This window comes from Achromobacter sp. ACM01 (assembly GCF_014851745.1).
Lineage (GTDB): Bacteria > Pseudomonadota > Gammaproteobacteria > Burkholderiales > Burkholderiaceae_B > Achromobacter > Achromobacter aegrifaciens.
This window is the reverse complement of record NZ_JACVAF010000009.1, coordinates 109,774-167,444: the sequence shown is the minus strand read 5'-3', so window position 1 is coordinate 167,444 and position 57,671 is coordinate 109,774. Positions and strand designations below refer to the sequence as shown.

Sequence of the window (57,671 nt, the reverse complement as noted above, 5' to 3'; positions counted from 1 at the left end):
GTCACCTTGGTGGCGAATTCCATGTGGCCATTGGGCGTGCACAGGCGGATGCGTGTCAGCGCGTTGATGATGACCCGCATGCGCTTGCCGCCCTTGTGGTCTTCCTTCCACGTGGCCGGCTCGTTGCCGTACATCTTTTGCAGCGCCTTCTGCCAGTTCGGCCCGCGCAGGGCGTCCTGGACTTCGCCGGCCAGCGCCAGCGTCTTGGCCACGTCCCATTTTGCCAGCGTGCCGGCATGGACCAGCAGGTGGTTCTGTTCGAAGTGGGCCAGCGGGCGAAAGCGCAGCCAGTTGATCAGGTCGGCCGCGTCCGGCGCGCGCAGGACGTCCTCGAGCGTGTCCGATTTGGACGGCTTGCGTACCCCCGCGGCGGTGGCCAGCAGGTGCAGGTCATGGTTGCCCAGCACCGAGGTCGCGCGGTCGCCCAGGTCGATGATGCGGCGCAGGGTTTCCAGCGATTCGGGACCGCGGTTGACCAGGTCTCCGGCGAACCAGAAGCGCGACTGGGGGTCGCCGACCAGTTCGGGGTGGGACAGCAAGCGATCCAGCGGCGAGCAGCAGCCCTGCACGTCGCCGATCATCCAGATACTGCCGTTCATGCGGGACTTTTGCTCCAAGGCCAACGTTGTTGCGCGATCCGCGTGATGGTGTGGCGGTACTCCATGTAGCCCATGGCGCCCAACGCCACGATCATGGCGCCGATGTTCGGACCCAGGGCGGTCAGCCAGGCCGGCCATTTGCCCAGCATGCCCACGTTCAGGGCCAACTGGTTCAGCATGAAGAAGCCTACGCCCAACAGGATGCCGATGAAAACCTTGGCGCCTACGCCGCCGCGGCGTGTCTGCATCAAGCCGATGGGAGCGGCAATGGTGATCATGACCAGCAGGGTGAACGGATACGCCAGTTTGCGCCACAAGGCGACGACCTGTCGACCATATTGCAGCTGGTTGTTGCGCAAATAGTCCACATAGTCCAGCAGCGTGGCGATGGACATGCGTTCAGGGGTCAGCACGCGGGCCAGCAGGCGCTCGGCGCTGAGCGTGGTGTCGATATTGCGCTCGGGCACCTTGACCACGGTGGCGGGCGGGTTCTTGGGCGGACGCGCGTTGGCCAGCGCCTCGGCGGCGTCGTCGTCCAGCCGGGTTTCGGTGACGTCCTTGAGCAGCAGGTCGCCCTGCGTGAACAGGCCGGTCGGCGCGGTTGACAGGGCGGACAGCGTCTGGTCTTTCTTGAATTCGTAGAGGATCACGGAGTTGACCTGCCCGTCGCCCTTGAGTTCGCCGATGTTGATGATGCGGGTGCCGCCGTTGGCGGTGGGTTCCTTGAACCAGTAACCGCTCTTGAGGCGGTCGCCGCCGGCCTTGCCGCGGAACAGCAGGTTGGCCTCGCCGGATTTGATTTCGGCCCAGGGCGTGACGTACTCGGACAGTAGGCCCGCTCCTATCATCAGCGGGATCGTGACGATCCAGAGCATGCGCAGCAGCTTCATGCCGCTGACGCCGGATACCCGCAGGATGACCAGTTCGTTGCGCTGGGCCAGCCCCGCCAGCGCCAGGATGGCGCCGATCAGCAGGCCGATGGGCAACAGGTCGTAGAGACGGGTCGGGATCGCCAGGGCCTGCATGTACAGCAGGGCCATCATGGAGAACTTGTCGCCGACGTTGTCCAGATCGTCCACCAGCGCGAAGAACGTGAAAAGGCCCAGCAGGGCCATGAGGACCACTGCGCAAGAGCGATAGATCTCGCGGGCCAGGTAGCGACGTGCGGTACGCATGAAGAAAAGGAGGAACGCCTAAACCCGAAAGCTTAACAAATCCCGCCGCTCAGGGTGGGGCCGGAGGGCCGGATCCGTGTCAGGGGATGTCGACCATCTGCATCCGCCGCGTCAGGACGCCGACCCGGGAGTTCAGGTACCGGGTATTGCGGTGGGCGTCATAGAAGCGCGGGTTGGGCAGCATGGCCGCCAGCCGGGCCGACTGGCTGGCCCCGAGGTTGGCGGCGGAGGTATTGAAATAGTGCTTGGCGGCGGCCTGGGCGCCGAACACGCCTTCGCCCCATTCCGCCACGTTCAGATACAGCTCCAGGATCCGTTCCTTGCTCATGACGTGTTCGATCATGTAGGTGAGTACGAGTTCCTGGCCCTTGCGGATGTAGCTGCGGGAGCTGGACAGGAACAGGTTCTTGGCCAGCTGCTGGGTGATGGTGGAGCCGCCGCGCATCTTGCTGCGGCCGGCTTCCTGTTGCTTCTGGTTGTATTCCCAGGCCTTGCGGATGGCGTCCCATTCGACGCCGTCATGTTCAGTGAAGTTGGAGTCCTCGGACGCCACGACCGCGCGCTTGAGGTTGCGGTTGATCTTGTCGTAGGGCACCCATTCGTACTTCAGCTCGAAATCGGGGTTGCCGTCGCTCAGGCGGGATCGTTCCTCGCGCATGATGGCGCTGCTGCCCGGGGGGCGGTAGTTGTACCAGACCACCTGGGCGAACAGCCAGAACTGATAGAGCAGCACCAGGCACACCAGCGCCATCAGCGCGCCGCTGATGATCCGGAACCAGGAGCGGCCCTTGCGCGTCGCCATGCCGTCTATTGCCCGGCCTTGAGCGCCTCGCGCAGCGCGGCCAGCACGGGGGCGGGGTCAGGACGCACGCCATGCCAGATGTAGAAGCTCTCGGCCGCCTGACCCACCAGCATGCCCAGGCCGTCGGCCGCAAGTGCGGCGCCGTCGGCTTGGGCCTGTTGCATGAAGGCGGTGGGCTGGGCGCCGTACATCATGTCGTAGGCGGCCGCGCCGGGCGCATAGAGGCCCGGGGGCAGGTCCGGGACGGCGTTCTGCAGGCCGCTGGCGGTGGCGTTGATGACCAGGTTCCAGCCGCCGGCAAGGGCGGCGTCCGCCAGGCTGCCGCCCGTGACCGCCGTCTGCGGCGACACGCCGCTCTCGCGCCAGGAAGCGGCCAGTTCTTCCGCCTTGGATGCGGTGCGGTTGACGATATGGATGCGGGCGCAGCCGGCTTCGGCCAGCGGCTGCAGCACGCCGCGGGCGGCGCCGCCCGCGCCGACCAGCAGCACGGACGCCCCGGTCAGGCGCACGCCCAGGCGCAGCAGGTCGGACACCAGGCCCACGCCATCGGTATTGCAGCCATGCCAGGCGCCGTCGCGCCAGGACAGGGTGTTGACCGCGCCGGCGAGGCGGGCGCGGCTGGACAGGCGGCCGGCAGCCAGGGCATAGGCGTCCAGCTTGAAGGGCACGGTTACGTTCAGGCCCAGCCCGCCTTCGGCGACGAAGGCGGCGACCGCCTGGGCGAAGCCGTCCACCGGAGCCAGCAGGCGCTCGTAGCGCAGTGGCTTGCCGGTCTGTTCGGCAAACATGGCGTGGATCTGGGGCGAGCGGCTGTGCGCGATGGGGTTGCCGATGACGGCGTATCTGGCGAGAGGGAGCGCCTCGGTCATGGGGCTTGTGTTTCCAGGGTGTCGTTGACGAAATGCCAGGTGCGGGTGATGACCAGCACGTCCGTGTCGCGCGCGATATCGGGCGGGAACGGCGGGAAGGGGGCGGCCAGCTGGACGATGCGGCGGGCCGCCTGGTTCAGCACGGCATGCGGCGAAGGCTGGTCGATCTCGACGTTGGCGATGCTGCCGTCGGCGCGCACCGACACCGTGATGCGCAGGGATCCGTAGATGCGGCCGCGGGCCTCGTCCGGGTAATGCTGGGTGCCGACCGTTTCGATGCGGGTGCGCCAGGCGTCGAGGTAGGCGGCGTAGCGCGAGGCCTCGGCGGAAGGCGCGACGAATTGCTTGCGCGGTTCGGCGCTGTATTGCTGGACCCGCGCCGCCAGGGCGGCCACCTGGGCGCTCTGGATGATGCTGGCCTGGTCCTCGGCGTCGCGGCCGAGGTCGGCGCCGTCGGGCCAGGGGTTGACGGCCTGGCGCTCGGCGCCAGCCTTGTCAGCGGCGCGCAGCTGGGTCATCAGGCGGGTCTGTTCGGCTTCCAGCTGCACCTGGCGGCGCCGCATGGCCTCCAGCACGATGGTTTCGGCCGATTCGCCGGTGCGGGGCAGCGGGGTGGTGGACATGCCGCGTTCGGCGTTGCCGCCGCCGGTCATCTGGTTCTGGGCCTGCGCGCGCGGGGTTTCCGGGGGCGTCTCGCTGCGGGCATTGAGCAGCACGACTTCCAGGCTGGTGGCCGGCGGGCGCGAGAGCGCGGGCGCGCCGAAGCGCCACGCCAGGGCGCCGGCGTGCACCAACAGCGATATCGCGATGCCGATGCGCAGGTAATGCTGGGCGGGTGCGCCCAGCCACCGCAGGTAACGGCTCAGCGAGGAGGGGGAATCAGCGAGGCGTTGCACCTGCGCATTGTAGAGCGAGTCCAGGTCTGCCGGGCGCCAGTAGCGGCTCACACGGAAAGCCTAGGCCTGGCGCGCGTAAGCCCTGGGCCCCGGGTCTGTAACAGACCGGGGCGCAAGCCAGCAGGCGCCTCAGCCGACCGTGCGGGGGAAGACCCAGACTTTGCTGGCGGGCAGCGACAGCCGGCAAGGGCCGGGCTCGCGCCCTTCGGGACCGTAGGCGCGCAGGGCCAGGGTATGGGCCGGGTCGGCGTCGGGGGTGCGGAACAGGTACTCCCAGCGGTCGCCCAGATACATGCTGGTCAGGAGCGGCATGTCGACGTGGTTGCCGTCGGGGTCGTCCGCCAGCCGTACCTGCTCCACCCGAATCACGGCGGTGCCGTCCTGGCCTTGGGCCACCCCCGGGCTGGCCTTGCCCCACAGCGACCAGCCGCGCCCTTCGATGCGGGCCTGGCCGTCGCGCACCTCGGTGACCTTGCCGTCCAGCCGGTTGTTGCTGCCCATGAATTCGGCGGTGAACAGGGTGGACGGGGAGCCGTACATTTCCTGCGGCGTACCCTGCTGTTCGATCTTGCCGTTGTTCAGCAGCAGGATGCGGTCCGAAATCGCCATCGCTTCGCTCTGGTCATGGGTCACCATCAAGGCCGACAGGCCGAGTCGGATGATCAGCTCGCGCAGGAAGGCGCGGGCCTCCTCGCGCAGTTTGGCGTCCAGGTTGGACAGCGGTTCGTCCAGCAGGATGACGGGCGGGCTGTACACCAGCGCCCGGCCGATGGCCACGCGCTGCTGCTGGCCGCCGGACAGGGCGTGCGGATGGCGCTGGCCCAGCTTGCCCAGGCCCAGTTGGTCCAGCACGGCCTGCACGCGTTCGCGCACCTCGGCGCCGGGCACCTTGCGCAGCTTGAGCGGGTAGGCCACGTTCTCGAACACGGTCTTGTGCGGCCACAGCGCGTAGGACTGGAACACCAGGCCCAGGTTGCGCTCCTCGGCCGGGACCTCTTTCTTTGCCGCGCCGTCATAGACGACGCGTTCGCCGATGGTGATGCGGCCGCGCTTGGGGCCTTCCAGGCCGGCCACGGCGCGCAGCAGCGTGGTCTTGCCGCTGCCCGAAGGGCCCAGCAGCGACACCACTTCGCCTTGGCGCAGCTGCATCGACACGCCCTTGAGCACCGGGTTGTCGCCGTAATCCAGGTGCAGGTCTTCTACAGAAAGCTCAATCATGAAGTTTGACTCCGAATCGCAGGGCGACGCCCAGGCCGATCACGACCAGAACGATATTGATGAAGGAAAGCGCGGCCACGATGTCGATGGCGCCCGAGGCCCACAGCGACACCAGCATGGAGCCGATGGTTTCGGTGCCGGGCGACAGCAGGTAGACGCCGGTGGAATACTCGCGCTCGAAGATCAGGAACATCAGCAGCCAGGAACCGATCAGGCCGTACTTGGCCAGCGGCACCGTGACGTGGCGGGTGACCTGGCCGCGGCGCGCGCCGGCGCTGCGGGCGGCTTCTTCCAGCTCGGGGCCCACTTGCAGCAGGGTCGAGGAGATCAGCCGCAGGCCATAGGCCATCCACACCACCGTGTAGGCCAGCCACACGCTGAAGATGGTGCTGCGCATGGCGCGCAGCCATTCGATGAAGTTCTCGCGCAGCCATTCCGCGAAGGGCAGGGCCGACAGCCAGCCGCCTTCGTCCAGGGCGTTGTCCAGCCACATCGGCACGAACAGGAACACCCACAGGAACGCCAGACCGGCCAGGAGGCCCGGCACCGCGCGCGGCACCAGCACGCTGTAGTCCATGAAGCGCGTGACGTTGTCCGGCTTGCGGTGCATGGCCAGGCCCACAAACATGTAGCAGAACACGGCCAGCGCGCCGCCGAACACACCGATGGCCACCGAGTTGACGATGGCGCGCATCAGGTTGGGCTGCGAGAACACGGTGCGGAACGCGTCCAGCGACAGCACGTCGAACAACGACACGCCCATGCCCCAGTTGGACACGAAGGCGCGCAGCAGCACGCCCAACAGCGGCACCACGATGGTCACCAGCAGCCAGAACGCCACCACGCCGCCGGCCACCCAGCGCCACTTGCCCAGCGGCAGGGCACGGGCGCGCGAGGCCTTGCCCTTGACCGTGACAAAGCGGTTGGCGGTGCGCATCAGGCGGCGCTGCAGCATCACCAGCGGGATCGTCATGCAGATCAGCACCACGGCCACGGCGGCCATCAGGTGATAGGACGGGATGCCCAGCTTGTTGGTGAGCTTGTACAGATAGGTCGCCAGCACCAGGTTGCCTTCGGGATCGCCCAGCACCAGCACCAGGCCGAACACCTCCAGCCCCAGGAAGAACAGCAGCACGGTGGCGTACAGCATGGCCGGACGCACCATGGGCAGGCTGACCGACACCATCACGCGCAGCGGCGAGGCGCCGGACACGCGCGCGGCTTCCTCGACATCGGAACCCATGCTGCGCAGCGCCGACGAGATATACAGGTAGGCGTGCGGCACGTGAGTCAGGCCGGCGATGATGACGATGCTGGTCAGCGAATAGACGTTCCAGGGCACGAAGCCCAGGATGTTTTGCGCCCAGGTCGAGAAAAAGCCCACCGGGCCCGCGGCGACCACATAGCCGAAGCCCAGCACCATGGGAGACACGAACACCGGCACCAGGATCAGCGGCTCGATCCAGCGGCGGCCGGGCAGGTCCGTGCGTATCATCAGGAAGGCCAGCATGCCGCCCAGCGGGATGGCGATGACGGCCAGGCCGAAGGCCAGGATGAAGCCGCTTTTCAGGGCCTTGTAGAAATCGGGGTCCGCGAAGATGAAGCGGAACGCGTCCAGGCTGAAGGTCTTGGACGGCGTGAAAAAGGGCGCGGACAGAAAGCTCTGGATGATGATGAACGACAGCGGCACGTAGATGGCCAACGCCGTGATCAGCACCACCACGCCGCGGGGCAGGGACTGCCATTTCGAGCGCAATGACTGCATGGGGAATCCTGTGTTCTTGAATGGCGCGAAGGTCGCGCGGCCGGGTCGGGGGCGACCGCCCCGGCGGCGGTCAGGGGGACTGCGGCGCGCCGCCGTCCCCTACGCGCGAGGCGGCCCGGAACCGTGGCTCCGGGCTGCGCGGCATTACTTGCCAGCCGCGGCGCGCCAGTCCTTGATGAACTGCAGGCGCTTGTTCTGTTCCAGGTAGTCCAGCAGCGTTTCGTTGACCGGAATCGGCTTGAGCGAGGCGCCCAGCTTCTTGGTCATGCCGTCCACATCGTTGTCGCCTTCGATGTCGTCGCGCACGGAGGCCAGGTCGGCCTGGTTCGCCAGGATGGTCTGGCCTTTCTGCGACAGCATGTAGTCCATCCACAGCTTGGCGGCGTTGCGGTTCTTGGCCTTCTTGCTGATGAAGGCCACGCGCGACAGGACCAGCGCGTAGTCGGTCGGGTAGGCCACGCCCAGCGACGGGTCGCTCTTGGCGCGCGTTTCGGCGTAGGAGCCCAGGATGTTGTAGCCGATCAGGTTTTCGCCGGAGGACACGCGTTCCATCATGGTGCCGGTGGACGACTGCACGATCAGGCCGCCCGCGGCGATGCCCTTGAGCGTTTCAAAGTACTTGGGGTCGTTGACCTTGTCCTGCACCGCCAGCATGAAGCCCACGGCCGACTTCTCGATGTCGTAGGTGGTGACCTTGTTCTTGAACTTGTCCGGCTGGCTGGCGATCAGCTTGGCCAGCGCGCCGTGCGTGGTGGGCACCTCGGCGGCGGGGATCAGGCGCTTGTTGTAGATGAACACGGCCGGTTCATAGGTGGTGCCGTAGGCCGAATCTTTCCACACTGCCCAGGCCGGCAGCTTGCCGACTTCCGGCGACTTGTACTGCAGCGCGTAGTCGCTGGCCAGCTTCAGCGCCGAGTCCATCGACGAGCTCCAGACGACGTCGCCGCTGGTGCCGCCCGCCGCCTGCTCGCTGATGTAGCGGTTGTAGAGCTCGGTGCTGTTCATGTCGTTGTATTCGACCTTGATGCCCGGATACAGCGCTTCGAAGCCCTTGATGACGGGGCCAGCGGCCTTGGTATCGGTGGTCGAATAGATGACGACCTTGCCTTCCTTCTTGGCGCCTTCCAGGATCTTCTGGTAGTCGGCCGGGTAGCCGGCCGGCACTTGCTGCGCAAAGGCGCTGCCGGCGGCAAGGGCGAATGCAGCGGCGCAGGCGGCCGCCAGTTGGGACTTGGCAAGCATGGGTGTGTCTCCGATGAGTCTTGTGGTTGGAGCGGGATCCGTGTCCAGCTTGCGGGCATCTTAGGAGCCGGCGTCTGTCGTCGTCCTGTCATGGCGGCAGGATGCGTCTAGGGGAAATCCCTGGGCGGCGTGGGCGCGCGCGCGTTCGATCCTTACGGCCGCGCGGGTGTGTCCGTCACCAGCCGGATCCAGTTCTGCACGAAGCGCGAATGGCGGCGCTGGTCCAGGCCGACCAGCAGGGCCGGGCTCAGCACCACCGGCTGCACGATGCCCTGGGAACGCGCCAGCACCGCTTCGGAGGTCCAGCGGCCAGGCGTGTCTTCCATGATGGAGCCGAGCGCCGCATGGCTGGACGCCACCTGTTGTCCGGCCGGCGACAGCAGCCAGTCCACCAGCGCCCGGCCCAGCTCCGGGCTGGGCGCGGTGCGCGCGATCAGCACCGAGCGCGCCAGCACCAGCACGTAATCCTGCGGAAAGACCACGCCGATGGGCGCGCCCGCGGCCTGCCGCGACAGCGCGTAGGAGCCGAGGATGTTGTAACCGATGTCGATCTGGTCGTTCTCGATGGCGTCCAGGATCTCGGCGCTGGTGGCCGACAGGCGCACGCCGGCCTGGCCCATGGCGTTGGCCAGTCCCCAGAAGTTCGACGACACCAGCTCGTCCTGCTCGGCCAGCAGATAGCCCACGCTGCTGGCTGCGATGTCATAGGTGCCGATGCGGCCGCGCAGCTTCGCGGCGTCGCGTTCCAGCAGGCGCAACAGGTCCTGGCGCGAGCGCGGCACGGTGGCTTCGGTATAGCGCTTGGGGTTGTAGACGATGACGGCCGGCTCGAAGGTGAAGCCATAGACCTCGTGGCGCCAGATGGCCCAGGAGGGCAGCTTGGCGGCGTAGGGCGAGGAATAGCTCAGCGCATAGCCGTCGTTGGCCAGCCGGATCTGCAGGTCGGAGGCCGAACTCATCAGCACGTCCACGTCCTTCAACTGCCCGGCGACGGCCGCTTCGTAGAGCTCGCGGCTGCCCATCTCGCGGTACACCACGGTGACGTCCGGCCGTTGCGACTGGAAGCCCTGGATCAGCGGCGCGACCACCGGCGTGTCCGTGGGTCCGGCGATGGTCAGGACCCGGGACGTGGGCTGCGGCGCGGGGTAGCGGGTGACGACTTCCGCGATGTCGGCGGCGCGTACCTCGGCGGGGGCCGAGCCCAGCAGCAGGCCCGCCATGCACAGCGCGCCCAGGCAGGCGGCTGCTGCGCGCCCCGGCGCGGAACGCGCCAGCGGCAGGATCACGCGCGCCGTCAGGCCGCCGCCCGGACGGTCCTGCAGCCAGAGCGAACCGCCGTGGGCGGCCGCCACCGAGCGCACGATGGAAAGCCCCAATCCCGACCCGGGCTGCGTTTCGCCGGCGCGGCCGCGGGTGAAGCGCTGCTGCACGGCGTCCTTTTCGTCGTCGGCCACGCCCGGCCCGCGGTCCGACACGGTGAGCGCCACGCGAAAACCCGCCACGGGCGTGGCCTGGATGTCCACGGGGCCGTCGGGCGCATAGCGCAGGGCGTTGTCCACCAGGTTGCGCAGCATTTCGCGCAAGGCGACCCGGTCGCCGGCGATGCGGGCGCGGCGGACCTCGGGCGCGATCTCGATGCGCAGGCGCTGCGCTTCCAGCGGGCCAATGCGGCGGCGCGTTTCGTTGACGGTCTCGGCTACGCCCACCAGCGTGCGCGATCCCTTGCCCAGGCGGTGCGTGATGGTGGCATCCATCAGCAGCTGATTGATCAACTGGCTGGCATGGGTGGCGTTCAGATGGATGCGTTCGAGGCGCGCGTGCAGCCTTTGCTGATCGGTTTCTTCCAGGGCGACTTCGGCTTGGGCGCGCAGCGAGGCCAGCGGCGTACGGACCTGGTGGGCGGCATCCGCCACCAGGGTGTTGAGCGTGCCCATGACGCCGGACAAGCGCTGCATGAAGGCGTTCAGCGCTTCGACCAGCCGTCGCACTTCTTGCGGCACAGGCGTCACCAGCGGCGCCAGGTCGTCGGGCGCGCGGCTGCGCAATTCGCGCTCCACCACGGCCAGCGGCGCGAAGGCCCGTTGCACCCCGAACCACAGCAGGCCCAGCGCCACCAGGGACACCACTACCAGCGGCAGTGCGGTGCGCCCCAGGATCTCGTCGGCCAACGCCTCGCGCGAGCCCAGCGTCTCGGCCACTCGCACCGTCACCCAACCCGCATGCTGGCTGGCGGACACCAGCCGGCCTACGGTGGCGACGCGCACGGGTTCGTCGTGATAGCGCAGATAGGCGAACACCGGCGTGGCCGACTGCGCCAGCGGCATGCCGGGCGCCAGGTCGTCGTAGCCCGTGATGAGGCGGCCGTTCGAGGTGCGGGCCTCGTAGAACACGCGCTCGCCGCCGGACAGCATGGCCAATGAGGACACCGGCGGTTCGACGGTGACGTTGTTGTCTTCGATCTGCACCGAGCCGGCGATGGTCAGCGCCGACGCCGCCAGCAGCCGGTCAAACGCCTGTTCCGCCGCGCGCTGCGCGTAGCCGCGCAGGAAGAACACCAGCCCGATCAGCGCGCAGGCCAGCAGCAGCACGCCCAGCGCGAAGACACGGCGGCGGATGGAAAAGTTTTCAGGGTTCTTCATGGCTGCGGGCCTGATAGCCGACGCCGCGCACGGTGACGATATCGATCGAGGCGCCCGTCAGCTTCTTGCGCAGCCGCGATATCAGCAGCTCCAGCGCATTGAGCGTGCCGTCGTCCAGGTCGAAGAGCTGGTTCATCAGCCGTTCCTTGGCGACGGTCTGGCCCAGCTTGCCAAGCAGGATCTCCAGCAGACGGAATTCGCGCCGGCCCAGCTCCAGCGGCGCGCCGGCCACGCTGACATTGCGGTTGGCAAGGTCCAGGCTGAGATTGCCATAGACGGTGACGCTGCTGGTCTGGCCCGCGGGGCGGCGCATCAGCGCGCGCAGCCGGGCTTCGAGTTCGCGCAGGTCGAAGGGCTTGACCAGATAGTCGTCGGCGCCCAGGTCCAGCATGTCGATCTTGTCTTCGATTTCGGCGCGCGCGGTCATGACCAGCACGGGGGCATCCAGACCGGCGGCGCGCAGTTCCCGGATGACGGTGAAACCATCTTTGCCGGGCAGGTTGATGTCCAGCACCAGGGCATCCCAGGTCTCGTCCAGGCCCCAGCGCAACGCGTCCACGCCGTCGCGTACCCATTGCACGCTATGGCCGGCGAAACGCAGCTTGCTTTCCACGGCATCGCCGAGATCGAGATTGTCCTCGACCAGCAAAATGCGCATGTGTTGTCTCCGTGTCTTTTGTGGCTTTCGGGGGGAGTTTATAGGGGTGTGAGGGTTCTGTGGGTCTTGATGCGGGCGCGGGCTTGGTTCTTAAGACGCCTGTCGCGTCGGCGGCCCCCCCCGTCGTCATCTTCGTCCAGGCCTTCGGCCTTCCCTTCAGATTCCCTCGGGCTTATCGACGCCCCGCGCCCCGCAGGCCGCCGACGCGACAGGCTCCGATGTATGAATCTTCACGGGCGCTGGGGCGGTCGGTGTGCTTGGCGTTCTCGCCACGGCTAGTGGGTTGGGGCGTGTCTTGCGGGGCCCGCCCCAGGCCGGCCGCGCGGGCGGCCTCTTGGGGCTTACGCGGCGTCTTGCGTCGCGTGATGGCGCTACGCGCTGGTGGAGGGGGGCGTTCTCGTGGTGACACGCATGGCAAGTGAGAACCGGGTCCGGGTTTGGTAGGGGGCTGTATCGGGACGATGGCCACGCGCTCGGGTCGGCCCGTAATCGTCACTTCAACGCGGATGCCGGATGGGTGGCGCGCGTCCGGATCTGCATGCGCAAGCGGCTGTCCGTCGCGCGCCACCCATCACCGCCATCCCCCAAGAGCTGGAGACCAATAGCAAACCATTCGTCGCATACGCGCAAGCGAACACAATCAAAATTCAAAAAATCACGTACGTCATTCTCGGTCGCCCGCGCGGCCGAGAATGGCGGGCAGCACAAGCATCGCCCCTGACCACGGCTCTAGCAGCGCATGAGTCCAAGACGCACGTAGCCCGTCGGCGCGGGCGCCTGAGGGGTGGGCAACCTCGATGCGCCCGAGGGAATCTGAAGGGAAGGCCGAAGGCCTGGACGAAGATGACGAAGGGGCAGTCCGGAGCGAAGGCTCCGGACCGCAATCGTGGGCGCCCGCCACTCAGGCGCCCGCGCCGACGGGCGGCCTACGTAGAGCTCGCAGCGCACCGCCAAAACACGCCAGCCAGACAGAAGACCTTACTCCTGTCCACCCACAGCAGGACTGATCTCCCCGATATACCGGCAATCCAGCTCCAGAGACAACTCATCCATCCCCAGAATATCAATCTCCACCGCAGTCCCCCGCTCCAACTCAGGCATCCCCCCCACCCGAGTCACCAGCGGCGCATTAGCGAACCGCACCAGATCCTCGCGCAGCACGTGCGCCACCGTGCGGGTCACGTTGTGCTGCTTCAGCCAGCGCAGGCACCAGTAGCGTTCCATCGCGCTCTGGAACTCCGCCCAGGCCGCGTATTGCGCATCGAAGGCGCCGATGATGGCGAACAGGTCCGCGTCGCGCGGCTTGAAAGGGGCGACCAGGCGGGCGGACACGCCGTGCTCGACCGCAGCGATCAACTGCCACTGGTTCACCAAGTCCACATAGCGGCGCAGCGGTGAAGTGCTCCAGGCGTACTGCGGCACGCCGATGGCCTCGTGCGGCAGGGCCTGGGTGCTCATGCGCACGCGGCCAGCCTGTTGCGAGCGGTAGATGCCCGGCACGCCATGCTGGTGCAGCAGGCCGCCCCAGAGGTTGTTCGCCAGGATCATGTATTCCGCCACCATGCGGTCCAGCGGCGCGTTGCGCTGGCGCGGCACCAGGCGTACCGGCGTGTCGGGATCGTCGGGGTTGCCGTCCAGGTAGAAGCTGTACTCCACCCGCGAATTGTTTTCCGGCTTGCCGCGCACGTTCTCGCGCTGCGCCGACAGGGCCTGGGCCAGCTTCCAGAGCGGACGCAGCCAGTGGCCGTAGGGCAGGTCGGCCGACGGATCGGACAGGCTGGCTTCCGTGACCTGGGCGTCCAGCATGTTGTGGCGCAGGTTCTCGCGCACCACGATACGTTCCAGGCGGGTTTCCGATTCGATGATTTCGCCGGTTTCCGGATCGGCCACCACGTACAGGGACAGCGCCGGCACTTCGCGGCCGGCGTCCAGCGAAAACGCCTGGATGATGCTGTCCGGCTGCATGGGGATCTTGTCGCCCGGCATGTAGACGGTGGACAGGCGCGCGCGCGCCAGCTTGTCGAAATCGCTGTCGCGGGTCACGGTAATGCCCGGGGCCGCCACGTGCACGCCGACGCGCAGGCGGCCGTCGGGCAAGGTGGAGACGGACAGCGCGTCGTCGATTTCCGTGGTCGTGACGTCGTCCACCGAATAGATTTCGGCGTCGGACAACGGCAGCTCGCGGTCGATGGCAGGCAGTTCCAGGTCCGGGAACGCCAGTCCGCGCGGGAAATTCACCGCCAGGAAACGGCGCTTGTGCAGCGCCAGCGCATGCGGCCAGGCGCCCAGTTCCAGCAGCAGGCGGTCGGGGCTCTTGCCCAGCTTGGTGCAGGCGGCGTCCAGCGCCTTCCATTGCTGCGAATTCTTGTCCGGGCGGATCAGCAGCGACTCCGCGGCCTGGGCGATGGGCTCGGGCAGGCGTCCGGCAGCCATTTCATCCACCCATTCCTGCTGCTGCTCGGCCTGGCGCTGCTTTTTCTCCAGCGCGGCCAGGGCGGCGGCCAGAATGTCCGGCGGGGCGGGGCGGTAGCGGCCCTTGCCGCGACGGTGGAAGTACGCCGGCGCGCCGTGCAGGCGCATCAGCAGCGCGGCCTGTTCCACTGGCGTGGGCGCGTGGCCGAAGTAGTCGGCGGCCAGCGCGGGGGAGTCGAATTCATCCTGCGGCGCGCATTCCCACAGGAATTGCAGGTCCAGCGTTTCGGCGGTCGCGGCCGCCTGGCTCATCAGCGCGGCCGGTTCGGGCGCGGCGAAGTTGAACAAGGTGTTGGCGCGCTTGATCTTGCTGCGCTTGCCGGATTCCGATTCCACCTGCAGGCTGGCGTCGGTCTCGGACAGGATATTGCCGGCCTTGAAGCTGCCGTCGTCTTCGTAAAACACATACATGGTGGGGATCGTCCTGGGCGGCGCGCACGCGCCGCCTTGCGCTGCTTATAGAGTGTAGAAGTCTGATACTGATTATTGGGGGCGAACCTGCTTGTCGCCAAGGGCGAATTCAAGCACTTCGGGCATCCAGTCCGCAAAATCGGACAAACCGTGGTCGCTGCCTTGCACGATGCGCTGGCGGCAGCCCGCGTAGCGGTCGCGCATCTCGCGCCAATCCAGCACCTCGTCGCCGGTGGCCGCTACCAGGAGGTAGCGGTCGGGCTGGGAGATGCGGGGGACATGGATGGCGGCCAGTTCGTCCACGTATTCGGGCAGGAAGACGAACGGCGCGTCGGAATGATACATGCGGTGCTCGCCGATCTGGGTGGCGAGGTCGCGGGCGGCCTCGACCGCCGGATTCAGCAGCACCGCCTTGCAGCCCAGCTGTTCGGCCAGCCAGGTGGCATAGAAGCCGCCCAGCGACGAGCCGATGATGGTCAGCGCACGGGGCGAGTCCGCGCCTGCCAGCTGGCGCCGGGCGATGTCCAACGCCTGCGCGACGGCTTCGCGCGGGCTGGCGGGCAGTTGCGGGCAGGCCCAGGCCGCCGACAGGCCGCGTTCGGCCATGGCGTCGGCCATCATCCGGGCCTTGAAGGAGGTCGGCGAGGAACGGAAACCGTGCAGATAAAGAATCATGGCTCGCCTTTGCGGTGTCTTTGCCGGAATCAGCCGCGCGCCTGCAAGGCGTCCAGCAGCTTGCCGTGCACGCCGCCGAAGCCGCCGTTGCTCATGACCAGCACCTGGTCGCCCGGACGCGCCGCGCCCGCCACGGCGGCGACCAGCGCGCCGATGTCATCGTAGCTGGAAGCGCGGTCGCCCAGGGGCGCCAGCACTTCGGCCGGATTCCAGCCCAGGGCGTGCTTGCCGGAATGGGCGCCGAAGCAGAACACCAGATCGGCGTCGGCCAGAGCCTCGGGCAGGCGGGCGGCCATGGTGCCCAGTTTCATGGTGTTGGAGCGCGGTTCCAGCACGGCCAGGATACGGGCCGGCCCGACCTGGCGGCGCAGGCCTTCCAGGGTGGTGGCGATGGCGGTGGGATGATGCGCGAAATCGTCGTAGACCTTGATGCCGTTGACCGTGCCGCGCAGTTCCATGCGGCGCTTCACCCCCGCGAAGCGACTCAGGGCCTCGATGCCCTGGGCTGCCGGCACGCCCACGTGTTCGGCGGCGGCCAGAGCCGCCAGCGCGTTCATGCGGTTGTGCTCGCCCGTCAGGTTCCAGCGCACGGTGCCGGCAGTCACGCCGCCGCGCAGCACGCTGAATGCGCCCTCGGCATCCGGAGCCGTCGCCTGCCAGGCGCCATCGGCGCCGAACGTGACGGTTTCGGACCAGCATCCGCGCGCAATCACGCGGTCCAGCGCGGCGCAGTGGGCCGGGCGCACGATGCGGCCCGATCCAGGGATGGTGCGCACCAGATGATGGAACTGAGTCTCGATCGCTGCCAGATCGGGGAAGATGTCGGCGTGATCGTATTCAAGATTGTTCAGGATGGCCGTGCGCGGACGGTAGTGCACGAACTTCGAGCGCTTGTCGAAGAAGGCGGTGTCGTACTCGTCCGCCTCGATCACGAAGGGGCGGCGCGACGGATCGAAGCGCGCGGACACGTGCAGGTCCTGTGCTACGCCGCCGATCAGGAAATTGGGCGCGAGCCCCGCGGCTTCCAGCACCCAGGCCAGCATCGAGCTGGTGGTGGTCTTGCCGTGGGTGCCCGCCACCGCCAGCACGTGCTGGCCGGGCAGGATGTTGTCGCCCAGCCATTGCGGGCCGGACACGTAGCGCGCGCCCGAATCCAGGATGGCCTCCATCAAAGGATTGCCGCGGCTGACCACGTTGCCGATCACGAAGAGATCGGGCTTGAGCGCCAGCTGTTCGGCGCCGAAGCCTTCGATCAGCTCGATGCCTTGTTCGGACAGTTGCGTGCTCATGGGCGGGTACACGCCCGCATCGCAACCAGTGACCTTGTGGCCGGCGGCGCGCGCGATCAGCGCCAGACCGCCCATGAACGTACCGCAGATGCCAAGAATATGCAGGTGCATTGAAAACTCTCCTGTCCTGCATTGTATATATATAGAGTGGCGGCCAGCCGCGGCCAGCCGCGGCCCGCGCGGCGCAAACCTGCGGCAGCGGTTATGATCGCGCCATGAATCGACGCCTACTTCTTTCCGCCGGCGTGGCCATAGCCGCCACGGTTGCGGGCGGCTACACCCTGATGGGCCGCAAGACCTCGACGCCCTCGGCCGCAGCCGATGCCGGCGATCCCGTCGCCGCCCTGATGCAGATGCCGCTGCCCGACCTGAACGGGGCGTCCCATACGCTGGCGGGCTGGAAAGGCCAGCCCATCGTGGTCAATTTCTGGGCAACCTGGTGCGCGCCGTGCGTCCGAGAAATGCCCGAACTCGACGTTTTGCAGAAAAAGTACCCGCATGTACGATTTGTCGGCATTGGTGTCGATTCGGCTGCGAATATGCAAAAATTTGTCGAGAAAGTACAGGTTTCCTACCCCTTGTGGGTGATAGGGGCCGGCGCCATCGATACATTGCGTAAGCTGGGAAATCCCAGCGGTGGCCTGCCTTTTACTATTGTTTTCAATGCAGATGGCGGAATTAACCGGAAGATATTGGGTGAAATCCAGCCCGACGACCTGGATCGCACCTTATCTGGTTTAAAGGCGTAAGTCTGTTGGACAAATAGTAGGAATTGGCGTAAAAAGCTGGTTTATCGGCTGTTTTGCCAACAATTGGCAAACCACTCATTGGCAAGCGCATGGCGCAAAACATACTGGTATTGCATGGCCCGAACCTGAACCTGCTCGGCACCCGAGAACCTCACATCTACGGCAGCCTTACGCTGCAACAGATCAACGAGGGACTTGAGCTGCTCGCAGGCGAACTGGGCGCCACGCTGACAGCGTGGCAAGGCAATCACGAAGGCGCGCTGGTTGACCGCATCCAGGCGGCCCGGCAAGACGGCACCGACTTCATCATCATCAACGCGGCGGCATATACGCACACCAGCGTCGCAATTCGCGATGCGCTGGCTGGGGTCGCGATCCCATTTATTGAAGTACATTTGTCCAATCTGTATAAGCGAGAGCCCTTCAGGCATCACTCTTATCTGTCCGACTTGGCGGTAGGCCTCATCAGCGGCCTGGGCGCGGATGGCTACGAGGCGGCTCTGCGTTACGCAGTGCGGCACTGATCTCGCACCAAACCACAGCATTTACATCTTATACGGCGCGGACCCGACGCTGGGACGTCGCCGACACTATCTCGGGAAGCAGCTTCTATGGACCTCCGAAAACTCAAAACCCTGATCGACCTGGTGGCTGAATCGGGCATCGCCGAGCTGGAAATCACCGAAGGCGAAGGCAAGGTGAGGATCGTCAAGTTCTCGCAGACCTTGCAACCGGTCGCCTACCACCACCCCGAAGCCGGCGTGCCGGCGGCGCCGGTGGCCCAGGCCGTCGCTCCGGCCGCGCCCGCCGCCGCCGAAGCTGCGCCGGTGATCCAGGGCCATGTCGTGAAGGCTCCGATGGTCGGCACGTTCTATCGCGCGCCGAACCCGGGCGCCGCGCCGTTCATCGACGTCGGCGCCACCGTCAAGGAAGGCGATCCGCTGTGCATCATTGAAGCCATGAAGCTGCTCAATGAAATCGAAGCCGACAAGTCCGGCGTCATCAAAGAAATCCTGGTCGAAAACGGCGAGCCCGTCGAGTACGGTCAACCCCTGTTCGTCATTGGCTGATAGCTGAAAATGTTCGAAAAAATCCTGATCGCCAATCGGGGCGAAATCGCCCTGCGCATTCAGCGCGCTTGCCGCGAGCTGGGCATCAAGACCGTGGTGGTGCACTCCGAAGCCGACCGCGAAGCCAAGTACGTGCGCCTGGCCGATGAATCGGTGTGCATCGGGCCCGCGCCGTCGCGTGAAAGCTACCTGAACATGCCGGCCATCATTTCGGCGGCCGAAGTCACGGATTCCGAGGCAATCCACCCGGGTTACGGGTTCTTGTCCGAAAATGCCGACTTCGCTGATCGCGTCGAAAAGAGTGGCTTCGTCTTCATCGGTCCGCGTCCCGACACCATCCGCCTGATGGGCGACAAGGTCAGCGCCAAGCGCGCCATGATCGAAGCCGGCGTGCCGGTGGTGCCGGGTTCGGAAGGCGCTTTGCCCGACGATCCGCAGGAAATCGTCCGCATTGCGCGCGAAGTCGGGTATCCGGTCATCATCAAGGCGGCAGGCGGCGGCGGTGGCCGCGGCATGCGCGTGGTGTACACCGAGGCTGCGCTGCTGAACGCCGTCACCATGACGCGTTCCGAAGCGGGCGCCGCGTTCAACAACCCCGAAGTCTATATGGAGAAGTTCCTGGAGAATCCGCGCCACGTGGAAATCCAGGTGCTTGCCGACGGCGGCCGCAACGCGGTCTGGCTGGGCGAGCGCGACTGCTCCATGCAGCGCCGTCACCAGAAGGTCATCGAGGAAGCGCCGGCGCCCGGCATCGCGCGCCGCCTGATCGAGCGCATCGGCGACCGTTGCGCCGATGCCTGCCGCAAGATGGGCTACCGCGGCGCGGGCACGTTCGAGTTCCTGTATGAAAACGGCGAGTTCTATTTCATTGAAATGAACACCCGCATCCAGGTCGAACACCCGGTTACCGAGCTGATCACCGGCGTGGACCTGGTCCAGCAGCAGATCCTGATCGCCGCCGGCGAAAAGTTCACGCTGCGCCAGCGCGACATCACCTTCAAGGGCCACGCGATCGAATGCCGCATCAACGCGGAAGATCCGTTCCGCTTCGTGCCCAGCCCCGGCCGCATCACCAACTGGCACACGCCGGGCGGCCCGGGCGTGCGTATCGATTCGCATGCGTTCAACGGTTATTTCGTGCCGCCGAACTACGACTCGATGATCGCCAAGGTCATCACCTACGGCGACACGCGCGACCAGGCACTGGCCCGCATGCGCACCGCGCTGTCGGAAATGGTGGTGGAAGGCATTTCCACCAACATCCCGCTGCATCGCGAAATGCTGCAGGACGCCCGCTTCATCGAAGGCGGCACCAGCATCCATTACCTGGAACACAAGTTGGCTCAGCGTCCCTGACCGCGATCCGGGGGCTTTCCGCTCCCGGGCCGCTCCTGTTTTGTTTTACGGTCAACGGGCCGCGGCGCAAGCCGCGGCCCGTTGACCAGATGGAAGAATCATCATGCGTGAACTCGTGCTCCATTGCCTGGAGGCGCAGGCCGAAGCCCTCTCGGATGCCCTGCTGGAAGCTGGCGTGCTGTCGGTATCCGTCGAAGATGCCGACCTGGGCACCGACGACGAGCGTCCCTTGTTCGGCGAACCGGGCACCGAGCCCGACGTGCAGGCCTGGGACCGCAACCGCGTCGTCGCCCTGCTGCCCGACGGAGCCGATCCCGCGCAGATCATGGAAGAAGCCGCCGCAGCGGGCGAACTCGATCCCGCCGTGTTCGAGGGCTGGAGCCTGCGTGACGTGCCCGACGCCGACTGGGTGCGCCTGACACAGTCGCAGTTCGGCCCCATCCATATCGCCGAACGCCTGTGGATCGTGCCCAGCTGGCACCGCGACAATCCCGATGTGCCGGCCTTCGAGCCGGACGCCGCCACCCAGGAAGGCGCAATCCACATCGAGCTGGATCCGGGCCTGGCCTTCGGCACCGGCAGCCATCCCACGACGCATCTGTGCCTGGCCTGGCTGGAAGCCGAGTTGCCGGCCGGCGCCACGCTGCTGGACTACGGCTGCGGCTCGGGCATCCTGGCGATCGCCGCGCGCAAGCTGGGCGCGGGTCCGACTCAGGCGGTGGATATCGACGCCCAGGCAGTGCAGAGCACCATCTTCAATGCCGAGGTCAACCACGTCGAGCTGCAGGCCATGCTGCCCGACGGGCTGGCGGATGGCACGTTCGAAGTGGTGGTCGCCAACATCCTGTCCAACCCCCTGAAGGTGCTGGCGCCCATGCTGGCCGGACGCGTCGCCGCGGGCGGCCATCTGGTCTTGTCCGGCGTGCTGGAACGGCAGGCCGAGGAAGTGGCCGCCGCATACGCGCCCTGGATCGCCATGTCGGTCTGGCGCGCGCGCGACGGCTGGGTGTGCTTGCACGGCCAGAAGGCCTGAGCGCTGCCACCGCTGGATCGCGCCATGGCCCTGACCACCCGTTGCCCGCAGTGCGGCACCACCTTCAAGGTGGTGCCTGACCAGCTGCGGGTCCGTAATGGCCTGGTGCGCTGCGGCGCCTGCTCGACCGTGTTTGACGGGCGCGCCTGCCTGCTGCCGGCCGCGGGCGCGGCGCCGCAATCCGTGCCGCCGGCCGCACCGCCGATGCCGGTGACGCCCGCCGCCAGCCAGGCCGCACCAGTCTTGGCGACGCCCGTTGCGCCGCAGGTGCCGGTTGCCCCCATTGCGCCTCTGCCTCCCGCCGCACCGCCGCCGGAGCGTCCCGCGCCCGCGGTGGATTTTTCACAGATCGCGCCCTGGGACGACGAGCCCGAACCGCCGCGCGCACCCGTGGCGGCGCCCTACAGTCCGCCCGCGGTGCCGCCTGCCGTGCTGCGCGGCCGCGACGATATCCGCCGGCGCGCCGAACCGACCCCAGGCGAGGAAGATGCAAGCCGTCATGAATCGGACGACCTGGCCGACGACGACGTAGGCGATGACGAGGATCCGCTGCGCTGGACTGCGCCCGCGGCTTCGAGGGCGGGGCATCATGCCGACACGGCCGTGCGCGGCCAGCATGCGGAGCCGTCCTTCACCATAGGGCGCGCTCGCGCCGACGTGCGTGACGAAGCGCGCGACGACGAGTACGACAACGAGTACGCCGACGAGCATCGCGACGACGACCCCGACGATTACCGGGAACACTACCGCGACGATCACGGCCCCGATCGCGAAGACGCTGGCGAGCCCGTGCTGGGCGACACCCGCACGCGTTATTCCAGCGCCACCGACGTGGGCCGCGCGCCGCCCGAATTCCTCGACCAGGACCGCGAGGAGCGGCAAGGCCTGCTGCGCAAGCTATGGGGCTACGCCTGCCTGATCGGCCTGATCGCGCTGGGCCTGCAACTGGCATACGTGTACCGCACCGATATCGCCAATTCCGTGCCCATTCTGCGGCCGGCGCTGGAGATGGCGTGCCAGCCGCTGGGCTGCACCGTGGGGTACGCGCGTCGCCTGGAACTCATACACATCACTTCCTCGTCGCTGCAGCCGCCGACCGGCGCGGCAGCGATCGATGACGGCCGCAGCCGCCTGGTGCTGACGGTGGTGATGCGCAACCGTCACGACAAGCCGCAGCACTGGCCCGCCCTGATGCTGGACCTGAACGACCTGTCGGACACGGTGGTGGTGCGCCGCGCGCTCAAGCCCGAAGATTATCTGACGCCCGAGCAACTGCGCGGTCCTTTCGCGCCTCAGGGCGAATTGAAGATTTCCGTGCCGATTGAAGTGACTGGCGTCCAGGTCAATGGCTTTCAAATCAATAAATTCTTTCCTTAAGGAATGACTCGCATGGCTACCCCAGTTCTGGTTTGCGGTTCGATGGCGTTCGACACCATCGCGGTGTTTGAAGGACGTTTCAAGGAACACATTCTGGCCGACCGCATCCAGTCGCTGAGCGTGTCGTTCCTGGTGCCCAGCATGCGCAAGGAATACGGCGGCTGCTCGGGCAACATCGCCTACAACATGAACCTGCTGGGCGGCAAGCCAGTGCCTGTCGCGACCGTGGGTGAAGACGCGGGCGAGTACATGGAGCGCATGGCTGGCCTGGGCATCGACGTCAGCCGCGTGAAGGTGATTCCGGAGACGTTCACCGCGCAGTGCTTCATCACCACCGATCTGGACGACAACCAGATCACTGCCTTCCACCCGGGCGCCATGTCGCACGCGGCGGAAAATGATCTGAGCGACGCCGACGCGGCCTGGGCCATCGTTGCGCCCGACGCCAAGGAAGGCATGTTCGCCCATGCCGAGCGCCTGCATAAGCGCGGCATTCCGTTCATTTTCGACCTGGGCCAGGCCATGCCGCTGTTCGACGGGGCGGACCTGGAGCGCATGCTCAAGCTGGCGCAGGCGCTGACGGTGAACGACTATGAAGCCGGCGTGGTGGAACAGCGCACGGGCCGCAGCATGGACGACATCGCCCGCAGCTTGCAGGCCGTGGTGGTGACGCGCGGCGCGGAAGGCGCCACGTTGCTGACCGAAGGCAAGACCATCCAGATTCCGCCGGTGCGCGCGGCCCAGGTGGTCGACCCGACCGGCTGCGGCGACGCGCAGCGCGGCGGCCTGCTTTACGGCCTGACCAGCGGCTGGAACTGGGAAGACAGCTGCCGTCTGGGCAACGTCATGGGCGCCATCAAGATCGCTTCGCGCGGCCCGCAAAACCATGCGCCATTGCGCGCCGAGATCGACGCCGTGCTGCACGCGACCTACGGTATTCATCTGCCGCTCTAAACCCCTCGGGAACCCTGCAGTTGCGCTGCGGTCGAAGCGTTGGCGAGGGTTGAAGACGCCGTGTTCCGGCGTCTTTTGCGGCTGTGTTTTTCAGCTTCTGGCGGTGCGTTTCAGTGTGTTGCAGCATCGCTGGCCCCAATTCGGGGCCAGGGTATGATGAGTACATCGTCGGCAACGGCCGATCGAGGAGTCCAAATGAATCAAAGCAAAACTTTTTCCCTGGTGACGCCGCGCGCGGGGCGCTGGCTGGCGATCGCCGCCGTCGTGACCTCGATGGCGGTCCTGGGCGGCTGCGCCAACCGCAGCGCGTCCAGCGGCGTCTACAGCTATGACCAGGCGCAGCGCGAGCAGATCGTCCGTACCGGCACGGTCACCGGCGTGCGTCCTATCGTGATCCAGAACGACAAGTCCAGCGGCGTCGGCATGGTGGCCGGCGGCGCGCTGGGCGGCGTGGCGGGTAACGCCATCGGCGGCGGCACCGGCCGCACCATCGCCACTGTGGGCGGTGTCATCCTGGGCGCGCTGGCGGGTAACGCCATCGAGAACCAGACCGGCAAGAATTCCGGCTACGAAATCACCGTGCGCCTGGACAACGGCGAAACCCGCGTGGTCGCGCAGGAAGCCGATGTGCCCATCAGCGTGGGACAGCGCGTGCAGGTGATCAGCGGCTCCGGCCCGACCCGCGTTACGCCGATGTAATGACCAGTCCAGCGCCGCTTGCGGCGCGGCCACGCAAAAGCCCCCGTCAGGGGGCTTTTTTATTGCCGGCGCATGGGGCGAAAAGGGGGGCAAGGCGGCAAAAGCTGGATAAGCGTAAAAATCTGTCGCTCGGCCGCAACGCGGCGCCCAGGGACTTACCCGCGAACGTTACGTTTGCCAGCGTTTTCTCGCGATTTCCTCCAAAAGCGTCATGGCGATTTGACGAACGTGGTGCCATGATTGCGCCTGCGATCGACGTCGCATTGCGAAAATCATGTAACTGAGTGCATCGGAACGTCGATTGCCGGGGGGCTGGATATTCAGCCTGGTTTCAGCAGTTTCTCTGTAATCTCATCGTCCTGAATCCCGGGGCGGGGGATTGTTGGCCGATCAGGCCTGTAACGCCGCACTATCTATGCATACCGAGCAAGAACTCCACACCAAGATCGGCGAGATCGTCGAGTCGATCGTCATGAAGAAAGTCACCCCCGATACGCAGTTGATTGCCACAGGCCTGGTCGATTCGCTCGCCGCCGTGGACATCACGCTGGCGGTCGAGTCGGAGTACGGCTGCAGCATTCCGGCTCCCGAGATCGCGGAGCACCTACAGTCGGTCCGCACGCTTGCCGGCTATGTCGCTGCCCATACTTCGTAATACCCGGCTGTTGTCTCACGTCGCGGCAGCCGCGACGGCGGTGGCTCTGGCGGTGGGTACGTATTGCGGCGCGGACGATCTACTCAGCCGCGTCGTGAATCCCATGTCGGCGCCCTCGGCCGCGGGCTCCGCCAAGAGCAACTACCTGCCCAACCTGGGGCCGGACTGGGGTACGCAGCACGTCAACCTGAACCGCCTGGGCAACGCCCTGAGCGATGGCACGCTGGTCGTGCTCGGCTCGTCCGAACTGTCCAGCCACGACCTGCGCTTCGTGCCTTACCGCTTCTTCCCCGAAGAGCTGAAAGTGCCGACGCTGGCCTATGGCCACGCCATGTTCCAGTCCTATGGCATCGTCAGCGTGCTGGAGTCGGTGGCGGATTCGCTCACGCCCAATACACGGTTGGTGATCATGCTGTCGCCGGCCTGGTTTGCCTCGGGCGGGCAGTTGCCGCGCAGCGCGTTCGCGGAGCACGTCACGGGACCGGTCTGGGACCGGCTCTGGGACCAGCCCAACACGCGCGAACAGATGCAGAACTGGATCAGCGACAACGCCAACTGGGGCCTGCTGTGGCTCATCGCCAATGGCCAGGTTGCCGAGCTGAAGGACAAGCTGGCGCTGTGGTGGCATGCGCGCAAGGAACCTGCACCCGATCGTCCGCGCACCAAGCTATCCGTGCCGGCGCACCGCTACGTGTCGTGGCCGTCGGCCGCACGCCTGGACCAGGGCCAGTGGGGCCGGCTGACGCATCAGGCGCGCGTGGTCGAACAGGACCTGGGCGGCCATAACCCCTACGACGTGCGCGACGATTACTACAAGCAGTACCTGGCGGCGCTGTATTCGCCAGCCCGCAACGAGTTCGCCGACATCGATCCGATCACCCGCACGGAACTCGGCGACCTGTCGCGCGTGATGGCCTTGCTGCAGAAGCGCAAGGTCCACGCCTACTTCGTCATCCAGCCCTTCAATCCCAAGCTCATCCTGGACGTGGAACGCTTCGACCCGGTGGTGGCCGCCATCACGGGTATGTGCGAGCGCTACCAGATGGGCTGCCTGGATCTCTACAGCATCCCCTTTGAACCGGGCATGCTGCGCGACGACATGCACCTCGCCGAACTTGGCTGGGCCATGGCCGATCAAGGCATTGCGGAGTACTTTTCCCGATGAGCAAGATTCTTCCCGCGGCCGCGCCCGAGGCCGGCCGCGCTGTTGAAGGGCAGGAAACCCGCAAGGCGGCCGTCGCCTGGGGCCGCCGATTTCTCTGGCACCTATGCCTGTATATCGGCGTGATCCTGGTGTTCGTGCTGCAGGCGCAGCCCACCACGGGCAGCGGCGGGCCGATCAAGGTCGAATTCCAATACCAACAGTTCTGAGCCCGCCATGGAATTGTTCGCAAGCTTGAGCTTTTTCGGCGGCGCCTTGTGCGGCGGCCTGGGCCTGTTGGCCTACCGTTCCTTCGGCATGCCGTTCCGTATCGGCTACCGCCACATCATCGGCGTGATCTGCCTGGGCGTGTGGATGGCGGTGTTCTGGGCGCGCCCGTATCAACCCATCGCCTTGCTGGCCATTTCCGGCACCGCGCTGTGGGCGGTGCGGCGCAACTACATCCCCACCTGGCTGGCCGTGATCATCACCATGACGCCGCTGCTGCTGGTGAAGACGGGCGTGTCGCACCTGGGCGCCATGCTGGGGCTGTCCTTCGCCACGTTCCGCGCCATCGACGTGCTGCTGTTCGCGCAGCGCAACGAACGCGTGTCGCCGCTGGACTACTTCATCTACCTGTTTTTCCCGCTGACGTTGCTGGCCGGTCCCATGTACCGCTGGCGTAATTTCCAGGCGGACCTGAAGCGCGGCTACGAAGGCGTGAACCTGAACACCTGGCTCAGCGGCCTGGAGCTCATCATGCTGGGCGTAATCCAGAAGTTCGGCGTGGCCGAACTGATCTGGCGCTACGGCCTTGCGACGCTGGACGCGCATGACTATTCGTTCACCGGCGTGGCGCTCAACGCTACGCTCTACAGCGCCTATCTGTTCTTCGACTTCGCCGGCTATTCCACCATGGCGATCGGTATCGGCATGCTGTTCGGCTTCACGTTGCCGATCAACTTCCGCAATCCGCTGGCCACACTGAACCCGCAGGATTTCTGGCGCCGCTGGCACATCAGCCTGTCGGAGTGGTTGCGCGACGTGGTGTTCATGCCCATCTACAAGGCGCTGAGCAAGACCAAGTTCTTTGGACGCCACCGCATGGCGGCGCAGAACATCGGCATCTTCGCGACCTTGCTGGCCATGGGCGTCTGGAATGGCCTGTCGCTGCACTACATCGTCAGCGGCCTGATGTTCGGCGCGTACTCGGTGGGCCACAACCTGCTGATCAACGCGGCGCGCACCCGCCCGGCCCTGCAGGCTGCGCTGGCGCAGCCCGTCATGCGCTTTCTCGGGCGCGTGCTCACCCTGATTCTTGCTGCGCTGGCGCTGTACGTGTTCAGCGGCCGCAGTCCCATCTGACGCCGGGAGTTTCGGCATGCGTTTCGATCTGAAGTCTTTCCAGTTCACAGATACCGGATATGCGCCCGACGCGCCTGCGGTCGTCGCCGCCGACCGCAGCCTGAGCTGGTCGCAATTGCGCGCCGAGGCAGGTGCCTGGGCCGACGAGGCGCGCAGGCATGGCGTGGCGCCGGACGTGCCGATGGCCATCTATGGTCACAAGGAAGCTGCATTCTTCGTCGCCATGGTCGGCGCCTTGCTGATCGGGGCGCCGTTCGTGCCGGTGGATACCATCTATCCGCAAGAGCGTTTGCGCCGCATCGTCGAGATCGTGCGCGCCGCCGCCGTGTTCGATGCCGCCAGCGGCAGCTTCACGTCGGGCGAGGGCGCCATGCTGGCCGAGCGCGGCCTGGCCTACGTCATGTTCACGTCCGGCAGCACGGGTGACCCGAAGGGCGTGCAGATCGGCCGCGAAAGCGTGGGCCTGCTGGGCGACTGGATGCTGGGCAGCTTCGGTCTGGGCGAAGCGCCCGTGTTCATGAACCAGGCGCCATTCAGCTTTGACCTGTCCATGTACGAAGTGTTCGCCACCTTGGCCGCGGGCGGTTGCTGCGTGCTGAATGCACGCGAACAGATTGCCGCGCCTGCTGCCTGGATGGCCCGCCTGGCGGAGCACGGTGTGACGGTCTGGGTGTCCACGCCGTCGTTCGCGCATCAGCAACTGGCCAACCGCGATTTCTCGCCGGCTGCATTGCCTGGGTTGCGCACCTTCCTGTTTTGCGGCGAGCCGCTGCCCGCGGCGCTGGCCAAGAAGCTGCGCCAGCGTTTCCCGGACGCCGTCATCCTCAATACCTACGGCCCCACGGAAGCCACCGTGGCGACCACCTGGATCGAAGTCACGGACGCCGTCCTGGCCGCGCACGACCCGCTGCCCGTGGGGCATGCCAAGCCGGATAGCGTGCTGATCGTGGACGAAGGCGAGATCTGCATCGTGGGCGACCACGTCATGCGCGGTTATCTGAATCGCCCGGACCTGAACGAAGCCAAGCTCTACACCTACGCCGACGGCCGCCGCGCCTTCCGCACGGGCGACCTGGGCCAGATGGAGAGCGACGGCCTGCTGTTCTGCCGCGGCCGCATGGACGACCAGATCAAGTTGAACGGCTATCGCATCGAGCTTGCCGAGATCGACGAGGCGCTGCATGGCCTGCCGGGCGTGGAGGGCGGCGCCTGCGCAGTGCTGCGCAGGCCCGACGGCACGGCGGTGCGCTTGATCGGATTCGTGGCGGGGGTGGAGGAGCAGGCGCCGCGCATTTTGGCGCCTGAGGCGCTGGCGGGCTGGAAAGAGCGGCTGGCGCAGCGCCTGCCGCCTTACATGGTGCCGTCCGAGCTGGTGGCCTGCGCGGCGCTACCGATGTCGAACAATCATAAGATCGACCGCAAGAAGCTGGTCGAGATCTACGCCGGCATTCCGGCGTAAGGGCCGGCGGGGCGTGGCCCCGCCGCTTTACAGACCCACCATGCGCTGGCTGATGTTGGACAGCACCATCAACAGCACCTGTGCGACGATCAGCAGCACCAGCGGCGAAAAGTCGATCGCGGTGCGCGGCAGCAGGCGGCGGATGGGGTCCAGCATGGGCGCGGTCAGCGCCTGCAGCAGCGGCATCATGGGCGCCATCGGATTCACCCACGACAGCACGGCCTGGATCAGCGTCAGCCATACCACCAGGTTCAGCGCCCATTTGACGGCCATGATCAGCGCCGAGCCCATGACCCTGGGCAGGTAATCCAGCGGAATCAGCGCACCGATCACCACCAGCCAGATCAGCACCAGATAGACCAACGCGGACAACCACACGGCGACGAGGCTGGTCCAGTCGATCTTGTTGCCGGCGGGAATGATCTTGCGCAGCGGCATCACCAGCCAGTTGGTGACTTGGTAGATGAAGCGCGACAACGGGTTGAAGGGGTGCAGCCGTATCGCGTGCATCCAGGCGCGCGCAATCAGCGCCGCGCCAAACAGCGTGAACACGATTTCGAGAAGGAAACGCAAGATTTCATCGAGCATGGACACGGTCACCCTGAAAAAGAGGAGTCAATTGTCGCATGCCCAGGCGAAAAATCGCCTGCAGGCCGCGCGCGCTCGCCGTTCTGGAGGATACTGGCCAATGCCGGGCCGCGCGGACACGAAAAAGCCGCCCGGCTTAAGCCAGGCGGCTCTGCGAAGCTAGTGCTTCGAACCGTCCGGATTAAGGACGGCCACCCGTCGGGAACGGCCACGACGCGGCGGGGTTCAGCGCGGTCTTCGCGCCCGGAGCAGCAGCCGTGGACGGCGGCGTTGCGGGCTTCTTCGGAGCGGCTTTCTTCGCAGCGGGCTTCTTGGCGGCAGCAGGCTTCTTGGCAGCAGCAGGCTTGGCTGCAGCAGGAGCCTTCTTGGCAGCGGGGGCCTTCTTGGCAACAGCCTTCTTGGCGGCAGGCGCCTTCTTGGCTACGGCCTTCTTGGCAACCGCCTTCTTGGCAGCAGGAGCCTTTTTGGCGACGGCCTTCTTGGCTACCGCTTTCTTGGCGACGGCCTTCTTGGCGACGACCTTCTTGGCTACGGCTTTCTTGGCAACCGCCTTCTTGGCGACAGCTTTCTTGGCCACGGCCTTCTTGGCGACAACCTTCTTGGCTACCGCTTTCTTGGCTACCGCTTTCTTGGCGACTGCCTTCTTGGCGACGGCCTTCTTGGCTACCGCTTTCTTGGCGGCGACCTTCTTGACTGCCGGCTTCTTGGCGGCAACCTTCTTCACTGCCGGCTTCTTGGCAGCGACTTTCTTGACGGCTACCTTCTTGACGGCAGCTTTCTTGGCCGGTGCGGCCTTCTTCGCTACTGCCTTCTTGGCGGCGGGCTTCTTCACCGCTTTCTTTACGGCTTTCTTGGCTGTTGCCATGGTCATGCTCCTTAGGTTCAGGGGTCCCAGAACTTAAACCCGTGCCCCGATCCGCCAACAAGGCGCATCGTGCCCGGGCTATTCATCGGCGCAAGCCGCTGTTCTGTGCGAGCAACAGCTACTACGGTTTGCGCTAATGAATTCGGCACAGCCATTTGATATGGCCCCCGCTCCTTTGGCGCGAGCCATTTCAAATGGCGCCGGTAGACGACCTGATCACAGGCCGCCGACCGCTTGTTCTACGTGTGTTCGATTGCCCCCACGCCGCGCCTTCGGCTTGCTGCCCCCGAGGGGGCGCGTTTTACCTTGGGGCGGCCCGGCGGCAAAACACCCTGACCAGGGAGAACATCATCAAGCCTGTCGCGAACGCGACGCTCCTTGCGTCTGGAGCGTGCCCGCGCCGGGCCTGATGACGTACTGCTTTTACTCCCAGCTCAGCGTGCCACCGGTTTGGTATTCGATCACGCGAGTTTCAAAAAAGTTGCGTTCCTTTTTAAGATCGATCATTTCCGCCATCCACGGGAAGGGATTTTCTTCCTGCGGGTACAGCGGTTCGATACCGATTTGCTGGCAACGACGGTTGGCGATGAAGCGCAGGTAGGATTTGAACATAGGTGCGTTCAAGCCCAACACGCCGCGCGGCATCGTGTCTTCGGCGTAAGCGTATTCGAGTTCGACCGCTTTGCGGAAGAGTTCTCGAATTTCTTCGCGGAATTCCGGCGTCCACAGATGCGGATTTTCCAGTTTGACGGTGTTGATCAGGTCGATGCCGAAATTGCAGTGCATGGATTCATCGCGCAGGATGTACATGTACTGCTCGGCGGCGCCGGTCATCTTGTTCTGGCGGCCCAGCGCCAGGATCTGCGTGAAGCCAACGTAGAAGAACAGGCCTTCCATCAGGCAAGCGAAGACGATCAGCGACTTCAGCAGCGTCTGGTCGGCTTCGGGGGTGCCCGTCTTGAAGTTGGGGTCCGCGATCGCGTCGATGAACGGGATCAGGAACTCGTCCTTGGCGCGGATGGACGGCACTTCGTTGTAAGCGTTGAAGATCTCCGCTTCGTCCAGGTCCAGGCTTTCGACGATGTATTGATAGGCGTGCGTGTGGATCGCTTCTTCAAACGCCTGGCGCAGCAGGAACTGGCGGCACTCGGGCGCCGTGATGTGGCGGTAGGTGCCCAGCACGATGTTGTTCGCGGCCAGCGAGTCGGCGGTGACGAAGAAACCCAGGTTGCGCTTGACGATGCGGCGCTCGTCCTCGGTGAGCCCGTTCGGGTTCTTCCAGAGGGCGATGTCGCGCGACATGTTGATCTCTTGCGGCATCCAGTGGTTGGCGCAAGTCGCCAGGTACTTCTCCCATGCCCACTTGTACTTGAAGGGCACGAGCTGATTGACGTCGGTCTGGCCGTTGATGATGCGCTTGTCGGCAACCTTCACGCGTTGCGAGGTGGCGGAGCCGCTGGCGGTCAGGCCAGCCGCGTGTTCAGGCGCGGCAGGCGTCGGCATGGCGGTGTCGCCGAAAACACCGGTCGCCGCCCGGACTGCGGGCGCAGCCTGCCCGCCCGCCGCGGGTGCGGGCGATTGTGCAGGTTGCGTGGCGATGGTGTCGTCTTCCCAATTAATCATGATTCATTCTCCGGAGGCGGTTATTGGCAGGCTTCGCACTCTTCGAAGCCGGGGTCGCCCGGCCGCATGGTGCAAACCGCCCCGAGAACTTCGGGTTCCGGCAAAACAGGTGCAGCAGCGACAGCAGGACCAGCGGACGGTGCGCCCGCCGAGACGGCGTTCAATTCGCCGCCGCGTCCCGTGGACTTCTCGGCGCTGGTGGCGCCAAGCGTACGCAGGTAGTAGGTCGTCTTCAGGCCGCGCTTCCAGGCCAGCTTGTAGGTGTCGTCCAGCTTCTTGCCCGACGCGCCCGACATGTAGATGTTCAGCGACTGTGCTTGATCGATCCACTTCTGGCGGCGCGACGCGCATTCAACCAGCCAGCTCGGTTCGACTTCGAACGCGGTGGCGTAGAGGTCGCGGAGTTCGGAAGGTACGCGATCGATGCGGGACAGGCTGCCGTCGAAGTACTTGAGGTCGGCGACCATGACTTCGTCCCAGAGACCGAGTTTCTTCAGGTCACGCACGAGGTAATCGTTAACGACCGTGAACTCGCCGGAGAGATTCGATTTGACGTACAAGTTCTGGAAAGTGGGTTCGATGCACGCAGATACACCAATGATATTGGAAATAGTCGCGGTTGGGGCGATTGCGATGCAATTGGAGTTGCGCATGCCATGTTGTTTGATGCGCGCGCGCAACGTATCCCAATCGAGCGTGCTCGACTCATCAACTTCAACGTGACCACCGCGTTCATCGCGCAGCATCTTCAACGTGTCTTGCGGCAAGATGCCGCGCGACCACAGCGAGCCTTCATACGATTGATAACGGCCGCGCTCTTCAGCGAGCAGGCTCGAGGCCCAGTACGCGTGATAGCACACGGCTTCCATCGAACGGTCGGCGAACTCGACGGCCGACTGCGATGCGTAAGGCACGCGCATCATCTGCAGGCAGTCCTGGAAGCCCATGATGCCCATGCCCACCGGACGATGGCGCGCGTTGGAATTGCGGGCCTTGTCGACGGCGTAGTAGTTGATGTCGATCACGTTGTCGAGCATGCGCATGGCGATGCTGACCGTGCGCTTGATCTTGTCGTGGTCGAGTTCGAAACCGCCGCCGGCAGCCGGCTTCATGTGCGCGACCAGGTTCACGGAACCCAGGTTGCACACCGCGATTTCGGATTCGTTGGTGTTCAGCGTGATCTCGGTGCACAGGTTCGAGCTGTGCACGACGCCGACGTGCTGCTGCGGCGAACGGATGTTGCAAGGATCCTTGAACGTGATCCAGGGGTGGCCGGTTTCGAACAGCATCGACAGCATCTTGCGCCACAGGTTCAGCGCCGGCATCTTCTTGAAGAGCTTGAGCTCGCCGCTGGCAACGCGCGCTTCGTAGCCCACGTAGGCTTCTTCAAAGGCGCGGCCGTACTTGTCGTGCAGGTCGGGGCAGTCGGACGGCGAGAACAGCGTCCACTCGCCGCCTTCCATGACGCGCTTCATGAACAGGTCGGGAATCCAGTTCGCCGTGTTCATGTCGTGCGTGCGGCGGCGCTCGTCGCCGGTGTTCTTGCGCAGTTCCAGGAATTCTTCGATGTCCAGGTGCCACGATTCCAGGTACGTGCAGACAGCGCCCTTGCGCTTGCCGCCCTGGTTGACCGCGACGGCGGTGTCGTTGACGACCTTCAGGAACGGCACGACGCCCTGGCTTTCGCCGTTGGTGCCCTTGATGTGGCTGCGCAGCGCGCGCACCGGGGTCCAGTCGTTGCCCAGGCCGCCGGCGTACTTGGCCAGCAGCGCGTTTTCCTTGATGGCGTCGTAGATGCCTTCCAGGTCGTCGGAGACGGTGGTCAGGTAGCACGACGACAGCTGCGAGTGCAGCGTGCCCGAGTTGAACAGCGTCGGCGTCGAGCTCATGAAGTCGAACGAGGACAGGATCTCGTAGAACTCGATGGCGCGGGCTTCGCGGTCGGTCTCGCGCAGCGCCAGGCCCATGGCCACGCGCATGAAGAACACCTGCGGCAGTTCGATGCGCGTGCCGCGGATGTGCAGGAAGTAGCGGTCGTACAGGGTCTGCAGGCCGAGGTAGCCGAATTGCAGGTCGCGCTTGGCGTTCAGGGCGTGGCCCAGCTTGGTCAGGTCATAGCTGGCCAGATCGGGCGACAGCAGGCCGCCTTCGATGCCGCGGGCGATGAAGGTGGGGAAGTATTCGGCGTAGCGGGCGGCCATGCCGTCCTGCGAGACTTCTTCGCCCAGCACTTCCTTGCGGATCGTGTGCAGCAGCAGACGGGCGGTGACCTGGCTGTAGGCCGGGTCCTTTTCGACCAGCGCGCGCGCGGACAGGATGGCGGACTTGAACACTTCGTCGACGGGGATGCCGTCGTAGAGGTTCTTGACCGTTTCCTTCAGGATCGCTTCCGTGTCGATGAATTCGGCCAGGCCTTCGCCGGCGGCTTCGATGGTGGCGCGCAGCTCAGCCAGATCCAGCGGGCGGCGCACGCCGGCGTCGGTCACGTTCAACACGTGTTCCTGCGGGGCGGCGGCCTTTTCCTGGTTGTCGGCGGCGGCGGCAGCGGCGGCCGCGCGTTCCTGCGTGCGCTTTTCGCGGTACAGCACGTAGGCGCGGGCGACGTCGTGTTCGCCCGAGCGCATCAGGGCCAGTTCGACCTGGTCCTGGATGTCTTCAATATGGAAGGTGCCGCCGTTGGGGCGGTTGCGCACCAGCGCGTTGACGGCCTGGCCGGTCAGGTTCTCGACCAGCTCACGCACGCGCGCGGAGGCCGCGCCCTGGCCGCCGTTGACGGCCAGGAAGGCCTTGGTCATGGCGATGGCGATCTTGTTGGGTTCGAACCCGACCACCGAGCCATTGCGGCGAATGATGTTGTAGCTGGCCCATTGCCCGCCATTGGGGTCGGCAGGGGAATCGGTTTGGGAGGGCGGCACGGCCGAGGGCCGGGTCACAGAGGCGATCGTAGTCTGCATGGAAGCTCCTGTGCGAAAAGCGCGTAGATAGCGACATGACGGCGTCATGTCAGGTACAAAATCGGATCTTTTGAGGGGGTCGTAACGCTAGGACGGCTTAGTCCAAAAGGCGTGGCCGACGGGAATCAGCTCTTAAGCGACCACAACATATAGTGTAGCACCCCTCGTTGGACACTAATTCTAGTGATCGAGTACGACAGGGACAAGAAAAAAATAAGACGAAGTTCACAAAAGGTTGTTACCAAATGCACTAGGCGCGCCCAGCAAGGCGCGCCCAGGAAGGTGCCGCTCGGAGCGAATGTTTATGCGGTCTTCCGCAGGGGCATATCGCGCGGGGCAGGCGCCGTATAGGTTTGCATCAAGCGGCCCAACTCCGTCCGATACTTCTCGACGTTTGCAGCCTTCACGTGACCGAAGCCGCGGATGGTTTCTGCAAGGCCGGCGATTGTAGCCGCTTGAGCCAGCTTGTCGCGGGTCAACCCTGCGAGCAACTGGTCTATGGTCTGGCGGTACTCGCGCACCAGCGCCCGTTCCATCTTGCGTTCGGCGGTGTGGCCGAAGGGATCGAACCAGGTGCCGCGCAGGCCCTTCAGGCGCGTCAGCATTTTCAGCGCGGTCATGGTGCGCGGGCCCAGCGTCATCTTGCGCGGCACGCCGGTGCGCGGGTCCTTGCGGGCGAAGATGGGCGGGGCCATGTGGAAGCGCAGGCTGTAGTCGCCTTCGAACTGGCCCAGCAACTGCGCCTGGAAGGAGGCGCCCGTGTAGAGCCGCGCGACTTCGTACTCGTCCTTGTAGGCCATGAGCTTGAAGAGGCCGCGCGCGACAGCGAGCGCCAGGCGCGGCGTCTTGGCGTCGGGCGCCAATTCGCGTTCGCGCGCCGCGACGGCCTCGACCACGTCCTGGAACTGGCGGGCGTAGTCGGCGTTTTGATAGGCGGTCAGGTCTTCGATGCGGCGGGCGACGGCGCGTTCGAACGATTCGGGCACGTGCAGTTGCACGACCTGGGCGCGCGGGCGCAACGCGCCTTCCAGCGCGTCGGGCTGGTGCGCTGCCAGACGGCCGCTGTCGAAGGCAGCCCGGTTGGCGGCCACGGCCACGCCGTTGAGTTCGATGGCGCGGTTGATGGCGGCCTGCGACAGCGGCACGCCGCCGCGCTGCCAGGCATAGCCCAGCATGAACATATTGGACAGGATGCTGTCGCCGAACAGCGCCAGCGCGGCCTCGTGCGCGTCGATCGCGACGGTGTTGGATTCGCCCGCGGCGTGGCGGATCTTGGCCAGCAGCGCTTCGGGCCGCATGGCCGCGTCCGGGTTGCGGGTGAAGTCGGAGACCGGGGCCACGTAGCTGTTGACCGTGACCTGGGTGTGGCCGCGGCGCAGCGCGCCCAGCGAGTCCGGCGCCACGGAGGCGACCGGGTCGCACAGGATCGCGGCGTCGGCCTGCTGCCAGTCCAGGCGTACCGGGCCGGCAGGCGCGCCGGCAGGCGCCAGGCGGATGTGGCTGACGACCGTGCCGCCTTTCTGCGCCAGGCCGGTCAGGTCCAGCACCGCGGCGGACAGGCCTTCCAGATGCGCCGCCATCGACACGATGGCGCCGATGGTGATGACGCCGGTGCCGCCCATGCCGGCGACCAGCAGGCGATAGGGATGGTCCAGCGCGGGCATGGCCGGCAGGGGCAATTGCGCGATCAATTTCTGCAGGCGTTCCTGGTCGGCCTTGGGCGCCGCACTCTTCTTGGGCTTGCCGCCCATCACGGAGACGAAGCTGGGGCAGAAGCCTTCGGCGCAGGAATAGTCCTTGTTGCAGCTGGACTGGTCGATGGCGCGCTTGCGGCCATAGGGCGTTTCCAGCGGCACCACCGACAGGCAGTTCGATTGCACGCCGCAGTCGCCGCAGCCTTCGCAGACGGCGCTGTTGATCAGCATGCGGCGCGCCGGGTCGGGAAATTGGTTCTTCTTGCGGCGGCGGCGCTTTTCAGCGGCGCAGGTCTGGTCATGGATCAGAACGGTCACGCCGGGGATCTCGCGCAGCTCGCGCTGCAGCGCGTCCAGTTCGCGGCGGTGGTGCACCTTGATGCCGGCGCCCAGGTCCACGCCTTGGTACTTTTCGGGTTCGTCGGTGGTGACGACGATGCGGGCCACGTTCTCGCCGCGCAGTTGCTGGCAGATGCTGGGCACCGAGATCGGGCCGTCGATGGGTTGGCCGCCCGTCATGGCCGTGGCGTCGTTGAACAGGATCTTGTAGGTGATGTTGGCCTTGGCGGCCACGGCCTGGCGGATGGCGAGATAGCCGGAGTGGTAATAGGTGCCTTCTCCCATGTTCTGGAAGATGTGCGGCATCTTGGTGTAGCGCGACAGGCCGATCCAGTCCACGCCTTCGCCGCCCATCTGCGTCAGGCCGCCGGTGTCGCGGTCCATCCAGGCGGCCATGTAGTGGCAGCCCACGCCCGACAGCGCCTGGCTGCCTTCGGGCACCTTGGTCGAGGTACTGTGCGGGCAGCCCGAACAGAAATAGGGGCGGCGGCGCATGCCGTCGGCATCGTTGGACAACGGCGCCTGGCACGCGAATGCGGACAGGTCCGCCGCCAGCGGCAGGCCGGCGGCGCGGCTGAGCCAGCTGGCCAGCGGCTGCGCCAGCAGGGAAGGGCGCAGCTGGCCGGCCGAGGGCACCAGCGCTTCGCCGTCGAAGCCTTTCTTGCCGATGACGGTGGGGCGGTCCGGCAGGTTGAACAGCAGGTCCTTGATCTGGCTTTCGACCACGGCGCCCTTTTCCTCGATCACCAGGATGTGCGAGAGGCCGCGCGCGAATTCCAGCAGACGTTCGCTATCCAGCGGCCAGGTCAGGCCGGGCTTGTAGATGCGCACCGGCGCGTTGGCGGTGACGGTGTCCACGCCCAGGCGCGACAGCGCTTCCATGGTGTCCAGGTGCGCCTTGCCCACCGTGACGATGCCGACAGTGGCCTTGGGCGCCGGACAGGTCAGGCGATCGATGCTGTGGCGGCGCGCGAATGCGGCCACGGCCTTCATGCGCAGGTTCATGCGCGTTTCGATCGCCAGCGACAGGAAGTCGCGCGCGGAATATTCCAGCGATTCGGGCGGCATGTCCGGATCCGCCAGCATGTCGTAGCGCTGGGCGGGGGCGGGAACGAAGGAATGCCCGCATTCGATGGTTTCGGACACGGCCTTGAAGGCGACCCAGGTGCCCGAGTAGCGCGACAGGGCCCAGCCCCACAGCGCGAAGGTTTCGTATTCGTCGATGGAGGCGGGATGCACGATGGGCATCTGCCAGCCGATCAGCGAGGCCTCGCTGGAGTGCGGGATGGAGGACGAGACGGCGGTGTGGTCGTCGCCCACCACCACCAGCACGCCGCCGTTGCGCGATGCGCCCGCCGCGTTGCCATGATGCAGCGCGTCGCCGGCGCGATCCACGCCGGGGCCCTTGCCGTACCACATGGCATAGACGCCATCGACGTTGCGGTCGGCGCGCACGCCGGCCTGCTGGGTGCCCATGACCGCGGTGGCCGCCATGTCTTCGTTGATGGCGGGCAGGAAGGTGATCTGGTTGGCGTCCAGCGCCTTTTGCGCCTTCCACATGGCCATGTCCACGCCGCCCAGCGGCGAGCCGCGGTAGCCCGAGACGAAGCCGGCCGTGTTCAGGCCGCGTTCGCGGTCCATCCGGGCTTGGGTGAGCATGATGCGCACCAGCGCCTGGGTGCCGGTCATGAAGATGCGGCCGGAGCTGCGGGTGAGGTTGTCGGCGAGCTGGTACTCGAGGTCCAGCTGGGGTTCGGCGGCGGGGGTACCGTCCATGGTGAATACTCCTGGTTTCGGCACCATGATAGGTTCGCGAGCCATCAGGTTTATTGCGTTTTTGGATCGTGCTATCCCTATAATTCGCAATGAACGTTTCGTGTTCGATAAAAACCAGGAGACTAAGCGATGGACAAGACCGATATCGGCATCCTCAAGGCCTTGCAGGAGGACGGCCGGGCCTCGGCGCAGCAGCTTTCAGAGAAGGTGGGGCTGTCGGCCGCGCCGGTGTGGCGGCGGGTGAAGGCGATGGAGGCCAGCGGGGTGATCCAGGGCTATAGCGCCCAGGTGGACCGCAGCAAGGTGGGACTGGGCTGCATGTTCGCGCAGATCAGCCTGGAACGGCACTCCGCCAATACGGTCGAAAACTTCGAGCGCTCGGTGCGCGACGCGCCCGAAATCCTGGAGTGCTACGCGGTGACGGGGGATTCGGACTTCCTGCTGAAGATCCTGGTCGAAAGCCCGGAGGCCTATGACCGTTTCCTGCACCGGTTCCTGTTCAACATGCCGGGCATACGGCAGACGCGCACCATCGTCGCGCTGCGCGAAATCAAGCACGAGCAGCGCCTGCCGCTGTAGATAAAACGGGCCCTCTCTATATAGATATAGGAGGGCCCCGAATTTATTGGGGTTGGATGCCCGAGATCCGGATCCATTCCTTCCAGCGCGCGGTGTCTTCCTTCACAAAGGCATCGAAGCGCGCCACGTCCATCGATTCCGGCGTCAGGCCCAGGGCGCGCAGCTTCTTCGCAGTCGCTTCGTCCTTCACCGCCGCCTGCATGTGGGCGTTCATCTTTTCCACGATGTCCTGCGGCGTGCCTGCCGGGGCCGACAGGCCGAGCCAGCCGGCAACGACGAAATCCGGATAGTAGGTGGCCATGGTCGGCACGCTGGGCCAGGCCGCATGCGGCTGGGCGCCGGTGACGGCAATGGGGATGAGCCCCTTGCCGTCGATCTGGCCCATTGCGGTCAGGTAGTCGACGAAGGCGAAGTTGATCTGCTTGCCGCGCAGGTCGGTGATGATCTGCGTGATGTTCTTGTAGGCCGCGCCGGTGATCTCGATGCCGGCGCGCTGCTTCAACAGTTCGGACGGCACTTGCGAGGACGAGCTGTAGTAGCCGAAGAAGACCTGTCCGGGATGCTGCTTGGCATAGGCGACCAGGTCGGGCACCGTGCGGTACGGGCTGTCGGGCGACACTACGCCGACCGTGCCGAAGGTGCCCAGCATGCCGACCTGGCGGAAGTCCTTCTGCGCGTCGTAGGGCAGACTCTTGTAGAGGAACTGGTTGGCCGAGTGGGTGGAGTTGGTGGACAGCAGGAAGGTGTAGCCGTCCGCCGCGGCGTTCTTTGCGGCGTTGGTGCCGACGATGCCGCCGGCGCCGGGACGGTCCTCGACCACCACGGTCTGGCCGGTCTTTTCGCCCAGGTATTGCGCCAGGGTGCGCGCGGTGAGGTCGGCCGCGCCGCCGGCGGCGGACGGCACGATGAGGGTCACGGGTTTCTCGGGCCAGCCGGCGGCGTGCGAGGCCGCGGCCAGCAGCAGGCCGGCGCCGATCAGGGCCGGACGGAGGGAACGGGGAATGGACATGCTTGTCTCCTGATGGCGCGATTGCGCGTCGTTGTCGTTGTTGTCGTTGGTATTGGGGGGGCGATCAACCGAATTGGCTGCGGTGCCAATCCAGGATGGCGGCGGCGCTGACTTGCCACTGGTCCGCGTACATCATGCAATGCGGTTGGCCGGCAAGCACGGCGTGGGAAAAACCGAAGCGGCGCGCGATCGCCAGATCCTGGCCTGGCGGATGGCGGTCATGCGTGTCCAGGCCGGCTTCCAGGCACAGGCCGGGAGCGTGGATGGCGGCGGCGTCGACGGGCACGCGCAGCAGATAACGGTCGTTGAGCACTTCCGGACTTTCGGGGCACAGGCGCCGCGATACCGAGGCGACGTTGCGGTCTGGCGAGGTCGCCAGAAAGCGCGCGCGGATTTCGGCGTCGTTCGGCGCGCTGCGCGGCAGGCCTTCGGGGACAGGGGGCAGCGCTTGCGCGCCGGGCAGGTCGCCGGGCGGCGACGGCGCCAGCAGGACCACGCCCGCCACCGTCCGCTGGCTGGCGCCCAGCAGCGCGGGCAGCGCGCCCATGCTGTGGCCGATGACGACCGTGGGACGAGCCAGCGCGTCCAGCGCGCTGACGACATCCTGGCCCAGGTCGGCGATGCCAACCGACGCAAACGCCGCGTCCTGGGGCAGGGCGCCGTGGCCGCGCAGATCCAGCGCCGCGCAGGCGAGGCCGGCGCGGGCGAAGAAATCCAGATAGTGCGCATAGCACCAGGCGCCGTGGTAAGCGCCGGGCACGAACAGCAGGCCTGGCCTGTCGTCCCGAGGATCGGCGCCGACTATCAGGCGGCCCTGGCCTGCGGGATGCGCGGGCAATTGGTCGATGCGGTTGAAATCCAGCGGGTCGGCGCGGATGGAAAGAGGCGGGAGCAGCGAGTCGGCATTCATGGTGCGGCCATCTTAGGTGCGGCCGAACTATCAGAAAACTTTATTTTTCATATGATTGGATAAGTTTCACTAATCGAGGCCAGCCATGCGCCCCTTGCCCGAGATTTCCATCACGCACTACCGCCACTTCCTGCTGGTGGCCGAGCTGCGCAGCTTCCGCGCGGCCGCGGCGCGGGCCTTCCGCTCACAGCCGGCGTTGTCGCTGTCCATCCGCGAGATGGAGCAGCGCCTGGGGCAGCCGCTGTTCGAGCCGGGCAACCGTGGCACGCTTACGCGATTCGGGCAGGATTGCCTGCCGCTGGCGCGTGAACTGGTGCAGCACCACGACCGCGTGGCGGGCGCGCTGTCGGGGCTGGCAAGCAACGAGGCCGGCACCTTGACCATGGCGTCCGTCGCCACCGTGGCCACGCACTGGTTGCCGGAACTGGTGGCGACGTACCGCGAACGCTATCCGGCGGTGGCGTTGCGCCTGTTCGACGACAACTCGGAAGGCGTGGAGCGCATGGTGCTGGCAGGGGAGGCGGAGCTGGGCGTGTGCAGTCCGGTGTCGCAGGACCGGCGACTGTCGTTCGAGCCTTTGCTGCGTGACGCCTTCGGCCTGGTCTGCCATCGCGGCCATCCGCTGGCCAGGCGCAAATCGGTGACCTGGCGCGAGATCGAGGACCTGCCTCTGGTCGGCACCATCGCCCATCGCCAGCTTGCCGGCTATCCGCAGGCGGCCTTCATGCTGGACCGGCAGGTCTTCGTGTCCAACATGATGTCGCTTCTGGCCATGCTGGAACGCGGCGTCGGCGTCACGGTGCTGGCGCGGCTGGGCGTGCCGCCGGACTCGCGCGGACTGGCCTTCGTGCCGCTATCCGCCCCGCGCATCGAGCGTGAACTGGGCATCACCCGGCTGGCCGGCCGCAGCCTGTCTCCGGCTGCCGCGCGCATGGAGGAAATGCTGCGCGCGAAGGCCGCGAAACGCGGCCGCACTGTCGCTTGAAACCAACGCATTTTTGCGATTTGCGGCCATAAAACAGGCCAATTCCGGGGCCTACTGTTGCGCAATTGCACTGGTCGCGGATCGCCGTTGATTCTTCGCAAACGGCTCTTTAGAGTGCGTGATGTTTGCTGCGCGAGGGACGCGCCGGGGTGCTCGGTGCGGCGCGTCGACAGACGTGTTGAGGAAGTCATGAGCAGTGTGTATTTGCGTACGGCGGGCGTCGCCTGCGCCGTTCTGATCCTGGCCGGCTGCGCCGCCAGAAAGCCCGCCACCATCACCGAGGCCCAGCCCGCGGAACCGCCCAAGCCGGTGGCCTGCGTGCCCGCCAAGGCCGGCGATCCCATGATAGGCACCTGGCTGTCGAACAGCCGCCCGCGCGACGTCAGCGGCGATCTGCAATCGCTGATCGTGCTGTCCGCCGATGGCACCATGGCCTATGAATCCCTGCTGAAGATCGGCCGCAAGACGCGTCCCGCGTTGCGCGAGACCGGCTGCTGGAGCGTGGCGGACGGCATCTACACGATGCAGACCACCAAGTCCGCTGGCGAACTGGTGGACGCCAACGATCCGATCTACCTGAACCGCTACCGCGTCGAAAAGGTCGAGAAGACCCGCCTGACGATGCGCGAGCTGAAAAACGGCGGCCAGGTCATGACCGCGCGCCGCATGCCCACGGGCTACCGCCTGCCTTATTGAGCGTTGCGCGGGACGGACATTCCGCCCCGCGGCAAAGCCAAGATGGCCGGGCTGCGGTAAGGTGCGGTCTTCACCCATCGCCCGCAGCCGGTCATCCATGCCTGCCTTGTCCTCCGAAGCGCGCGCCATCGCGCTGCTTGCCCTGGCCGCTTTCGTCAGCGCCAGCGCCTTCCGCATTTGTGATCCCATGTTGCCGCAGCTGGCGGCGGAATTCGGCACCACTACAGGCCAGGCCGCGCGCGCCGTGACCGCGTTCGCCGTGGCCTACGGCGTGTTGCAGATGTTCTTCGGCCCCCTGGGCGACCGCTACGGCAAGTACCGCGTCGTCAGCATCGCGACCTTTGCCTGCGCGCTGGGCAGCGCCGGCGCCGTGGTTGCCGGGTCGCTGGACGTGCTGGTGTTCTGCCGCGTCCTTTCGGGCGCCGCGGGGGCGGGCATCGTGCCGTTGTCGATGGCCTGGATCGGCGACAACGTGCCCTACGAACGCCGCCAGGCCACCCTGGCGCGCTTCCTGACCGGCACCATCCTCGGCATGTCGGCCGGCCAACTGGCTGGCGGCCTGTTTGCCGACACCGTGGGCTGGCGCTGGGCGTTCGCCGCGCTGGTCTGCGGCTATCTGATAGTGGGCGTGCTGCTGTTGCTGGAAGTGCGGCGCCAGCAGGTCTCGGGCCTGGGCCAGGTGGATCCCGGCGCGGTGCGCCAGGGCTTCGTGGCGCAGGCGCGGCTGGTGTTGAGTACGCCCTGGGCGCGCATCGTGCTGGCGACGGTATTCGTCGAAGGCCTGCTGGTGTTCGGCGCCCTGGCCTTTGCGCCTTCCTACCTGCATGAACGCTTCGGTATCTCTCTGACCGCCGCGGGCGCGCTGGTGGCCGTGTATGCCGTGGGCGGCTTGCTTTATACGGTGGTGGCGGGCCGCATCCTGAAACGCCTGGGCGAACGCGGGCTGGCGATCGCCGGCGGACTGGTGCTGGGCGTGGCGTTCCTGTCGTATTTGCTAGGTCCGGTTTGGATGTGGAGCTTGCTGGCCAGCGTGCTGGCGGGTTTCGGCTACTACCTGCTGCATGCCACGTTGCAGACGAATGCGACGCAGATGGTGCCGTCGGCGCGCGGCACGGCCGTCGCGTGGTTCGCGTCCTGCCTGTTCATGGGCCAGGCGGCGGGCGTGGCCTTGGCGGGCGCGGTGGTCGATGAGATCGGGCCTGCCGCGTTGTTTGGCGGCTCGGCGGCGCTGTTGCCCTTGCTGGGCGCGTTCTTCGCGCGCGCATTGAAGGCGCGCGCGGCCATCCAGCAAGCCTGAAGGAACGGCTGAAACACCGCGGGCCTTGCTCATTCCAGGATGAGCAAGGCCCGCGGTGTTTTTGGGACAGGCGCTTAGATCGCAGCCAGGCGCTTGAGCACCGTCTGCTTGCCCAGCAGGGCCAGCACGGCGTCCACGGCCGGGGTCTGGGTCTGGCCGGTGACGGCGACGCGCAGGGGAATGGCCAGTTGCGGCATCTTCATGCCGCGATCGGCCAGCACGGCCTTGATCAGGGCGGACAGGGCTTCGCGGGTCCAGTCCGCGTCCTGGGCGCGCTGGGCGAAGTCGGCCAGCGCTTCGCGCGCAGGCGCGGTCAGGTGTTGCTCGGCCAGCTCGGCGGGCGCGCCCTTGAACTCGGCGCAGAACAGCATGGCGCCGTCGGCCAGTTGCTCCAGCGTTTCAGCGCGGTCCTTCAAGAGGCCCATGACGCCCGGCAGGTCGATCTTTTCCGGATGGCCGCCGCGGTTCGCCACGCGCGGCGCCACGCGCTCGGCCAGTTCGGCGTTGTCCATCTGCTTGATGTAGTGGGCGTTGACCCAGTTCAGCTTCTTCGGATCCCACTGCGAGGCCGACTTGGACAGGTGCTTGGTGTCGAACCACGACACCAGCTGGTCGCGCGAGAAGAGTTCGTCGTCGCCGTGGCTCCAGCCCAGGCGCGCCAGGTAGTTGACCATGGCTTCCGGCAGATAGCCTTCGTTGTCGTACTCCATGACGTTGACGGCGCCGTGGCGCTTGGACAGCTTTTCGCCGTCCGGACCCAGGATCATGGGCACGTGGCCGTATTCGGGCAGCGTGGCACCCAGCGCGCGCAGGATGTTGATCTGGCGCGGGGTGTTATTGACGTGGTCGTCGCCGCGCAGCACGTGGGTGATGCCCATGTCCCAGTCGTCGACCACGACGCAGAAGTTGTAGGTGGGCGTGCCGTCCGGGCGCGCGATGATCAGGTCGTCGAGTTCGGTGTTGTCGAAGCTGATCGTGCCCTTGACCATGTCGTTCCAGGAGGTCGCGCCTTCCTGCGGGTTCTTGAAGCGCACCACGGGCTTGCGGCCTTCCGGGATGGCCGGCAGGGTCTTGCCGGGTTCGGGACGCCAGGTGCCGTCGTAGCGCGGCTTGTCGCCGCGGGCGCGGGCGGCTTCGCGCATGGCTTCCACTTCCTCGGGCGAGCTGTAGCAGTGGTATGCGGTGCCGGCGGCCAGCATCTGCGCGACCACCTCGCGGTAGCGGTCCATGCGCTGCATCTGGTAGAAGGGGCCTTCATCGGGCTGCATGCCCAGCCAGTCCATGCTGTCCAGGATGGCCTGCACCGCTTCCGGCGTGGAGCGTTCGACGTCCGTGTCTTCGATGCGCAGCACGAAGGTGCCTTGGTGGTGGCGCGCGAAGGCCCAGGAGAACAGCGCCGTGCGGGCGCCGCCCAGATGCAGGAAACCCGTGGGCGAGGGCGCGAAACGGGTACGAATGGGGGTAGAGGCGTTGGAAGTCATAGGTGGCAATGATAGCGGCTGCGGCGCCACAAATCGGCGTCAGGCTGGGCCCATGTCAAACGTAGGGCGGGGTTGTCTTGTTACGATGAGGGGTATTTTAGATTAGGGCCTGCTAACACCATGTTGCGACATGCTCTCGCTCCGATGTTCGAGCCCGCCTCGCTGGTGATCGTCGCCGACCGGCCGCTGCCGGCGGCGGCCTCGTTGCCGCCCGCGCTCAAGGGCAAGACCACAGTGGTGGCCTGCGAAGTCGGCGCCGCGCCGGACCTGCCGGACACGTTGCAGGGCCTGGCCCAGGGCGAACGGCCTGATCTGGCCCTGGTTTGCGTTTCGCCCGCCGTCCTGCCGGAAACGCTGCGCAGGCTGTCGCCGCTGGCGCCGCGCTCGGTGATCCTGTTGCCGCATGAACTGCCCGACCCGTATCCGCGCGGCACGCTAGCGCTGTGCCGCGCCTGGGCCGAGGAAAACCGCTGCGAATTGCTGGGTCCGCGCTCCTTCGGCGCCCAGCGGCCGCACGCCGGGCTGAACCTGAGCCAGCACCCGGTGCTGGCGCGCGCCGGCCGCGTGGCGCTGTTGGCGCAGTCGCGCTCCATCATGGCCGCGGTCATGGACTGGGCCGAAGATGTGCACATCGGCTTTTCCACCGCCGTGTCGCTGGGCGACGAGGCGGTGGTGGGCCTGTCCAAGGTGCTGGACTACCTGGCCAGCGATCCGCGCACGGACAGCATCGTGCTCTATCTGGAAGACGTGGGCCCGGCCCGCGAATTCATGAGCACCTTGCGCGCCGCGGCTTCGATCAAGCCCGTGATCGTGCTGAAGGCCGGCCGTGCGGACACCGACAGCGCCGATGCCATCTTCGACGCCGCGCTGCGCCGCGCGGGCGCGGTGCGGGTACGCTATTTCGTGCAGCTGTTCTCGGCCGTCAAGGTGCTGGGCTACACGCGCCGTCCCAAGGGCCGGCGCGTGGCGCTGATCTCCAACGGCAGCGGGCCGCCCCAGCTGGCCATGGACCTGATCGGCCCGGACGCCGCCGTGCTGCGCGCCGAACTCGCGCCCGCGACCCAGCGGACGCTGGCGGCCATGCTGGAGCCGGACGCGGCCACCGCCAATCCCGTCATCACCTTCACGCCGCTGACGCCCGAACGCATCCGCGCCATGCTGGACGCGGTGCTCGACGATGCCGGCGTGGACGGCGTGCTGGTGCTGCTGGCACCCGACGCGCTGGCCGACATGCCGGCGGTGGCGCGCGAGCTGGCGCAGATCGCACCCAAGGCGAAAAAGCCGGTCGTCACCTGTTTCATGGGCGATGCCGGCATGCGGCCGCTGCGGCGCATGCTGGACGACGCGGGCACCTCGGCTTTCCGCACGCCGGAATCGGCCGCCGATGCCTTCGGCGTGCTGGCGACCCATCACTACAACCAGCAACTGCTGCTGCAGACACAGCCGCCGGAGCCGGCCAGCCATGTGCCGGACCTGGGCGCCGCGCGCGAGATCCTGGCGCGCGTGCGCGCGGAATGCCGGCGCGAACTGAATACCTCTGAAATCCGCAGCCTGCTGGCCCTGTTCTACGTGCCGCTGCGCGACACGCCGATGGACGTGGCGGCGGCCGAGCCGGAATCCCGCCCCATGGCGATCCGGGTGCGGCGCGATCCGCAGTTCGGCCCCGTCATCCGCTTCGGCGCGGGCGGTCCGGACGCGGTGCTGTCGCAATCCGACCGCGGCGTAGACCTGCCGCCGCTCAACGGCTTCCTGGCCCGCCAGCTGATCGAACGCAGCCGGCTGTGGCGCCGGGTGCTGGCGCCGCGCATCGGCCACATGGCCGCCGAGGCGCTGCAACAGGCGGTGGTGCTGGTGTCCGAGCTGGTGTCGGAATTGCCGGATATCGAGTCCCTGGACATCGATCCGCTATACGCCGGAGAAACCCATCTGCGCGCCGGCGGATTGCGCATGACGCTGACCGAGAAGCCCGGCTGCGAAACGCCGCAGACCGCAGGCTATCCGCATATGGCGATCCACCCGTATCCGGCCCGGCTGGTCCAGGTGCGCCGCTTCGCCGACGGCATCCCCTGGGTGCTGCGTCCCATCCGTCCCGAGGACGGCGAGCCGCTGCAGGAATTCATCCGCGGCCTGTCGGAGCGTTCGCGCTACATGCGCTTCGTGTCCATGATGCGCGAGCTGACCCCGCGCATGGTGTCGCGCTACACGCAGGTGGACTACCACCGCGAGCTGGCGCTCGTGGCCGCCACGCAGGTGCCCAACCCGGCCAACCGCGGGCATCCGCGCGAGGTCCTCGTGGGCTTCGCGCACTACCTGCGCAATCCGGACGGCAGGGGGGCGGAGTACGCGCTGGTGATCGGTGACGACTGGCAACGCCGCGGCCTGGGCCGCCAGCTGATGTCGGCGCTGATCGACGCGGCGCGCGAACAGGGGCTGGAATACATCGACGGCCTGGTGTTGTCGACCAACCGGCCCATGTTGTCGCTGATGACCAGCCTGGGCTTCACCAACGACGCGGATCCGGAAGACCCGACGATGCGCCGGGTCTGGTTGAACCTGTCCTGATCCCAGGCCCGTTCAGGCGGTCTTTCTGGCCGCCTGGGCGGGCTTGAGCCGCGCGATCGATTCGTCCACCGACAGCACGTCGCCGAAGAACAGCATCCAGCCGTGCAGCGCATGCTCGTGCTCGGCGGGCGTGACGGCGGCCAGCGCGTCGTCCACCATGATGGTGCGGAAGTCCCGCATCATCGCGTCGCGGGCGGTGGATTCGCAGCACACGTTGGTGACCGTGCCAGCGATCAGCAGCGTGTCCACGCCGCGCCCGCGCAACAGCGGCTCCAGTTCGGAAGAGCCCGGCGCCATCGCGCTGTAGAAGCGCTTGGTCACGCGCAGGTCGGCGTCGTGCGCATGCAGGTCCTGATGCAAGGCATATCCGGGAGCATCGCGGCGCAGTGTTTCCAGGCGCCTGGCGCTGCGCTCCGGCGTCAACATCACGCCGTGATGGTGCGACCAGAACGAGTCGGCGTTATCAGAAGCGGTCTGCACCCACACGATGGTGCCGCCGGCGACGCGCACCGCGTCGCACAGGCGGTTGATGGGGGCGATGATCTCGCGCGCCGGCGCGCATTCGCCCTGATAGCCGGGCAGCGTGAAGTACTGCTGCATGTCCACCACCACCACCGCGAGGCGCGCGGCGGGCAGTTCGTCATAGGGATGCAGGCGGCCCTGGCGGGCGATCACGCGGTCCTGCACCCATTGCGGGAATTCCATGGCGGCTCCTTATCCGTAGCGCCGCGCGATGGCGGCTTCGATGCGGTAGACGATCAGGTACATCACGCTGGAGATCACGGCCAGGATGGCGATGGCGGTCATGACGATGTTCAGCTTGAACACCTGGCTGCCGTTCATGATGAGAAAGCCCAGGCCGGAATCCGCCGACTGGAACTCGCCCACGATCACCCCTACCAGCGCCAGGCCGATGTTCATCTTCACCGCCGCGATCAACGTGGGCACGCTGCCCGGCAGCACCACCTTGGTCAGCACCTGCCAGCGGCTGGCGCCGAAGGTGTGGGCCAGCTTCACCTTGTTCAGGTCGATGCCGCGAAAGCCCGCATACACCACCATGATGGTCACGAACACCGCGATCGCCACGGCCATGCCGTATACCGCGTAGTCCGACCCCAGCCACAGGTAGAAGATCGGCACGAAGGCGATCTTGGGCATGGCATTGGCCACCACCAGGAAGGGGTCCAGCACCTTGTACAGGAAGTCCGACCACCACAGCGCCGCCGCCACCACGATGCCGATCGCCATGCTCAGGCCGAAGCCCACCAGCGTGGCGCTCAGCGTGGTCATGATGTGCTTGCCCAGGTTGCCGTTGTTCCAGAGTTCGATGAACGTCGGCCACAGCGCGCTGGGGTAGCTGGTCAGGAGCGGGTTGAGAATGTGCATGCGCGGCAGGATTTCCCAGGCGCACAGGAACACGGCCAAGAGCAGCGCCTGCGCGACGCGGATATGCCGGCGGCGGGCGCGGTCGCGCCGGAGGTAGTTCAGGTACTTCTCGCTGGGCGCGCGCACGGCGCGCAGCGGAACGGTGTTGGCGACGGGCGCGTTCATGGGTCAACCCTCCACGTGGACATCGAGCTCGTCCCACAGCTGTTTGAAGTAGGTATTGAATTCCGGCCGCGAGCGCGCCTGGAATGGCGTCGGCCGCGCCTGGCCGTCGCCGTAATGGATGCGGTACTGGCTCTTCAGGCGGCCGGGACGGCGCGACAGCACGATCACACGGTCGGTCATGGCGATGGCTTCGCCGATGTCGTGGGTGACCAGCACCACGGTCTTGCCTTCGCGCCTCAGGATGTCCACCACTTCGTCGGAGATTGCCAGCCGGGTCTGCGAATCCAGCGCCGAGAAAGGCTCGTCCAGCAGGATCACGTCCGGCTCGGTGACCAGGGTGCGGGCCAGCGCGGCGCGCTGCCGCATGCCGCCCGACAATTGGCGCGGCGTGTGCGACAGGAACGCGCCCAGTCCGCATTTCTCCAGCAGATGCACGGCGCGCGCCTCGCTGCGCGCATCGCGCCGGCCCTGGATCTCCGCGCCCAGCATGACGTTGTCCAGGATGGTGCGCCACTCGAACAGGTAGTCCTGCTGCAGCATGTAGCCGATGCGCGGATTGGGCTTGGTCACGGCCTGGCCGTCTATCATCACGGCGCCCGAGGTCGGCGGAATCAGGCCGGCGATCAGCGACAGCAGGGTGCTCTTGCCGCAGCCGCTTTGCCCGATCAGGCTGACGAATTCGCCCGCCGCCAGCGTGAACGACACATTCGACAGCGCCTCCGTCTCGCCTTCCTGGGTGAAATAGGAAAGACAGACCTCGCGCAGTTCGATCTTCGCCGTGGCAGTGTCCGGCTTCAGGTTGTGGATAACGGCGCCCATCATTGGGCCTTCTTCGCGAAGTCGGTCACCACCACGTCCTCGTACTTCACGCGGGCGTTGTCCTTCATGACCGCGCTGGCGATCAGCATGTCCTGCAACTGGTTCATGGCTTCGGCCGTCACCAGCGGCGTGGTCTTCCAGATCTGGTACTTCTTGTAGCGCTCGATGGCCTCGGTCACCGCGGCCTGGTCCATGCCGGGGAAGTAAGTCATGATCTGCGGCGTCAGCGTGGCCGCGGGCGTGTCCTTCACGTATTTTTCGGCGCGCGCCACCACGTCGGTCCAGGCCTGGATGACCTTGGGGTTGTCGCGGATGTACTTGTCGGTGGCGGTGAAAACGGTGTAGTCCACCTGGCCGACTTCGTGGCCCACCGAGGCGACGATGTAGCCCTTGCCGTTGCGCACCAGTTCGCCGGCCTCGGGTTCAAGAAAGATGCCGTATTCGCCCTGGCCGGCCATCCAGGCGCCCGCGCGCGCGGGAATGCCGATATTGTTCAGCAGCTTCACGTCCTTTTGCGGATCCACGCCATGCTTGCGCAGCGCCGTTTCCAGGAACACGATGGGATTGGAGCCGGGGCGAAAGCCGATCACTTCCTTGCCCTTGAGCATGGACCAGTCGAACTTCTCCACCGGCTTGCGCGCCAAGAGGAAGAAGCCGTCGGTGGCGGTCAGACCGGCGAAGATCTTGGGCTTGACCGGGGATTCGCTGTTGTGGACGTAGATGGACGCTTCGGGCCCGATCAGCACGATGTCGGCGCTGCCGGACAGCAGGGCGGTCATGCCCTTGTCGGTGCCTTGCGAGGTCTTCATGGACACGTCCAGGCCGGCGTCCTTGAAGTAGCCCTGCGACAGGGCCACGTACTTGGGCACGTAAAGAATGGACCGCACCACTTCTTCGTAGCGGACCTTCACGGGGGGATTGAGGGCTTCGGCCTGGACGGCCAGGGGGGCGAACAGCGCGAGCAGCGCCGCAACCGCCAGACGGGGCGATGGCAAGGATTTCACGGGACTTTCTCCTGCGTCTTGAATGCCACGCCGAAACCCGGCGCGACACGGCCAATGGGATGGATCGACAACAACAACAGGGAAGCCCGAACTGCTTGCTCGGGCCGGTAAGGCTTGGATCGAATACTATATTCAATACAAATAGGCGACAAGCTTTTTGCAGTTGGCGTTTTTCTCTATGGACGCAAGAAAGCCAGCCTATGAAAATTCCAGGCTGGGATACCAATTGGTATACAAAATGAAATCGCAGGCCGCCAGGGCCTGCGAGTGGGCGGGCAGGGGCGCCGGGCGTCTATCTGCCGCGATCAGGGCCGCCGGGCGCGGCCCTGCATGGTCCTCAGACCAGGACTTGATTCAGGAACTTGGAGATATCCGCCACTTCCTCGGCGCAAACCGAGTGCGGCATGGGGTAGGTGTGCCATTGCACGTCGTAACCCAGGCGCTGCAGTTCGGCCAGCGAGGCCTGGGCGCGCGGCAGCGACACCACCGGGTCGTACTGGCCGTGGGCCAGGAAGATGGGCGTGTCGTGATTGGCGCTGTGGCGTTCGGCCTCGGCCGTGTCCAGCAGCGGCAGATAGCCCGACAGGCCCATCATGCCCGCCAGCTTTTCCGGCAGGCGGATGCCGGTGTGCAGGGTCATGGCGCAGCCCTGCGAAAAGCCCGCCAGCACGATCTTCGAGGTCGGGATGCCGCGCGCGTTTTCGCGCGCGATCAGCTTGTGGATCGCAGCCTCGGAAGCGCGGATGCCGCTGGCGTCCTCGACGCGCACCAGGTCCATGACCAGGATGTCGTACCAGGAGCGCATCGCCATGCCGTTATTGATCGTCACGCGCTGCACGGGAGCGTTGGGGAATACGAAGCGCACCGACGCGCCGGCCGGCAGGTCCAGCTCCGGCACGATGGGCGCGAAGTCGTTGCCGTCGGCGCCCAGGCCGTGCAGCCAGATCACGGCGTGCGTGGGATTGGGGGCGGTTTCGATCTCGATGCAATCGAGCAGGTCGGTCGGAGCGTTCATGGACGGCGGACGGTGAAAATCAGAGGGTAAGGGTCTTCAGGGCCTGGAACAGCGCGCGGTAGTGCTTCTTCTGCGGCTCCTGGCCTTGCAGCAGGGCGGCGTTGGCCAGCTTTTCCTTGCGGGCGGCGCGGATCAGCGCGCGCAGCTGTTGCACGTCGGCCTGCGGATTGTTATTGAGCAGCCGGGTCAGGGCCTCGTCGTCGTCCAGCAGGCGGTCGCGCAAGGTCTCCAGCCGGTGCATGGCGGCGGTTTCCTCGCGCGAGCCGTTTTCCCAGACGTCGAGCTGGGCGCGGATCTCGTCGGCGGGCGCGTCGCGCATCAGCTTGCCCACGAAGTGAACCTGGCGCCGCTTGCCCTCGCGCCCGGTGGTGCGCTGCGCGGTGCGGATCGCTTCATAGAGGCGCTCCGCCAGCGGCAATTGCTTGAGGCGTTCGGGGGACAGTTCGATCAGCTGCTTGCCCAGGTCCAGCAAGGCGTGCATTTCGCGCTTGACCTGCGACTTGCTGGGACGGTCGTAGCCGTTCTCGTCGTAACCGTCGTCGACGGATTCTTCTTCAATATGGGAATTCATGGAAAACTGCGCAATGACAGACTTGGCTATGATAACCGTCTCTGCAAATTGGACAGCAATGGTTAAAACCTCCTCATCCTTGCCGCTGGCGGCGAATCACGCGCGTTTTTCTGAACTCGTCGAACAAACCCTCGCCTATGCGCGCCAGATCGGCGCCTCCGACGCAGCGGCGGAAGTCTCGGAAAGCCTGGGCCTGTCGGTCTCCGTACGCAAGAACGACATCGAAACCGTCGAACAGACCCGCGACCGTTCGCTGGACCTGACGGTCTACGCCGGCCAGAGCCGCGGTTCGGCCTCCACCTCCGACTTTTCCGAAGCGGCGCTGCGCCAGACAGTCGAAGCCGCCTGGCACATTGCGCGCCACACCGCCGCCGATCCGGCCGCCGGCCTGCCCGACGCCGATCAGCTGGCCACCGAATTCCCCGACCTGGACCTGCACCGCGCCTGGGGCGTGTCCACCGAAGAGGCCGCCGAGCTGGCGCTGCGCGCCGAGCGCGCCGCCCGCGAGGTCGATCCGCGCATCACCAATACCGATGGCGCCACCGTGGGCACCTACGAAGGTCAGTTCGTGATGGGCAACACGCGCGGCTTCCTGGGCGGCTATCCGTACTCGCGCCACAGCCTGTCGGTCGCGCCCATCGCCGGACGCGGCAATGGCATGCAGCGCGACTACTGGTACAGCTCCGAACGCGATCCGGCCAAGCTGGCCTCGCCGGAGGCCATCGGCCGCTACGCCGCCGAGCGCACGTTGTCGCGCCTGTCGGCCCGCCGCATCCGCACCGGCAAGTTCCCCGTCCTGTTCGAAGCGCCCCTGGCGCTGGGGCTGGTGGGCGCCTTGACCCAGGCCGCCAATGGCGGCGCGCTGTACCGCAAGGCCAGCTTCCTGCTGGACGCGCTGGGCAAGCCCGTCTTCCCCGAGCACATCAACCTGACCGAAGACCCGCACATCCGCGGCGCCATGGGCAGCTCGCCCTTCGACGACGAAGGCGTGCGCACGCGTCGCCGCAGCGTGGTGTCGGCCGGGGTGCTGGAAGGCTATTTCCTGTCGTCCTACACCGCCCGCAAACTGGGCATGACGACCACCGGCAACGCCGGCGGTTCGCATAACCTGGTGTTCAGTTCCACCCAGACGCGCCGCGGCGACGACTTCGAAGCCATGCTCAAGAAGATGGGCACGGGCTTTCTCGTCACCGAACTGATCGGCCAGGGCGTGAACTACGTCACCGGCGACTACTCGCGCGGCGCGTTCGGCTACTGGGTGGAAAACGGCCAGATCCAGCACGCGGTGCAGGAAATCACCATCGCCGGCAATCTCGCCGACATGTTCAAGCAGATCGTGGCGGTCGGCGCCGACACGATTTCGCGCGGCACCAAGACCACTGGCTCGATCCTGATCGAGCAGATGGCGATCGCCGGAATCTGACGTCGCTAGAGCGGCGGCCACATCATGGCCGCCGCGGACTTGCACGGCCCCCGGTCCTTGCACTGCTTTGCAGCCCCTGCGCGCTGCCCATTCGCGGACCCGCGTCACCCTCTATTTGCAAACCTTTACCCGCTGTCCTGTTAATGTCGGCCCATATCGGCGTGTAATATCCAGCGGGTATTGCGTGATGTCCCAGGTGTTGCGGTAAAGGAGCAAAGAGATGCAACGACGTTCGTTCTTGAAGCACGCCGGTCTCGGCGCTGTCGCCACCGGAGCCGCCGTCAGCGCGCCCGCGTTCGCGCAGGACATGCCCTCATTGAGCTGGCGCCTGTCTTCCGGCTTCCCCAGCGCCCTGGATCTGCGCATCGGCGCCGGCGAAAGCTTCTGCAAGTTCGTCTCCGAAGCCACGGGCGGAAAGTTCAACATCCGCCATTTCCCCGAGGGCGAGATCGTGCCCGCCGCGGACCTGATGGAAGCGGTCTCCACCAAGAAGGTGGAATGCGGCCATGCCTCGTCCCGCGCCTACTACGCCAAGAACCCCGTCTTCTGCTTCGACGCTGGCGTGCCCTTCGGCCTGAACGCCAGGCAGATGAACGCCTGGATGAGCGAAGGCGGCGGCCTGAGGCTGACCCGCGAACTCTTCAAGCCTGAAAAAATCATCAACTTTCCGCTGGGCAACACCGGCGCCCAGATGGGCGGCTGGTACACCAAGGAAATCAAGCGCGCCGGCGACCTGAAAGACCTGAAAATGCGCGTCGGCGGCCTGGCCGGCGACGTGCTGGCCAAGCTGGGCGTGGCGCCGCAGCAGGCCGATCCCGCCAAGCTGGCCGAAGCCTTCGAGAAAGACGGCCTGCAGGCGGTGGCGGGCGCGGGTCCCTACGATGACGACAAGCTCGGTCTTAATAAGGTTGCTAAGTATTACTACGCACCCGGCTGGTGGGCGCCCGGCGAGCAGCTGTCGCTGTATATCAACGACGAGGCCTGGAACGCGCTGCCCAAGAACTACCAGGCCGTGGTGGATGCCGCCGCACAGGCCGCGCATGCCGCCGCCATCGCCCGCTACGATGCCCGCAACGCGGCCGCTTTGGCCCAATTGACGGCAAACGGCGCGCAAATCCGTACATTCCCGCGGTCCATCATGGACCTGGCGTTCGAGGCCACGCAGCAACTCTACAAGGACTTGGGCGCCAAAGACCCCAGATTCAAGGCGATGCATGATAGTTACATGGGTTTTCGCGACAGCGAAATGCCATGGTTCCGCCTGACCGAAAGCGCCTACGACCAATACCTGGGCGTAGCGTTATCGGCCAGAACGTAGGACACTTACGCCTGCCGAATAACATTCGGCCAGCGTTAGGGTTTTTGCTAGTAACCACACGTTTTTTACAAAAAAATGGGCGGTTTGTAGGCTTTTGTTGAATGGCGTTCGAGTAGCCGCCTGATACAAAGGAGTAATATCCCGGGTCTTGACGCGCAAACATGGCGCCTTTAGGCGGCATCCGACGTCAATCCGGCAGGATTACATCAGCCCGGATTACCAATATTCCGAGACAGACTTTAAGGTGGTAACAACCATGCAATCCAAGACCAAGAAGCTGCTGGCCGCGCTGATCGCTGCCGGTATCGTCCCGGCTGCCCATGCGGCCGACATCAAGATCGGCGTGGCCGAAGCTCTGTCGGGCGGCGCCGCCCAGTACGGCGTGTCGATCCGCAACGGTTTCCAGCTGGCCGCTGATGAAATCAACGCCGCCGGCGGCATCAACGGCAACAAGATCGTGCTCGTGGTCGAGGACGAACAAGGCAAGAAAGAAGAAGCGATCAACGTCTTCAAGAAGCTGATCTTCAAGGACAACGTCCTGATGGTCTTCGGCCCGACGCTGTCCAACTCGGCCCAGGCCGCCGACCCGATCGCCCAGGCCGCCAAGACGGTCGCCTTCGGCACCTCCAATACTGCTGACGGCATCACCTCCATCGGCAACTACGTGTTCCGCAACTCGGTCACCGAAGCCGACGTGCTGCCGGCCACCATCGCCACCGTCAAGGCCAAGACCGGCCTGAAGAACGTGGCGGTGCTCTACGGCAACGACGACGTTTTCACCAAGAGCGGCTACGACAACTTCAAGAAGGCCCTGGAAGACCAGAAGATCCCGGTCACGACGACCGAAACGTTCGCCAAGGGCGACGTGGACTTCAAGGCCCAGCTGACCAAGATCAAGGGCACCAACCCCGACGCCATCGTGCTGTCCGCACTGCTGGCCGAAGGCGCCCCGATCATGGTGCAGGCCCGCCAACTGGGCCTGAACGTTCCCGTCATCGGCGGCAACGGCATGAACTCGGTCAAGATTTTCGACCTGGCCCCTGGCGGCGCGTCGAACAATCTGTGGATCGGCAGCCCCTGGTCGATCGAGAACAAGGCTCCCGAGAACGTCAAGTTCATCGACGCCTACAAGGCCAAGTTCAATGGCGCGCCGGACCAGTTCGCGGCCCAGTCGTATGACGCCATGTACATCGCCGCCCAGGCGCTGAAGAACGTCAAGATCTCGGGCGACCTGCCCAAGGATCGCGCAGCCCTGCGCGACGCGCTGCCCGCGGTCACCTGGACCGGCGCCACTGGCCCGTTCAAGTTCCGTCAGGCCAACGACCGCGCCGGCAAGCCCGCCGGCTACGATGCCGACCAGGCTCCCATCGTCAGCGTGACGAAGGACGGCAAGTACGTCATCGAAAAGTAAGCGCTGCGCATCCCCGCGCGGGGGGATGCGCCTTGCGGGCGGCGCGGCCGCTCGCAAGGCGCTTTTTATCGCAGGGCCGTCACCCTAAAAGAAATGCCTCCCCGCCGGGAGGCTCAAGGCCATGCAGTGGGCGCTGCATGGGGCCCTCACAGCTTTGGAAAGTCCCATCATGTTCGAACAACAATTCGTCAATGCCTTGTCGCTGGGCTGTGTGTATGCACTGTTCGCGCTGGGCTTCACGCTGATCTTCGGCGTGCTCGGGGTGATCAACCTGGCGCATGGCGCCGTCTTCATGGTTGGCGCCTACGCGGCACTGTTCGTCGTGCAGCAATTCAGCCTGCCCCTTTGGGCGGGACTGATGGCAGCGTTCTTCGTCGCCGGCTTCACCGGAGTCATCATCGACTACCTGGTGCTAAAGCCGCTGCGCAAGCGCAACGCGCCCCACCTGATCCCCATGATCGCCACCATCGGCGTGGGCATCATCCTGAACAACACCGCCCAGGGCATCTTCGGCGCAAGCAACCTGCGTTTCCCGCACGGCACCGTGCCCGAGGAAGTGATCGAGGTCGCCGGCCTGCACCTGACCGTCATTGAACTGGGCATCATCTTCCTGTCCTTCGCGCTGATGGCCGT

General features: G+C 66.0%; 49 protein-coding genes (2 of these 49 only partly in view). 22 read left to right on the top strand and 27 right to left on the bottom strand.

Annotated elements, in window-relative coordinates:
* The 13 genes from IB268_RS29210 to mpl all read right to left on the bottom strand — a co-directional run.
* Positions 1-599, bottom strand: the 5' portion of a protein-coding gene (locus IB268_RS29210) for a symmetrical bis(5'-nucleosyl)-tetraphosphatase (RefSeq protein WP_054458990.1). Its footprint begins 235 nt before the window's first position; only the first 599 of its 834 coding nucleotides appear in the window; its start codon is at positions 597-599; its stop codon lies off the left edge, out of view.
* Positions 596-1,774 carry an LPS export ABC transporter permease LptG gene (lptG, locus tag IB268_RS29205; RefSeq protein WP_054458992.1) on the bottom strand — a complete coding sequence of 393 codons (1,179 nt, stop codon included), beginning with the start codon at positions 1,772-1,774 and terminating at the stop codon, positions 596-598. The genes IB268_RS29210 and lptG overlap by 4 nt, the downstream gene beginning before the upstream one ends.
* Positions 1,775-1,853: 79 nt before the next feature.
* A complete protein-coding gene (mtgA, locus tag IB268_RS29200) occupies positions 1,854-2,576 on the bottom strand; it encodes a monofunctional biosynthetic peptidoglycan transglycosylase (protein ID WP_054458994.1) in 723 nt (240 codons plus the stop codon).
* 5 nt (positions 2,577-2,581) lie between these two features.
* Positions 2,582-3,445 (bottom strand): shikimate dehydrogenase, encoded by an 864-nt coding sequence (gene aroE / locus IB268_RS29195; RefSeq protein ID WP_192355204.1) that lies wholly within the window; start codon positions 3,443-3,445, stop codon positions 2,582-2,584.
* Complete coding sequence (locus tag IB268_RS29190; RefSeq protein WP_119450721.1) at positions 3,442-4,341, bottom strand: TonB family protein; 900 nt, start codon at positions 4,339-4,341, stop codon at positions 3,442-3,444. Before IB268_RS29190 ends, aroE begins: the two co-directional genes overlap by 4 nt.
* Positions 4,342-4,470: 129 nt before the next feature.
* The gene (locus IB268_RS29185; RefSeq protein ID WP_192355203.1) at positions 4,471-5,559 is read right to left on the bottom strand and encodes an ABC transporter ATP-binding protein; all 1,089 of its coding nucleotides are present in this window, start codon (positions 5,557-5,559) and stop codon (positions 4,471-4,473) included.
* Complete coding sequence (locus IB268_RS29180; RefSeq protein WP_054459000.1) at positions 5,552-7,324, bottom strand: iron ABC transporter permease; 1,773 nt, start codon at positions 7,322-7,324, stop codon at positions 5,552-5,554. Before IB268_RS29180 ends, IB268_RS29185 begins: the two co-directional genes overlap by 8 nt.
* 144 nt (positions 7,325-7,468) lie before the next feature.
* Positions 7,469-8,566 (bottom strand): ABC transporter substrate-binding protein, encoded by a 1,098-nt coding sequence (locus IB268_RS29175; protein ID WP_192355202.1) that lies wholly within the window; start codon positions 8,564-8,566, stop codon positions 7,469-7,471.
* Between the two features lie 152 nt (positions 8,567-8,718).
* A complete protein-coding gene (locus IB268_RS29170) occupies positions 8,719-11,205 on the bottom strand; it encodes an extracellular solute-binding protein (protein ID WP_119450717.1) in 2,487 nt (828 codons plus the stop codon).
* Positions 11,192-11,863: a response regulator transcription factor gene (locus IB268_RS29165; protein WP_192355201.1), complete on the bottom strand. Its 672-nt coding sequence runs from the start codon at positions 11,861-11,863 to the stop codon at positions 11,192-11,194. Before IB268_RS29165 ends, IB268_RS29170 begins: the two co-directional genes overlap by 14 nt.
* 978 nt (positions 11,864-12,841) lie before the next feature.
* Complete coding sequence (locus IB268_RS29160) at positions 12,842-14,746, bottom strand: ribonuclease catalytic domain-containing protein (protein ID WP_175163491.1); 1,905 nt, start codon at positions 14,744-14,746, stop codon at positions 12,842-12,844.
* A gap of 72 nt (positions 14,747-14,818) precedes the next feature.
* On the bottom strand, positions 14,819-15,421 hold the full coding sequence (locus IB268_RS29155; RefSeq protein ID WP_054458319.1) for a YqiA/YcfP family alpha/beta fold hydrolase: 603 nt from the start codon (positions 15,419-15,421) through the stop codon (positions 14,819-14,821).
* A gap of 29 nt (positions 15,422-15,450) precedes the next feature.
* Positions 15,451-16,821 (bottom strand): UDP-N-acetylmuramate:L-alanyl-gamma-D-glutamyl-meso-diaminopimelate ligase, encoded by a 1,371-nt coding sequence (gene mpl, locus IB268_RS29150; protein WP_119450716.1) that lies wholly within the window; start codon positions 16,819-16,821, stop codon positions 15,451-15,453.
* 104 nt (positions 16,822-16,925) lie between these two features.
* On the opposite strand from mpl, the gene IB268_RS29145 reads away from it, so the two are divergent.
* The 13 genes from IB268_RS29145 (at position 16,926) to IB268_RS29085 (ending at position 28,568) form a co-directional block, all read left to right on the top strand.
* The gene (locus tag IB268_RS29145; RefSeq protein ID WP_054458322.1) at positions 16,926-17,459 is read left to right on the top strand and encodes a TlpA disulfide reductase family protein; all 534 of its coding nucleotides are present in this window, start codon (positions 16,926-16,928) and stop codon (positions 17,457-17,459) included.
* A gap of 89 nt (positions 17,460-17,548) precedes the next feature.
* The gene (aroQ, locus tag IB268_RS29140; RefSeq protein WP_013391376.1) at positions 17,549-17,983 is read left to right on the top strand and encodes a type II 3-dehydroquinate dehydratase; all 435 of its coding nucleotides are present in this window, start codon (positions 17,549-17,551) and stop codon (positions 17,981-17,983) included.
* Between the two features lie 87 nt (positions 17,984-18,070).
* Positions 18,071-18,529 (top strand): acetyl-CoA carboxylase biotin carboxyl carrier protein, encoded by a 459-nt coding sequence (gene accB / locus IB268_RS29135; RefSeq protein WP_054458324.1) that lies wholly within the window; start codon positions 18,071-18,073, stop codon positions 18,527-18,529.
* A gap of 9 nt (positions 18,530-18,538) precedes the next feature.
* Positions 18,539-19,885: an acetyl-CoA carboxylase biotin carboxylase subunit gene (gene accC, locus IB268_RS29130; RefSeq protein ID WP_054458326.1), complete on the top strand. Its 1,347-nt coding sequence runs from the start codon at positions 18,539-18,541 to the stop codon at positions 19,883-19,885.
* Positions 19,886-19,988: 103 nt separating this feature from the next.
* Complete coding sequence (gene prmA, locus IB268_RS29125) at positions 19,989-20,918, top strand: 50S ribosomal protein L11 methyltransferase (protein ID WP_125471977.1); 930 nt, start codon at positions 19,989-19,991, stop codon at positions 20,916-20,918.
* A 24-nt stretch (positions 20,919-20,942) separates the two neighbouring features.
* On the top strand, positions 20,943-22,295 hold the full coding sequence (locus IB268_RS29120) for a DUF3426 domain-containing protein (RefSeq protein ID WP_192355200.1): 1,353 nt from the start codon (positions 20,943-20,945) through the stop codon (positions 22,293-22,295).
* A gap of 12 nt (positions 22,296-22,307) precedes the next feature.
* The gene (locus IB268_RS29115) at positions 22,308-23,249 is read left to right on the top strand and encodes a carbohydrate kinase family protein (RefSeq protein ID WP_192355199.1); all 942 of its coding nucleotides are present in this window, start codon (positions 22,308-22,310) and stop codon (positions 23,247-23,249) included.
* A 195-nt stretch (positions 23,250-23,444) separates the two neighbouring features.
* Complete coding sequence (locus tag IB268_RS29110) at positions 23,445-23,948, top strand: glycine zipper 2TM domain-containing protein (RefSeq protein WP_013391382.1); 504 nt, start codon at positions 23,445-23,447, stop codon at positions 23,946-23,948.
* A 415-nt stretch (positions 23,949-24,363) separates the two neighbouring features.
* Complete coding sequence (locus IB268_RS29105; RefSeq protein ID WP_006226661.1) at positions 24,364-24,603, top strand: acyl carrier protein; 240 nt, start codon at positions 24,364-24,366, stop codon at positions 24,601-24,603.
* Positions 24,581-25,768, top strand: a complete 1,188-nt coding sequence (locus tag IB268_RS29100; RefSeq protein ID WP_054458333.1) for a D-alanyl-lipoteichoic acid biosynthesis protein DltD — start codon at positions 24,581-24,583, stop codon at positions 25,766-25,768. Before IB268_RS29105 ends, IB268_RS29100 begins: the two co-directional genes overlap by 23 nt.
* Complete coding sequence (locus IB268_RS29095; protein WP_054458336.1) at positions 25,765-25,974, top strand: hypothetical protein; 210 nt, start codon at positions 25,765-25,767, stop codon at positions 25,972-25,974. Before IB268_RS29100 ends, IB268_RS29095 begins: the two co-directional genes overlap by 4 nt.
* A gap of 7 nt (positions 25,975-25,981) precedes the next feature.
* Entirely contained in the window at positions 25,982-27,109 is a 1,128-nt protein-coding gene (locus tag IB268_RS29090) for an MBOAT family O-acyltransferase (protein WP_054458338.1), read from the top strand.
* Positions 27,110-27,125: 16 nt separating this feature from the next.
* The gene (locus tag IB268_RS29085; RefSeq protein ID WP_192355198.1) at positions 27,126-28,568 is read left to right on the top strand and encodes a D-alanine--poly(phosphoribitol) ligase; all 1,443 of its coding nucleotides are present in this window, start codon (positions 27,126-27,128) and stop codon (positions 28,566-28,568) included.
* A gap of 27 nt (positions 28,569-28,595) precedes the next feature.
* Here the strand turns inward: IB268_RS29085 and IB268_RS29080 are convergent, their stop codons facing one another.
* From IB268_RS29080 to IB268_RS29060, 5 genes are all read right to left on the bottom strand, one after another.
* The gene (locus IB268_RS29080) at positions 28,596-29,156 is read right to left on the bottom strand and encodes a YggT family protein (protein ID WP_054458342.1); all 561 of its coding nucleotides are present in this window, start codon (positions 29,154-29,156) and stop codon (positions 28,596-28,598) included.
* Positions 29,157-29,337: 181 nt separating this feature from the next.
* Positions 29,338-30,021, bottom strand: coding sequence for a histone H1-like DNA-binding protein (locus tag IB268_RS29075; protein WP_192330146.1), 684 nt, complete (start codon positions 30,019-30,021; stop codon positions 29,338-29,340).
* Positions 30,022-30,444: 423 nt separating this feature from the next.
* Positions 30,445-31,644, bottom strand: coding sequence for a ribonucleotide-diphosphate reductase subunit beta (locus tag IB268_RS29070; protein WP_192353468.1), 1,200 nt, complete (start codon positions 31,642-31,644; stop codon positions 30,445-30,447).
* Positions 31,645-31,664: 20 nt separating this feature from the next.
* Positions 31,665-34,598, bottom strand: coding sequence for a ribonucleoside-diphosphate reductase subunit alpha (locus IB268_RS29065; RefSeq protein ID WP_054458348.1), 2,934 nt, complete (start codon positions 34,596-34,598; stop codon positions 31,665-31,667).
* A gap of 302 nt (positions 34,599-34,900) precedes the next feature.
* Positions 34,901-38,407: an indolepyruvate ferredoxin oxidoreductase family protein gene (locus IB268_RS29060; protein WP_192355197.1), complete on the bottom strand. Its 3,507-nt coding sequence runs from the start codon at positions 38,405-38,407 to the stop codon at positions 34,901-34,903.
* Positions 38,408-38,536: 129 nt separating this feature from the next.
* On the opposite strand from IB268_RS29060, the gene IB268_RS29055 reads away from it, so the two are divergent.
* The gene (locus IB268_RS29055) at positions 38,537-38,986 is read left to right on the top strand and encodes an Lrp/AsnC family transcriptional regulator (RefSeq protein WP_008159001.1); all 450 of its coding nucleotides are present in this window, start codon (positions 38,537-38,539) and stop codon (positions 38,984-38,986) included.
* 43 nt (positions 38,987-39,029) lie between these two features.
* On the opposite strand, the gene IB268_RS29050 is transcribed toward IB268_RS29055, so the two are convergent.
* Together IB268_RS29050 and IB268_RS29045 are read right to left on the bottom strand one after the other, a co-directional pair.
* On the bottom strand, positions 39,030-39,995 hold the full coding sequence (locus IB268_RS29050) for a tripartite tricarboxylate transporter substrate binding protein (protein WP_054458547.1): 966 nt from the start codon (positions 39,993-39,995) through the stop codon (positions 39,030-39,032).
* 64 nt (positions 39,996-40,059) lie between these two features.
* Positions 40,060-40,905: an alpha/beta hydrolase gene (locus IB268_RS29045; RefSeq protein WP_192355196.1), complete on the bottom strand. Its 846-nt coding sequence runs from the start codon at positions 40,903-40,905 to the stop codon at positions 40,060-40,062.
* Positions 40,906-40,990: 85 nt separating this feature from the next.
* Between IB268_RS29045 and IB268_RS29040 the strand changes: the two genes are divergently transcribed.
* The 3 genes from IB268_RS29040 (at position 40,991) to IB268_RS29030 (ending at position 43,883) form a co-directional block, all read left to right on the top strand.
* Positions 40,991-41,890: a LysR family transcriptional regulator gene (locus IB268_RS29040; RefSeq protein WP_054458353.1), complete on the top strand. Its 900-nt coding sequence runs from the start codon at positions 40,991-40,993 to the stop codon at positions 41,888-41,890.
* A gap of 189 nt (positions 41,891-42,079) precedes the next feature.
* A complete protein-coding gene (locus tag IB268_RS29035) occupies positions 42,080-42,586 on the top strand; it encodes a hypothetical protein (protein ID WP_054458355.1) in 507 nt (168 codons plus the stop codon).
* 97 nt (positions 42,587-42,683) lie between these two features.
* Positions 42,684-43,883, top strand: a complete 1,200-nt coding sequence (locus IB268_RS29030; protein WP_054458357.1) for an MFS transporter — start codon at positions 42,684-42,686, stop codon at positions 43,881-43,883.
* 74 nt (positions 43,884-43,957) lie between these two features.
* On the opposite strand, the gene gltX is transcribed toward IB268_RS29030, so the two are convergent.
* Entirely contained in the window at positions 43,958-45,364 is a 1,407-nt protein-coding gene (gltX, locus tag IB268_RS29025; RefSeq protein WP_054458359.1) for a glutamate--tRNA ligase, read from the bottom strand.
* 120 nt (positions 45,365-45,484) lie between these two features.
* On the opposite strand from gltX, the gene IB268_RS29020 reads away from it, so the two are divergent.
* On the top strand, positions 45,485-47,926 hold the full coding sequence (locus tag IB268_RS29020) for a GNAT family N-acetyltransferase (RefSeq protein WP_119450709.1): 2,442 nt from the start codon (positions 45,485-45,487) through the stop codon (positions 47,924-47,926).
* A 12-nt stretch (positions 47,927-47,938) separates the two neighbouring features.
* Here the strand turns inward: IB268_RS29020 and IB268_RS29015 are convergent, their stop codons facing one another.
* From IB268_RS29015 to yjgA, 6 genes are all read right to left on the bottom strand, one after another.
* Positions 47,939-48,631: an isochorismatase family cysteine hydrolase gene (locus IB268_RS29015; protein WP_192355195.1), complete on the bottom strand. Its 693-nt coding sequence runs from the start codon at positions 48,629-48,631 to the stop codon at positions 47,939-47,941.
* A gap of 9 nt (positions 48,632-48,640) precedes the next feature.
* On the bottom strand, positions 48,641-49,477 hold the full coding sequence (locus IB268_RS29010) for an ABC transporter permease (protein ID WP_054458365.1): 837 nt from the start codon (positions 49,475-49,477) through the stop codon (positions 48,641-48,643).
* 3 nt (positions 49,478-49,480) lie between these two features.
* Positions 49,481-50,296 carry an ABC transporter ATP-binding protein gene (locus IB268_RS29005; protein ID WP_042797538.1) on the bottom strand — a complete coding sequence of 272 codons (816 nt, stop codon included), beginning with the start codon at positions 50,294-50,296 and terminating at the stop codon, positions 49,481-49,483.
* Entirely contained in the window at positions 50,296-51,300 is a 1,005-nt protein-coding gene (locus IB268_RS29000) for an ABC transporter substrate-binding protein (RefSeq protein ID WP_166738364.1), read from the bottom strand. Before IB268_RS29000 ends, IB268_RS29005 begins: the two co-directional genes overlap by 1 nt.
* 337 nt (positions 51,301-51,637) lie before the next feature.
* Positions 51,638-52,315, bottom strand: a complete 678-nt coding sequence (locus tag IB268_RS28995; RefSeq protein WP_054458369.1) for an alpha/beta hydrolase — start codon at positions 52,313-52,315, stop codon at positions 51,638-51,640.
* A gap of 19 nt (positions 52,316-52,334) precedes the next feature.
* On the bottom strand, positions 52,335-52,886 hold the full coding sequence (gene yjgA, locus IB268_RS28990; RefSeq protein WP_054458370.1) for a ribosome biogenesis factor YjgA: 552 nt from the start codon (positions 52,884-52,886) through the stop codon (positions 52,335-52,337).
* Positions 52,887-52,944: 58 nt separating this feature from the next.
* Here yjgA and pmbA point away from each other — a divergent pair, with 58 nt between their 5' ends.
* From pmbA to IB268_RS28970, 4 genes are all read left to right on the top strand, one after another.
* The gene (gene pmbA, locus IB268_RS28985; RefSeq protein ID WP_054458372.1) at positions 52,945-54,309 is read left to right on the top strand and encodes a metalloprotease PmbA; all 1,365 of its coding nucleotides are present in this window, start codon (positions 52,945-52,947) and stop codon (positions 54,307-54,309) included.
* 220 nt (positions 54,310-54,529) lie between these two features.
* On the top strand, positions 54,530-55,627 hold the full coding sequence (locus IB268_RS28980) for a TRAP transporter substrate-binding protein (protein ID WP_054458374.1): 1,098 nt from the start codon (positions 54,530-54,532) through the stop codon (positions 55,625-55,627).
* 256 nt (positions 55,628-55,883) lie between these two features.
* A complete protein-coding gene (locus IB268_RS28975; RefSeq protein WP_054458376.1) occupies positions 55,884-57,038 on the top strand; it encodes an ABC transporter substrate-binding protein in 1,155 nt (384 codons plus the stop codon).
* A 169-nt stretch (positions 57,039-57,207) separates the two neighbouring features.
* Positions 57,208-57,671: the 5' portion of a branched-chain amino acid ABC transporter permease gene (locus IB268_RS28970; protein WP_054458379.1), read on the top strand. 418 nt of this gene lie beyond the right edge of the window; the window shows 464 of its 882 coding nt (coding positions 1-464); its start codon is at positions 57,208-57,210; its stop codon lies off the right edge, out of view.

Coding starts and splice junctions, on each gene's coding strand:
- lptG (WP_054458992.1), bottom strand. CDS start 1,774: ATGCGTACCGCACGTCGCTACCTGGCCCGCGAGATCTATCGCTCTTGC.
- mtgA (WP_054458994.1), bottom strand. CDS start 2,576: ATGGCGACGCGCAAGGGCCGCTCCTGGTTCCGGATCATCAGCGGCGCG.
- aroE (WP_192355204.1), bottom strand. CDS start 3,445: ATGACCGAGGCGCTCCCTCTCGCCAGATACGCCGTCATCGGCAACCCC.
- IB268_RS29185 (WP_192355203.1), bottom strand. CDS start 5,559: ATGATTGAGCTTTCTGTAGAAGACCTGCACCTGGATTACGGCGACAAC.
- IB268_RS29180 (WP_054459000.1), bottom strand. CDS start 7,324: ATGCAGTCATTGCGCTCGAAATGGCAGTCCCTGCCCCGCGGCGTGGTG.
- IB268_RS29175 (WP_192355202.1), bottom strand. CDS start 8,566: ATGCTTGCCAAGTCCCAACTGGCGGCCGCCTGCGCCGCTGCATTCGCC.
- IB268_RS29170 (WP_119450717.1), bottom strand. CDS start 11,205: ATGAAGAACCCTGAAAACTTTTCCATCCGCCGCCGTGTCTTCGCGCTG.
- IB268_RS29165 (WP_192355201.1), bottom strand. CDS start 11,863: ATGCGCATTTTGCTGGTCGAGGACAATCTCGATCTCGGCGATGCCGTG.
- IB268_RS29160 (WP_175163491.1), bottom strand. CDS start 14,746: ATGTATGTGTTTTACGAAGACGACGGCAGCTTCAAGGCCGGCAATATC.
- IB268_RS29155 (WP_054458319.1), bottom strand. CDS start 15,421: ATGATTCTTTATCTGCACGGTTTCCGTTCCTCGCCGACCTCCTTCAAG.
- mpl (WP_119450716.1), bottom strand. CDS start 16,821: ATGCACCTGCATATTCTTGGCATCTGCGGTACGTTCATGGGCGGTCTG.
- IB268_RS29145 (WP_054458322.1), top strand. CDS start 16,926: ATGAATCGACGCCTACTTCTTTCCGCCGGCGTGGCCATAGCCGCCACG.
- aroQ (WP_013391376.1), top strand. CDS start 17,549: ATGGCGCAAAACATACTGGTATTGCATGGCCCGAACCTGAACCTGCTC.
- accB (WP_054458324.1), top strand. CDS start 18,071: ATGGACCTCCGAAAACTCAAAACCCTGATCGACCTGGTGGCTGAATCG.
- accC (WP_054458326.1), top strand. CDS start 18,539: ATGTTCGAAAAAATCCTGATCGCCAATCGGGGCGAAATCGCCCTGCGC.
- prmA (WP_125471977.1), top strand. CDS start 19,989: ATGCGTGAACTCGTGCTCCATTGCCTGGAGGCGCAGGCCGAAGCCCTC.
- IB268_RS29120 (WP_192355200.1), top strand. CDS start 20,943: ATGGCCCTGACCACCCGTTGCCCGCAGTGCGGCACCACCTTCAAGGTG.
- IB268_RS29115 (WP_192355199.1), top strand. CDS start 22,308: ATGGCTACCCCAGTTCTGGTTTGCGGTTCGATGGCGTTCGACACCATC.
- IB268_RS29110 (WP_013391382.1), top strand. CDS start 23,445: ATGAATCAAAGCAAAACTTTTTCCCTGGTGACGCCGCGCGCGGGGCGC.
- IB268_RS29105 (WP_006226661.1), top strand. CDS start 24,364: ATGCATACCGAGCAAGAACTCCACACCAAGATCGGCGAGATCGTCGAG.
- IB268_RS29100 (WP_054458333.1), top strand. CDS start 24,581: ATGTCGCTGCCCATACTTCGTAATACCCGGCTGTTGTCTCACGTCGCG.
- IB268_RS29095 (WP_054458336.1), top strand. CDS start 25,765: ATGAGCAAGATTCTTCCCGCGGCCGCGCCCGAGGCCGGCCGCGCTGTT.
- IB268_RS29090 (WP_054458338.1), top strand. CDS start 25,982: ATGGAATTGTTCGCAAGCTTGAGCTTTTTCGGCGGCGCCTTGTGCGGC.
- IB268_RS29085 (WP_192355198.1), top strand. CDS start 27,126: ATGCGTTTCGATCTGAAGTCTTTCCAGTTCACAGATACCGGATATGCG.
- IB268_RS29080 (WP_054458342.1), bottom strand. CDS start 29,156: ATGCTCGATGAAATCTTGCGTTTCCTTCTCGAAATCGTGTTCACGCTG.
- IB268_RS29075 (WP_192330146.1), bottom strand. CDS start 30,021: ATGGCAACAGCCAAGAAAGCCGTAAAGAAAGCGGTGAAGAAGCCCGCC.
- IB268_RS29070 (WP_192353468.1), bottom strand. CDS start 31,644: ATGATTAATTGGGAAGACGACACCATCGCCACGCAACCTGCACAATCG.
- IB268_RS29065 (WP_054458348.1), bottom strand. CDS start 34,598: ATGCAGACTACGATCGCCTCTGTGACCCGGCCCTCGGCCGTGCCGCCC.
- IB268_RS29060 (WP_192355197.1), bottom strand. CDS start 38,407: ATGGACGGTACCCCCGCCGCCGAACCCCAGCTGGACCTCGAGTACCAG.
- IB268_RS29055 (WP_008159001.1), top strand. CDS start 38,537: ATGGACAAGACCGATATCGGCATCCTCAAGGCCTTGCAGGAGGACGGC.
- IB268_RS29050 (WP_054458547.1), bottom strand. CDS start 39,995: ATGTCCATTCCCCGTTCCCTCCGTCCGGCCCTGATCGGCGCCGGCCTG.
- IB268_RS29045 (WP_192355196.1), bottom strand. CDS start 40,905: ATGAATGCCGACTCGCTGCTCCCGCCTCTTTCCATCCGCGCCGACCCG.
- IB268_RS29040 (WP_054458353.1), top strand. CDS start 40,991: ATGCGCCCCTTGCCCGAGATTTCCATCACGCACTACCGCCACTTCCTG.
- IB268_RS29035 (WP_054458355.1), top strand. CDS start 42,080: ATGAGCAGTGTGTATTTGCGTACGGCGGGCGTCGCCTGCGCCGTTCTG.
- IB268_RS29030 (WP_054458357.1), top strand. CDS start 42,684: ATGCCTGCCTTGTCCTCCGAAGCGCGCGCCATCGCGCTGCTTGCCCTG.
- gltX (WP_054458359.1), bottom strand. CDS start 45,364: ATGACTTCCAACGCCTCTACCCCCATTCGTACCCGTTTCGCGCCCTCG.
- IB268_RS29020 (WP_119450709.1), top strand. CDS start 45,485: ATGTTGCGACATGCTCTCGCTCCGATGTTCGAGCCCGCCTCGCTGGTG.
- IB268_RS29015 (WP_192355195.1), bottom strand. CDS start 48,631: ATGGAATTCCCGCAATGGGTGCAGGACCGCGTGATCGCCCGCCAGGGC.
- IB268_RS29010 (WP_054458365.1), bottom strand. CDS start 49,477: ATGAACGCGCCCGTCGCCAACACCGTTCCGCTGCGCGCCGTGCGCGCG.
- IB268_RS29005 (WP_042797538.1), bottom strand. CDS start 50,296: ATGGGCGCCGTTATCCACAACCTGAAGCCGGACACTGCCACGGCGAAG.
- IB268_RS28995 (WP_054458369.1), bottom strand. CDS start 52,315: ATGAACGCTCCGACCGACCTGCTCGATTGCATCGAGATCGAAACCGCC.
- yjgA (WP_054458370.1), bottom strand. CDS start 52,886: ATGAATTCCCATATTGAAGAAGAATCCGTCGACGACGGTTACGACGAG.
- pmbA (WP_054458372.1), top strand. CDS start 52,945: ATGGTTAAAACCTCCTCATCCTTGCCGCTGGCGGCGAATCACGCGCGT.
- IB268_RS28980 (WP_054458374.1), top strand. CDS start 54,530: ATGCAACGACGTTCGTTCTTGAAGCACGCCGGTCTCGGCGCTGTCGCC.
- IB268_RS28975 (WP_054458376.1), top strand. CDS start 55,884: ATGCAATCCAAGACCAAGAAGCTGCTGGCCGCGCTGATCGCTGCCGGT.